Source organism: Enterococcus sp. UD-01, assembly GCF_044909655.1.
GTDB lineage: Bacteria > Bacillota > Bacilli > Lactobacillales > Enterococcaceae > Enterococcus_L.
Genome location: NZ_JBIYEU010000001.1, coordinates 115,344 through 173,014 on the forward strand (window position 1 = coordinate 115,344; position 57,671 = coordinate 173,014).

General features: G+C 39.4%; 56 protein-coding genes, 1 CRISPR repeat array and 1 other annotated feature (1 of these 58 only partly in view). Of the genes, 42 read left to right on the plus strand and 14 right to left on the minus strand.

The features are described from left to right. The first annotated feature begins 168 nt into the window (after positions 1 to 168). The 8 genes from ABH902_RS00620 to lacD all read left to right on the plus strand — a co-directional run bounded on the left by ABH902_RS00620 (position 169) and on the right by lacD (position 8,340). Complete coding sequence (locus ABH902_RS00620) at positions 169 to 2,613, plus strand: sigma-54-dependent transcriptional regulator (RefSeq protein ID WP_404588591.1); 2,445 nt, start codon at positions 169 to 171, stop codon at positions 2,611 to 2,613. A 148-nt stretch (positions 2,614 to 2,761) separates the two neighbouring features. Then, the gene (locus tag ABH902_RS00625) at positions 2,762 to 3,238 is read left to right on the plus strand and encodes a PTS sugar transporter subunit IIA (RefSeq protein WP_404588592.1); all 477 of its coding nucleotides are present in this window, start codon (positions 2,762 to 2,764) and stop codon (positions 3,236 to 3,238) included. Continuing rightward, positions 3,235 to 3,708 (plus strand): PTS system mannose/fructose/N-acetylgalactosamine-transporter subunit IIB, encoded by a 474-nt coding sequence (locus ABH902_RS00630; RefSeq protein WP_404588593.1) that lies wholly within the window; start codon positions 3,235 to 3,237, stop codon positions 3,706 to 3,708. Before ABH902_RS00625 ends, ABH902_RS00630 begins: the two co-directional genes overlap by 4 nt. A gap of 18 nt (positions 3,709 to 3,726) precedes the next feature. Then, complete coding sequence (locus ABH902_RS00635; protein ID WP_404588594.1) at positions 3,727 to 4,485, plus strand: PTS mannose/fructose/sorbose/N-acetylgalactosamine transporter subunit IIC; 759 nt, start codon at positions 3,727 to 3,729, stop codon at positions 4,483 to 4,485. Positions 4,486 to 4,500: 15 nt separating this feature from the next. Continuing rightward, complete coding sequence (locus tag ABH902_RS00640; protein WP_404588595.1) at positions 4,501 to 5,325, plus strand: PTS system mannose/fructose/sorbose family transporter subunit IID; 825 nt, start codon at positions 4,501 to 4,503, stop codon at positions 5,323 to 5,325. 19 nt (positions 5,326 to 5,344) lie between these two features. Beyond that, positions 5,345 to 6,403 (plus strand): zinc-binding dehydrogenase, encoded by a 1,059-nt coding sequence (locus ABH902_RS00645; RefSeq protein ID WP_404588596.1) that lies wholly within the window; start codon positions 5,345 to 5,347, stop codon positions 6,401 to 6,403. A 4-nt stretch (positions 6,404 to 6,407) separates the two neighbouring features. Beyond that, positions 6,408 to 7,349 (plus strand): 1-phosphofructokinase, encoded by a 942-nt coding sequence (gene pfkB / locus ABH902_RS00650; protein ID WP_404588597.1) that lies wholly within the window; start codon positions 6,408 to 6,410, stop codon positions 7,347 to 7,349. Positions 7,350 to 7,356: 7 nt separating this feature from the next. Further along, a complete protein-coding gene (gene lacD, locus ABH902_RS00655) occupies positions 7,357 to 8,340 on the plus strand; it encodes a tagatose-bisphosphate aldolase (protein WP_404588598.1) in 984 nt (327 codons plus the stop codon). A gap of 296 nt (positions 8,341 to 8,636) precedes the next feature. Then, positions 8,637 to 10,020: a CRISPR direct-repeat array (repeat unit 33 nt; unit sequence GTCTCACTCTGTTTAGAGTGAGTGGATTGAAAT). Positions 10,021 to 10,090: 70 nt separating this feature from the next. Here the strand turns inward: lacD and ABH902_RS00660 are convergent. Beyond that, positions 10,091 to 10,441, minus strand: a complete 351-nt coding sequence (locus ABH902_RS00660; protein WP_404588599.1) for an iron-sulfur cluster biosynthesis family protein — start codon at positions 10,439 to 10,441, stop codon at positions 10,091 to 10,093. Positions 10,442 to 10,654: 213 nt separating this feature from the next. Between ABH902_RS00660 and ABH902_RS00665 the strand changes: the two genes are divergently transcribed. From ABH902_RS00665 to sapS, 6 genes are all read left to right on the plus strand, one after another. Beyond that, positions 10,655 to 11,200, plus strand: coding sequence for a flavodoxin (locus ABH902_RS00665; protein WP_404588600.1), 546 nt, complete (start codon positions 10,655 to 10,657; stop codon positions 11,198 to 11,200). 6 nt (positions 11,201 to 11,206) lie between these two features. Next, a complete protein-coding gene (locus tag ABH902_RS00670) occupies positions 11,207 to 11,527 on the plus strand; it encodes a carboxymuconolactone decarboxylase family protein (protein ID WP_404588601.1) in 321 nt (106 codons plus the stop codon). A gap of 17 nt (positions 11,528 to 11,544) precedes the next feature. Continuing rightward, positions 11,545 to 11,958: a cupin domain-containing protein gene (locus tag ABH902_RS00675; protein ID WP_404588602.1), complete on the plus strand. Its 414-nt coding sequence runs from the start codon at positions 11,545 to 11,547 to the stop codon at positions 11,956 to 11,958. Between the two features lie 85 nt (positions 11,959 to 12,043). Next, complete coding sequence (locus tag ABH902_RS00680; RefSeq protein ID WP_404588603.1) at positions 12,044 to 13,798, plus strand: 1-deoxy-D-xylulose-5-phosphate synthase; 1,755 nt, start codon at positions 12,044 to 12,046, stop codon at positions 13,796 to 13,798. 151 nt (positions 13,799 to 13,949) lie between these two features. Continuing rightward, a complete protein-coding gene (gene sapR / locus ABH902_RS00685) occupies positions 13,950 to 14,624 on the plus strand; it encodes a two-component system response regulator SapR (RefSeq protein ID WP_404588604.1) in 675 nt (224 codons plus the stop codon). Positions 14,625 to 14,638: 14 nt separating this feature from the next. After that, positions 14,639 to 15,667 (plus strand): two-component system sensor histidine kinase SapS, encoded by a 1,029-nt coding sequence (gene sapS, locus ABH902_RS00690; RefSeq protein ID WP_404588605.1) that lies wholly within the window; start codon positions 14,639 to 14,641, stop codon positions 15,665 to 15,667. A gap of 220 nt (positions 15,668 to 15,887) precedes the next feature. Here the strand turns inward: sapS and ABH902_RS00695 are convergent, their stop codons facing one another. Next, a complete protein-coding gene (locus tag ABH902_RS00695) occupies positions 15,888 to 16,211 on the minus strand; it encodes a hypothetical protein (RefSeq protein WP_404588606.1) in 324 nt (107 codons plus the stop codon). Positions 16,212 to 16,614: 403 nt separating this feature from the next. Between ABH902_RS00695 and ABH902_RS00700 the strand changes: the two genes are divergently transcribed. Further along, on the plus strand, positions 16,615 to 18,234 hold the full coding sequence (locus ABH902_RS00700; RefSeq protein ID WP_404588607.1) for a penicillin-binding transpeptidase domain-containing protein: 1,620 nt from the start codon (positions 16,615 to 16,617) through the stop codon (positions 18,232 to 18,234). An 86-nt stretch (positions 18,235 to 18,320) separates the two neighbouring features. Here the strand turns inward: ABH902_RS00700 and efbA are convergent, their stop codons facing one another. Then, positions 18,321 to 20,015, minus strand: a complete 1,695-nt coding sequence (gene efbA / locus ABH902_RS00705) for a fibronectin-binding protein EfbA (protein ID WP_404588608.1) — start codon at positions 20,013 to 20,015, stop codon at positions 18,321 to 18,323. Positions 20,016 to 20,194: 179 nt separating this feature from the next. Between efbA and ABH902_RS00710 the strand changes: the two genes are divergently transcribed. After that, positions 20,195 to 21,139, plus strand: a complete 945-nt coding sequence (locus ABH902_RS00710) for a haloacid dehalogenase-like hydrolase (protein WP_404588609.1) — start codon at positions 20,195 to 20,197, stop codon at positions 21,137 to 21,139. 139 nt (positions 21,140 to 21,278) lie between these two features. Here ABH902_RS00710 and ABH902_RS00715 read toward each other — a convergent pair whose 3' ends face one another. Continuing rightward, entirely contained in the window at positions 21,279 to 22,403 is a 1,125-nt protein-coding gene (locus ABH902_RS00715) for a 5-methyltetrahydropteroyltriglutamate--homocysteine S-methyltransferase (protein WP_404588610.1), read from the minus strand. 22 nt (positions 22,404 to 22,425) lie between these two features. Next, positions 22,426 to 23,538 (minus strand): 5-methyltetrahydropteroyltriglutamate--homocysteine S-methyltransferase, encoded by a 1,113-nt coding sequence (locus ABH902_RS00720; protein ID WP_404588611.1) that lies wholly within the window; start codon positions 23,536 to 23,538, stop codon positions 22,426 to 22,428. Positions 23,539 to 23,590: 52 nt separating this feature from the next. After that, positions 23,591 to 23,832 (minus strand) — a binding site (T-box leader). A 192-nt stretch (positions 23,833 to 24,024) separates the two neighbouring features. On the opposite strand from ABH902_RS00720, the gene ABH902_RS00725 reads away from it, so the two are divergent. From ABH902_RS00725 to ABH902_RS00745, 5 genes are all read left to right on the plus strand, one after another. Beyond that, the gene (locus tag ABH902_RS00725) at positions 24,025 to 24,678 is read left to right on the plus strand and encodes a hypothetical protein (protein WP_404588612.1); all 654 of its coding nucleotides are present in this window, start codon (positions 24,025 to 24,027) and stop codon (positions 24,676 to 24,678) included. A gap of 103 nt (positions 24,679 to 24,781) precedes the next feature. Further along, positions 24,782 to 25,321: a GNAT family N-acetyltransferase gene (locus tag ABH902_RS00730; protein ID WP_404588613.1), complete on the plus strand. Its 540-nt coding sequence runs from the start codon at positions 24,782 to 24,784 to the stop codon at positions 25,319 to 25,321. 348 nt (positions 25,322 to 25,669) lie between these two features. Next, positions 25,670 to 26,659 (plus strand): tryptophan ABC transporter substrate-binding protein, encoded by a 990-nt coding sequence (trpX, locus tag ABH902_RS00735; protein WP_404588614.1) that lies wholly within the window; start codon positions 25,670 to 25,672, stop codon positions 26,657 to 26,659. Between the two features lie 13 nt (positions 26,660 to 26,672). Next, positions 26,673 to 27,560 carry an ABC transporter permease gene (locus tag ABH902_RS00740; protein ID WP_404588615.1) on the plus strand — a complete coding sequence of 296 codons (888 nt, stop codon included), beginning with the start codon at positions 26,673 to 26,675 and terminating at the stop codon, positions 27,558 to 27,560. Further along, positions 27,557 to 28,339: an ABC transporter ATP-binding protein gene (locus ABH902_RS00745; RefSeq protein WP_404588616.1), complete on the plus strand. Its 783-nt coding sequence runs from the start codon at positions 27,557 to 27,559 to the stop codon at positions 28,337 to 28,339. The genes ABH902_RS00740 and ABH902_RS00745 overlap by 4 nt, the downstream gene beginning before the upstream one ends. 44 nt (positions 28,340 to 28,383) lie before the next feature. Here the strand turns inward: ABH902_RS00745 and ABH902_RS00750 are convergent, their stop codons facing one another. Next, complete coding sequence (locus ABH902_RS00750) at positions 28,384 to 28,836, minus strand: threonine/serine exporter family protein (protein ID WP_404588617.1); 453 nt, start codon at positions 28,834 to 28,836, stop codon at positions 28,384 to 28,386. Between the two features lie 11 nt (positions 28,837 to 28,847). Further along, on the minus strand, positions 28,848 to 29,597 hold the full coding sequence (locus ABH902_RS00755; RefSeq protein WP_404588618.1) for a threonine/serine exporter family protein: 750 nt from the start codon (positions 29,595 to 29,597) through the stop codon (positions 28,848 to 28,850). Between the two features lie 243 nt (positions 29,598 to 29,840). On the opposite strand from ABH902_RS00755, the gene ABH902_RS00760 reads away from it, so the two are divergent. After that, positions 29,841 to 30,029: a hypothetical protein gene (locus tag ABH902_RS00760; protein WP_404588619.1), complete on the plus strand. Its 189-nt coding sequence runs from the start codon at positions 29,841 to 29,843 to the stop codon at positions 30,027 to 30,029. Positions 30,030 to 30,054: 25 nt separating this feature from the next. Here the strand turns inward: ABH902_RS00760 and ABH902_RS00765 are convergent, their stop codons facing one another. Continuing rightward, positions 30,055 to 30,825, minus strand: coding sequence for a Cof-type HAD-IIB family hydrolase (locus ABH902_RS00765; RefSeq protein WP_404588620.1), 771 nt, complete (start codon positions 30,823 to 30,825; stop codon positions 30,055 to 30,057). Positions 30,826 to 30,976: 151 nt separating this feature from the next. Between ABH902_RS00765 and ABH902_RS00770 the strand changes: the two genes are divergently transcribed. Together ABH902_RS00770 and ABH902_RS00775 are read left to right on the plus strand one after the other, a co-directional pair. Further along, entirely contained in the window at positions 30,977 to 31,696 is a 720-nt protein-coding gene (locus tag ABH902_RS00770) for a winged helix-turn-helix domain-containing protein (protein WP_404588621.1), read from the plus strand. Next, positions 31,697 to 33,157, plus strand: coding sequence for an ATP-binding protein (locus ABH902_RS00775; RefSeq protein WP_404588622.1), 1,461 nt, complete (start codon positions 31,697 to 31,699; stop codon positions 33,155 to 33,157). Between the two features lie 43 nt (positions 33,158 to 33,200). Here ABH902_RS00775 and ABH902_RS00780 read toward each other — a convergent pair whose 3' ends face one another. The 3 genes from ABH902_RS00780 to ABH902_RS00790 form a co-directional block, all read right to left on the minus strand. Continuing rightward, positions 33,201 to 33,758, minus strand: coding sequence for a hypothetical protein (locus ABH902_RS00780; RefSeq protein ID WP_404588623.1), 558 nt, complete (start codon positions 33,756 to 33,758; stop codon positions 33,201 to 33,203). A gap of 11 nt (positions 33,759 to 33,769) precedes the next feature. Next, positions 33,770 to 34,480, minus strand: a complete 711-nt coding sequence (locus ABH902_RS00785) for a hypothetical protein (protein ID WP_404588624.1) — start codon at positions 34,478 to 34,480, stop codon at positions 33,770 to 33,772. 110 nt (positions 34,481 to 34,590) lie between these two features. Then, positions 34,591 to 36,702, minus strand: coding sequence for an LTA synthase family protein (locus ABH902_RS00790; protein WP_404588625.1), 2,112 nt, complete (start codon positions 36,700 to 36,702; stop codon positions 34,591 to 34,593). Between the two features lie 244 nt (positions 36,703 to 36,946). On the opposite strand from ABH902_RS00790, the gene ABH902_RS00795 reads away from it, so the two are divergent. Then, positions 36,947 to 38,119, plus strand: coding sequence for a class I SAM-dependent rRNA methyltransferase (locus tag ABH902_RS00795; protein WP_404588626.1), 1,173 nt, complete (start codon positions 36,947 to 36,949; stop codon positions 38,117 to 38,119). Positions 38,120 to 38,164: 45 nt separating this feature from the next. Here the strand turns inward: ABH902_RS00795 and ABH902_RS00800 are convergent, their stop codons facing one another. Beyond that, positions 38,165 to 39,061, minus strand: coding sequence for a LysR family transcriptional regulator (locus ABH902_RS00800; RefSeq protein ID WP_404588627.1), 897 nt, complete (start codon positions 39,059 to 39,061; stop codon positions 38,165 to 38,167). A 233-nt stretch (positions 39,062 to 39,294) separates the two neighbouring features. Between ABH902_RS00800 and ABH902_RS00805 the strand changes: the two genes are divergently transcribed. The 5 genes from ABH902_RS00805 (at position 39,295) to ybaK (ending at position 44,872) form a co-directional block, all read left to right on the plus strand. After that, a complete protein-coding gene (locus tag ABH902_RS00805; protein ID WP_404588628.1) occupies positions 39,295 to 41,355 on the plus strand; it encodes an FAD-dependent oxidoreductase in 2,061 nt (686 codons plus the stop codon). Between the two features lie 16 nt (positions 41,356 to 41,371). Then, the gene (locus tag ABH902_RS00810) at positions 41,372 to 42,250 is read left to right on the plus strand and encodes a shikimate dehydrogenase (RefSeq protein ID WP_404588629.1); all 879 of its coding nucleotides are present in this window, start codon (positions 41,372 to 41,374) and stop codon (positions 42,248 to 42,250) included. Positions 42,251 to 42,274: 24 nt separating this feature from the next. After that, positions 42,275 to 43,474 (plus strand): MFS transporter, encoded by a 1,200-nt coding sequence (locus tag ABH902_RS00815; protein ID WP_404588630.1) that lies wholly within the window; start codon positions 42,275 to 42,277, stop codon positions 43,472 to 43,474. 22 nt (positions 43,475 to 43,496) lie between these two features. Next, a complete protein-coding gene (gene aroD / locus ABH902_RS00820) occupies positions 43,497 to 44,252 on the plus strand; it encodes a type I 3-dehydroquinate dehydratase (RefSeq protein ID WP_404588631.1) in 756 nt (251 codons plus the stop codon). A gap of 125 nt (positions 44,253 to 44,377) precedes the next feature. Beyond that, complete coding sequence (gene ybaK, locus ABH902_RS00825) at positions 44,378 to 44,872, plus strand: Cys-tRNA(Pro) deacylase (RefSeq protein WP_404588632.1); 495 nt, start codon at positions 44,378 to 44,380, stop codon at positions 44,870 to 44,872. Positions 44,873 to 44,884: 12 nt separating this feature from the next. Here ybaK and ABH902_RS00830 read toward each other — a convergent pair whose 3' ends face one another. After that, entirely contained in the window at positions 44,885 to 45,280 is a 396-nt protein-coding gene (locus ABH902_RS00830) for a ribonuclease HI family protein (protein WP_404588633.1), read from the minus strand. Positions 45,281 to 45,363: 83 nt separating this feature from the next. On the opposite strand from ABH902_RS00830, the gene ABH902_RS00835 reads away from it, so the two are divergent. Next, on the plus strand, positions 45,364 to 45,807 hold the full coding sequence (locus ABH902_RS00835; RefSeq protein WP_404588634.1) for an EbsA family protein: 444 nt from the start codon (positions 45,364 to 45,366) through the stop codon (positions 45,805 to 45,807). Between the two features lie 53 nt (positions 45,808 to 45,860). On the opposite strand, the gene ABH902_RS00840 is transcribed toward ABH902_RS00835, so the two are convergent. Next, the gene (locus ABH902_RS00840) at positions 45,861 to 46,061 is read right to left on the minus strand and encodes a cold shock domain-containing protein (protein ID WP_154775703.1); all 201 of its coding nucleotides are present in this window, start codon (positions 46,059 to 46,061) and stop codon (positions 45,861 to 45,863) included. A 213-nt stretch (positions 46,062 to 46,274) separates the two neighbouring features. Here ABH902_RS00840 and ABH902_RS00845 point away from each other — a divergent pair, with 213 nt between their 5' ends. The 11 genes from ABH902_RS00845 to ABH902_RS00895 form a co-directional block, all read left to right on the plus strand. Continuing rightward, complete coding sequence (locus ABH902_RS00845) at positions 46,275 to 46,658, plus strand: hypothetical protein (RefSeq protein WP_404588635.1); 384 nt, start codon at positions 46,275 to 46,277, stop codon at positions 46,656 to 46,658. Then, on the plus strand, positions 46,658 to 47,359 hold the full coding sequence (locus tag ABH902_RS00850; RefSeq protein WP_404588636.1) for a CBS domain-containing protein: 702 nt from the start codon (positions 46,658 to 46,660) through the stop codon (positions 47,357 to 47,359). Before ABH902_RS00845 ends, ABH902_RS00850 begins: the two co-directional genes overlap by 1 nt. 5 nt (positions 47,360 to 47,364) lie before the next feature. Further along, positions 47,365 to 47,841, plus strand: a complete 477-nt coding sequence (gene lspA, locus ABH902_RS00855; protein ID WP_404588924.1) for a signal peptidase II — start codon at positions 47,365 to 47,367, stop codon at positions 47,839 to 47,841. Then, on the plus strand, positions 47,828 to 48,733 hold the full coding sequence (locus ABH902_RS00860; protein WP_404588637.1) for an RluA family pseudouridine synthase: 906 nt from the start codon (positions 47,828 to 47,830) through the stop codon (positions 48,731 to 48,733). Before lspA ends, ABH902_RS00860 begins: the two co-directional genes overlap by 14 nt. Before the next feature lie 282 nt (positions 48,734 to 49,015). Further along, complete coding sequence (gene pyrR / locus ABH902_RS00865) at positions 49,016 to 49,573, plus strand: bifunctional pyr operon transcriptional regulator/uracil phosphoribosyltransferase PyrR (protein WP_154775698.1); 558 nt, start codon at positions 49,016 to 49,018, stop codon at positions 49,571 to 49,573. Between the two features lie 29 nt (positions 49,574 to 49,602). Further along, positions 49,603 to 50,883, plus strand: a complete 1,281-nt coding sequence (locus ABH902_RS00870; RefSeq protein WP_404588638.1) for a solute carrier family 23 protein — start codon at positions 49,603 to 49,605, stop codon at positions 50,881 to 50,883. Positions 50,884 to 50,896: 13 nt separating this feature from the next. After that, the gene (locus tag ABH902_RS00875) at positions 50,897 to 51,823 is read left to right on the plus strand and encodes an aspartate carbamoyltransferase catalytic subunit (protein WP_404588639.1); all 927 of its coding nucleotides are present in this window, start codon (positions 50,897 to 50,899) and stop codon (positions 51,821 to 51,823) included. 8 nt (positions 51,824 to 51,831) lie between these two features. Next, entirely contained in the window at positions 51,832 to 53,115 is a 1,284-nt protein-coding gene (locus tag ABH902_RS00880; RefSeq protein WP_404588640.1) for a dihydroorotase, read from the plus strand. A gap of 2 nt (positions 53,116 to 53,117) precedes the next feature. Then, entirely contained in the window at positions 53,118 to 54,197 is a 1,080-nt protein-coding gene (locus ABH902_RS00885) for a carbamoyl phosphate synthase small subunit (RefSeq protein ID WP_404588641.1), read from the plus strand. Next, entirely contained in the window at positions 54,197 to 57,379 is a 3,183-nt protein-coding gene (carB, locus tag ABH902_RS00890; RefSeq protein ID WP_404588642.1) for a carbamoyl-phosphate synthase large subunit, read from the plus strand. The genes ABH902_RS00885 and carB overlap by 1 nt, the downstream gene beginning before the upstream one ends. Before the next feature lie 67 nt (positions 57,380 to 57,446). After that, on the plus strand, positions 57,447 to 57,671 hold the 5' portion of the coding sequence (locus tag ABH902_RS00895) for a dihydroorotate dehydrogenase electron transfer subunit (RefSeq protein WP_404588643.1). Its footprint extends 549 nt past the window's final position; only the first 225 of its 774 coding nucleotides appear in the window; the start codon lies at positions 57,447 to 57,449; its stop codon lies beyond the right edge, outside the window.

A 57,671-nucleotide genomic window follows, 5' to 3' on the forward strand; every position in this document is an offset into this window, starting at 1 on the left:
AAATCAATTTTTCTATTTTTCTGATTTCAAGGATTTTCTTTTAAGAAATAAGAGCTGATTTTGTTCGTTGATATCTTATGTACCACTCGATTTCCTGAATAAAACGAGCTTGACTCTTTAGTTGGATAAATTATAATCAGAAGAGAAGCTTGAATTGGAGGCGCTTTTATGAGTAGACGAGAAGAAATATTATTGTTTGTGAAACAGCAAAAAAAAGCTGGCACTTTTTCGGTTACGACTGCTGAGGTGTGCGAGCAGTTAGCTATTAGCCGTACAGCCGTTAGTCGAGAACTGAACCATTTAGTCAGAAGCGGACAAATAAAAAAACAAAGGGGCAAACCTGTTCGCTATTCGTATGCAGAAGACCTGTCTTCGTCACAGCTCAAAAAAGACATAAAAATGACAAAGGCGACTGTTTTAGACACAAAAATTGAAGCTTTGAAAAAAATGAATGCGTTTTCTGAATTCATTGGTACAAATGGTAGTTTAAATGCACAAATTAATTCTGCAAAAGCAGCGATTATGTATCCACCAAATGGTTTACATACTATTCTATTAGGTGCTACTGGGGTTGGGAAAAGCACATTTGCTAAGCTTATGTTTCAGTATGGTCAAGAGATTGGACGATTTAATCGTACTAGTCCTTTTATTCACTTCAATTGTGCTGATTATTCTAACAACCCGCAGCTGTTATTATCGGTTTTATTTGGTTATGTAAAGGGCGCTTTTACAGGTGCAGAGAATGATAAAGCAGGTGTTATTGAAAAATCAGATCAAGGTGTCTTGTTTTTGGATGAAATCCATCGTTTACCTCCGGAAGGTCAAGAAATGTTGTTTACAATTATTGATACGCAAAAATTTCGACGTTTGGGTGAAACGAACACTGCGCGAAAAGTAAATATATTAATTATTTGTGCAACGACGGAAAATATAAATGATACACTTTTGCAGACATTTAACCGTCGTTTTCCAATGGTTTTAACATTGCCGAATTTGAAAGATCGCAGTATGACTGAGCGGCTGCAGCTAATTGATTACTTTTTTTGTATTGAGTCAAAAAAAATGACACATGAAATTAAAGTTGCCAAAAACGTTATTGACTATTTAGCGAACTATGCGTGTCCGGGAAATATTGGTCAGCTAAAAAATGATATTCAAATTTTATGTGCAAAGGAATTTTCTCAAGCCATGCTTCAAGGGAAAAAGGAAATCTATATCACCGTTGATCAGCTTGAAACAAATGAAACTCTTTCCTTCAAAGATAATGCTTTAGTACAAGAGGCCAGCTATTTACAAGGGGAAAAACAGCGTTCCACACAGACCTTTTCCTTAATAACAGCAGAAGCGCTTAGTAATGAATCCTCGTTTTATCAAGCTGTTTTGGAAAGATATTCCACTCTGCTGAAAGAAGGACGTTCCTTAAAGGAAATCCAGCAAAAAATCCGTTCATTTATTGACGATTTTTTCGAAGTTGGCAACGAGACACAAGAAATTAAACAACCGATAAATAAAGGCATTGAAAAACTTGTGTCAAAAGAGATTTTAGCAATTGTCGAAAAGACGATGAAAGTAATTTCTAAGGAACTCAAAGTGACCAATGATCCTCATGTAACTTATAATTTGGCGCTGCATATTGAAGCGTTGACTTTAAAATTACAGACGAATCAAATTCCTTATCATACGAAAAAAATCATTGAGACGACTTCTGCAACGAAATTTAAAAAATATGCTGATCAATTGAGTGCTGAAATACAAGAGAAGATTGGGATTCAAATTCCATTGGAGGAGCAGGAAATAATTGAACTATTTCTAGCAACAATTTATCAAAATGTCCGGCAGCATCCAATTGGTATTTTGATTTTGATGCATGGGCGAGGAGTGGCGACTAATCTGGCGAAAATGGTGAATGAGTTGCTGGGAGTAAATCATGCAGAAGGCTTGGATTTTCCTTTGGAGGAAACAATGGAACCGATTTATACAAAAGCGGTAGCTGCGGTTAAAAGAATCAATAACGGATCAGGTGTTTTATTGTTAACAGATATGGGATCTTTTGCAACCTTTCCGGGGAAAATTACTAAAGAGACTGGAATTGAAATTTCGATGATCGATAATGTGACCTCGCCAATTATTATTGAAGCCACCAGAAAGGCTTTGTTTGCAAATCTAGAAATTAAGCAGCTGGTAAGTGAATTACTCGAAGAAAATACTTATTATCTGGGAAATCGAAGAGGAAGAACTATCTTCGACCATTCTAGCCGAAGACTGATTAAAAATAAAGATCATCTCTTTTATAATTCGTTGGAAAAGAGCGTCACCTTTTTAAATGTCTACAAAGCGACAGAAGCTTTAGATGAAATCCTAATATCACTTGCGCAGCGATTGGAATTCGAAATTATTGATACTCTGGTTATTAAATTTCACTTTCATTGCCTCGGTATGCTGGAACGGTCTATTCGTCAAGAGAGTTTGTCTTTTACTGTTAAGGTAGCTGAAAAGGATAGTATTTTTCAAGTGGTAAAAGCAGAGATGAGCTTAGCAGAACGGGTATTTGGTACCAGAATTTCTGACAGCGAGCTGCTTTACATCACTAAAATTATAAAAGGCTTTTTGTAAAAGGATCTGTTACAGATAATCTGTAACAGGTCTTTTTTTGTTCTGCACACATAAAGTATGGTAAAAACTGTGACATTTAAGTTGTTACACATTGGCCTGTCTTTTTATTCGTGCTGATTATTATTGCTTTTTATGTGTGTGCGTTGTTTTGGCACATAATTTGCTTTATATAAAAATGAAAAGAAAGGGTGAGGATATGATAGGAATATTAGTACTAAGCCACGGTAGTCTTTCAAAAGGTATTGTTGAAAGTGGCAAGATGATTGTCGGCACAAATGAGAAAGTAGATTTTTTAGGACTCTACGAAGGCGACAATATTGATGAGTTTTATGATCGGACAGCTAAAAAAATCAAAGAATTAAATGACGGATCGGGGGTTTTAGTTTTTTCAGATCTTTACGGAGCAAGTCCTTTTAAAGCAACTGCATATTGTGTGAAAAAGCTTCCGGAGGTTGATTATCGCTCTATTTCTGGTGTTAATTTTTCAATGTTTATCGAAAGCGTTTTAATGAGAGAAGCAATGGATTTAGATGAGTTGACTATTCACATTCTCAAGACAGGGCAAGAAGGCATCAAAGAATTATTTACAGAAGCAAAATCACTTTCTAAGGAGGAACCATTATGAGAAACATCGTATTTACCCGCATTGACGACCGCTTAATTCACGGACAAGTGATGACCGCCTGGGTACACGAAACTAAAGCAAATGAAATTGTCATTATCGATAACGAAGTTGCTCAGGACGACTTTTTAAAGATGATTATGTCGTCATCAGCGCCTACAGGCATTAAGGTTTGTATTTTCACAGAAACTGAAGCCATTGACTATTTATTGCAAGAACCAGACAGTAATAAAATTATTATTTTGGCAAAAAATCCTGCGGTTATTAAAAAAATTGTCGAAGGAGGGGTAAAAATTGACGCTTTAAATGTTGGTGGCATGGGAGCTCGCAAAGATCGTTCGCAATTGTATCGCAACATTTCTGTAAGTGATGCTGAACGGCAATGTTTTAGAGAGTTAAAAGAATCTGGAATCAATGTATATGTGCAAGTAATACCTGAAGAAAAGAAAGTGACGATTGAACAATATTTATAGTAAGAAGGAGCGAAAACAATGGAAATTAATCTTTTACAGGCGTTGTTAATTGGACTTATCTATTATTTAAGTGTGAATGGTACGCCGTGGTTAACCTTACTCGGAAGTACCGTATTGGCGCGTCCATTAATTTGCGGAACCTTAGTTGGTTTGGTGTTAGGGGATGTTGTGCAAGGCTGTATTATTGGCGCGGCGATCAGTCTTCCTTATTTAGCCTATATTTCAGCTGGTGGGACAGTGCCAATGGACCCGGGCTTAGCGGGTACTTTGGGAACGGCCCTAGCTATGGCGGCTGGAGCATCACCGGAAGTTGCTGTATCAATGGCAGTACCCATTGGTTTATTAGGAACGGTTATCTGGATTGCTCATATGACGGTTGACATTTCATTCTTGCATATGATTGATAAGGCAGCAGATGATTTAAAGCCGAAAAAAATTGATCGTATTCAAATGTTTGTACCACAAATTTTCTTACTGTTGATCTCAGTTATCCCCGTTTTTATTATTGTTTATTTCGGTTCAGGAGCGGTGAAAGATATTTTGGATGCGTTGCAAGGCAAGCCACTCCATGTGTTGGAAGTTATAGGCGGCGTTTTACCGGCATTAGGGGTAGCGATGATTTTGAAATCAATTATGACTAAAGATACTGCCGTCTTTTATTTCCTTGGTTTTGTATTAGCCGTTTACTTAAAATTACCAATAATTGCTGTGTCGATTTTAGCCTTTATTGTTGCCTTTGTCTATACACAGCTATTTTTCAAAACCAATCAAGCTTAAGGAGGGTTTATCAAAATGGAAAAAGCAGAAACTACAAAATTAACTAAAAAAGAAATAAAAAGAAGTTTTTGGCGCTGGACGTGTTTTTCTCACTCCAACTATAACTATGAACGCATGCAATCTTCCGGCTTTTTACACGCGATGTTGCCGGTATTAAACAAGCTGTATAAAGATGACGATACAGCTCTACGGGAAAGCTATCAGCGTCATTTAGAATTTTTTAATACTGAACCGCATTTTGGCGGGATTATCGGTGGTTTAACCATCGCTTTAGAAGAAGAAAAAGCTAGTGGTGCACCAATCACCGGAGATGCCATTAATTCAATCAAAACGGGTTTAATGGGACCTCTTGCTGGTATTGGCGATACATTGTGGCAAGGAACCTTAGTACCAATCTTACTTTCAATTGCCATTAGTATTGGGGCGGAAGGAAATATTTTTGGACCAATCTTTTACATTGTCTCTATGTTCGCCATTATGTTGGGAATTGCTTATTATCTTTGGATGCAAGGCTACAACTATGGTAAAGAAGGCATTCAAAAGCTAATGAACGGTGATTTGCTTAAAAAAGTAATGCTGGGTGCCAAAATCATGGGTGGTGTTGTTATTGGAGCCTTGACTGCCAACTATGTCAATCTAAGCACTAGCTTAGTATTCAAATTTGGTGATTTAAAACTTAATGTTCAAACGGATATTCTCGATAAATTGTTAGCGGGAATGCTGCCGTTAGCAGTAACCATGATCGCCTTACTTTGCTTAAATAGAAAAATGAAATCAACCCTGGTCTTGTTGATTTTAGTATTCATTTCAGCAGTTGGTGCGATTGTCGGAATTTTTTAAAAGAAAGGAAGCTTAGAAGATGACTGAAACATGTAAAGCAGCAATTTTTACTGGAACAAACAAATTAGAGGTACTCGATATTAAAAAACCAACGCCTAAACCAAATGAAGTGCTGGTAGAGTTGAAAACTTGTGCCTTATGCACTTGGGAGCAGCGTGTATACCAAGGAATCAATCAAGTAGATTTTCCTTTTATTGGCGGTCATGAGGAAGCCGGTATTATTGTCGAAGTGGGAGCAGATATTGACCCGAAACTTTGGCAAGTAAATGATCGGGTAGTAGTGGGTTTATTGACTTCTTGCGGCGAGTGCGAAAATTGCCGTATTGGTGAAGAAGGCAGTTGCGAGAACTTCAATTATGAAAATCTAGTTGGCGGCTTGGATACTCGCGGAATGGGCGGTCTTTCTCAATATTTAGCAGTGCCAGTGAGTAAATTATTTAAGATTTCCGACAAATTAAGCTATGAAGAAGCCGCGTTAACGGAACCCTTATCTTGTGTGGTGCACAGTGTGGAAATAGCCAATATTCAATTTGGTGAAACGGTAGTAGTGGTAGGTGCGGGTATTATGGGAGCCTTTCATGCGGTTTTAGCTAAAAATAAAGGAGCTCGTGTCATTGTTATTGAGCCTAACGAAAAACGTTTAGCCCTTTTAAGAGAATTAGGATTTACAGAATTAATCAATCCAACTCAGGAAGACTCCGTTTCTAAGGTCAAAGAGTTAACAAATGGAAAAGGAGCTGATGTCATTTTGAATACAGTAGGTGTGTCCAAATTAGCAGAGGAATCTGTTGCAATGAGTGCCTTGTATGGTCGAGTTGTTCTTTATAGTTCTTATCATCCTGATACTCCGATTGCGCTTAGTCCGAATCAACTACACCGCCGTATGACCAAGGTGGTTGGCAGTGCCAATTCAAGTACGCGGGATTTTATCACAGCGATGAAATTATTAAATGAAGGTATTGTAGATGTGAAACCATTTATTGCAGGAAGCTATCCTTTATCAGAGGTGGTAGCTGGCATGGAAGCAGCGATTTCACCAGATTCATACCGAATTATCGTTGATATGAGCGCGGAGTAAGCCGATGATTTATACTTGTACGTTAAATCCAGCGATTGACTTATTTATTTCTACGCCAACATTTTCGCCTGAACAAGTCAATCGTACTAGTCGTTCAGAATTAATTCCAAATGGCAAGGGCATTAATGTGTCATTCATTTTAAAGGCTTTAGGACATGCTAATACTGCGCTAGGTTTTTTAGCAGGCTATATGGGGCGTTTTGTTGAAAATGGTGTGGATCAAGCGGAAATTGGCACTGATTTTATTTTTGTTGAGGGAGAGACGCGGGTTAATGTGTTTACTTTTGATGAGCAAACAGAGCATGAGTATAAATTAGTCAATCCTGGCCCTGTAGTTGAAGAAAAAGCGCAACGATTATTGTTAGAGAAAATTTCCAAAATGAATGCAGGAGACTTGCTGCTGCTTTCCGGCAGCAATCCGCCAGGTATTCAAGATCAATTACTGGTTAAAATTGCTCAGCTTTGTAATGAAAAGCAAATAAAATTTGTACTGGATGTCAGCAGTCCAATTGTCAAAGAATGTGCCAACTATCAACCCTATTGCATTAAGCCAAACGAAACGGAATTAGCTAGCTGGTTTGACAAAGAAGATCTTTCTATACCGGAGCTGGTCGTATTGGCAGAGCAATTGATCGAAACAGGCGTTCAGCAAGTGCTGCTCACGATGGGCGGCGAGGGTGCGCTATTGATAACCTCTGATAGACTCATCCAAGTCACAGCACCTAAGATTAAACCTATTAATACCTCTTGCGCAGGAGATACTGTTTTAGCAACCTATATTGGTAGTTTGTTAGATGGGGAAGATGAACTGGCTGCTTTAAAGAAAAGTGTTGCCGCTGGAAGCTCGACTGCTCAAGTAGCAGGATTGACAGATTTTTCTGATGTAGATGAATTATTAAAAGATATAAAAGTCATTCAAAATAGTAACAGAACAAACAAAAGGTGAGGTTGGAATGAAAAAAATAAGTAAAGAAAAATTTTCAAGACTAAAAAATTTAGTTGACGAGCGTGGGATTATAAGTGCTTTGGCCATTGACCAAAGAGGCGCTTTAAAAAAAATGATTGGTCGCTATCAAACGGCAACTGATCAAAATATTATCCAGCTAAAAAAGTTGGTTTCTCAAGAATTAACACCTTATGCTTCAGCTATTTTGTTAGATCCGGAATATGGATTGCCGGCTAGCCAACTGAGAGACTCAGCTTGCGGCTTACTGTTAGCTTATGAAAAAACGGGCTATGATGCAACAACTTCAGGACGTTTGCCAGATAGTTTGCCCGTGTGGTCAGTGAAACGCTTAAGAGAAGCGGGGGCCGATGCCTGTAAATTTTTGCTTTATTACGATGCAGATGAATCTGCTGCTATTAATCATCAAAAACAGGCGTATATTGAACGAATTGGCTCTGAATGTTTGGCAGAGGGCTTACCTTTTTTCTTAGAAATTCTATCTTATGATGCTAACAATTCAGACAATCAGTCCCTAGAATATGCAAAAGTGAAGCCGCATAAAGTTATTGAAGCGATGAAGGAATTTTCAAAACCAGCTTATAACGTAGATGTATTAAAAGTCGAAGTTCCTGTAAACATAAATTTTGTAGCAGGCTTTGGTGAAAAGTCAGTATATACAAAAGAGCAGGCACAAGCTTATTTTGAAGAACAAAGTAATGCTACGGATGTACCATTTATTTTTCTAAGTGCCGGCGTTAGTGCTAAATTATTTCAAGAAACGTTAAATTTTGCGAGGCAAGCTGGCTCAACATTTAATGGTGTTTTATGCGGGCGAGCGACTTGGGCAAATGTCATTGAACCTTATGTACGAAACGGTACTTCTGATGCTGTGGCATGGCTACAAAATCACGGAAAACAAAATATTAAAGAGCTGAATGCAGTTTTAAAGACAACGGCTTCTTCAATTTTTGACAAAATAGATTTAATATAAACAAAAAATTATTTAGAAATATCACACCAACAATCGTTTATAAAAAAAGATTGTAGTTAATTTCTTGTAGAAAAGCTGTTAAAGCATATGGTAAACTAAAAAGAAAGCCTACGTAAATAACTTTCTTTTTCATTTTTGGTGCGAACCCTAAGTGCACATAAAAACTCTGGGGGATTCGCACCAAAAAAGTACAAAAAATTGACTAAAAGCACTCTTTTTTCTCATCGAATCTTAATTTATCGCGAGAAAATAGTTTGATTTATATTGGATTTGGCATAAATTTATGCGAAATCACGGTCTCACTCTGTTTAGAGTGAGTGGATTGAAATGCTAACGATATCTAAAAATACTGATTTACCATTGTCTCACTCTGTTTAGAGTGAGTGGATTGAAATAGCCATTAAGATTTTTAAATCGTCTAAATTTACTAAGTCTCACTCTGTTTAGAGTGAGTGGATTGAAATGTTCTTAATCCTAAAGATGGAATATCCGAAACTGTCTCACTCTGTTTAGAGTGAGTGGATTGAAATCTCAAAAGAGAAAGATGAGTTCGAACGAGCTTACAGTCTCACTCTGTTTAGAGTGAGTGGATTGAAATTTTCCCAAGCCTCGCTACTCATACCGATGCACAAGCGTCTCACTCTGTTTAGAGTGAGTGGATTGAAATAAAAGTCCGTCAATTGATTTTAGTAACGGCGTAAAAGTCTCACTCTGTTTAGAGTGAGTGGATTGAAATTCTCCCATATATCCCTTGTCGTACATAATCTTAGTCTCACTCTGTTTAGAGTGAGTGGATTGAAATTCAGTATTAGCAGGAGTTGATTAAATGGCTCAAAGTCTCACTCTGTTTAGAGTGAGTGGATTGAAATATTTGCTCGTAGATTGATTGTTCTAATGTATTATCAGTCTCACTCTGTTTAGAGTGAGTGGATTGAAATAATAAAATTTTTGTTAGCCATAAAAGCAATATGTCGTCTCACTCTGTTTAGAGTGAGTGGATTGAAATGATGGTCAAGCCCACGCTCATTGCACCAATCAACTAGGTCTCACTCTGTTTAGAGTGAGTGGATTGAAATCTGCCAATTTGAACCGGAGCCATCATTAACAACGTCTCACTCTGTTTAGAGTGAGTGGATTGAAATATCTTTGTACTTGGGTAATGCTGCTTTGAGCCCTGTCTCACTCTGTTTAGAGTGAGTGGATTGAAATCAACAAAACCTTTTTTTATATTCAAAGGGATTTCTGTCTCACTCTGTTTAGAGTGAGTGGATTGAAATCAAAATATGAACGCATCAGTTGAACTTTATTGCCGTCTCACTCTGTTTAGAGTGAGTGGATTGAAATGGGACAAAAGCAGCTAGTAAAATGGTTGATGCCAGTCTCACTCTGTTTAGAGTGAGTGGATTGAAATTCATTTTTGGTGGTAAACACTAGATTATCATCCACGTCTCACTCTGTTTAGAGTGAGTGGATTGAAATGTCAAGTCCTTGTGCTAGTCGTTCAAATTCCTCGTCTCACTCTGTTTAGAGTGAGTGGATTGAAATGTTGGTAATAATCCAAGAGGTGAATTAACTAACGGTCTCACTCTGTTTAGAGGTGAGAGGATTGAAATTTCTGTGTTTTTTTGTAGGAAGGAGGTTTCTATTGTCTCACTCTGTTTACAGTGAGCTGATGTTTTCTTTTCGTCTATAAACAAATAGAGTCTGAAACAAACTAATCCGTTTGTTTCAGACTCCTTTTTTATGTGAATCAGTTAGTAGTCGACTCTTTAATTGCCACATTGTTGTCTAATATTCCACTTTCGTTTTTCAAAACCAGTGTTCCAGAATTCGGATGAAGAGTTAAAACAAGTTTTCCTGTTAAAAAGATGGCATCATAATCCGAGGTATAAACTTGGTAATCTTTATTAGCAATGCGTTTTGTAAAAGGATCAATTGGTTCGTTTGTCGGTACAATTAAAAAGCGATCGCCGATAAGACAGCAGCCTTCTGCTGAAGAATAAGGATTGGAGCCATCGTTTAAGATTAACAAAAATGAAGTATCGTTGTGTAACTTGGTTATCAGCCTCTGTTGTGCTGGTTCAGTGATGGTTAGTTCCATTGAAAATCAGCTCCTTTTCTAAAAGTATAAATAGTAAGCCTTAATTTGTAAACTGAGCAAGCTTGCAAGATTAGCGCCTTATGGGTCACTTGTTTAATTGCTGGTTTTACTGGTAAAAAAGAGAAAACTTTATTCTATGCTTTTTAGGCATAAAAGAAGGTTCAATTAAGTATTATACTTTTTTCGATGAGCGCAGTACTATGAAGCTATCCAATGAGAGAAGGTGAGGCTATGCCCGTTGTGGTGTATTTTTCCAGAGCACAGGAAAATTTGGTAGACGGCAGTATGCAAAATCTTGTTACCGGTAATACGCAATGTCTTGCTGAAAAAATCGCCTGTCAACTGAATTGTTCCACTTATGCGCTTGAACCTGTGGCACCTTATCCGAGGAGATATAAAGAAACTTTGATAAGGGCAGAGCTGGAAAAGGGAAAACAGCTGCTACCAGAGATCAAAGCACTGCCGCATGATTTCTCTGATGAGTCAGTGATTTTTTTAGGTTTTCCAACTTGGTGGAGCAGCTATCCATTGGTCATTGACAGTTTTTTAAAGCAGTTATTACTGACCGAAAAGCAGCTGTATCCCTTCTGCACTCACGAGGGCTCCGGCTTTGGCGAAAGCTTAATCGTCTTGAAAAAACGCTATCCGACGGCCTGTGTGAAAGTCGGTTTGCCGGTACGAGGGTCACGTGTTATGAAAGCAGATGAAGCAGTTAAAAATTGGTTAAGACACTATTATTGTGAAAAAGAAAGGAAGTAAACGAGTATGGCAAAAAAACAAACAGCAGGTAGAGATCAATTAGGCGCCTTTGCACCGAAATTTGCTGCATTAAATGATGATGTTTTATTTGGAGAAGTCTGGTCACGAGAAGCAGAATTAGCACCGCATCAAAGAAGCTTAATTACCATTTCAGCCTTAATAGCAGGCGGCAACATTGAACAGTTACCTGCACATCTAAAAATTGGTAAGCAAAATGGCATTACACAAGAAGAAATCGCTGAGGTCATTACTCATTTGGCTTTTTACGTGGGTTGGCCAAAAGCTTGGTCGGCATTTAACCTAGCAAAAGAAATATACAACGATTAATAAAAGGGGAAAAAATCATGGCTAAATTTGAAGAAATTAAAAATGGAGTTATTTTTCCGGTCGGAGCGAAAAATGATGCTTATGCGCAATATTTTATTGGCCAAAGCTATTTGGAAATGCTGGCAGCAGCTCCCAATGGTTCCGTAAATGTTGGTAATGTCACCTTTGAACCTGGCTGTCGTAATCATTGGCATATTCATCATGATGGCTATCAGCTACTGTTGGTGACTGGCGGAGAAGGTTGGTATCAAGAGGCTGGACAAGCACCGCAATTTCTAACGGCTGGTGACGTGGTAATTATTAAAGAAGGCATCAAGCATTGGCATGGCGCGACAAAGGAAAGCTGGTTTGCCCATATTGCTATTACTGCCGGAACCTCAGAATGGTGCGAGCCTGTAACCGATCAAGAATACGACCACTTAGAAAAATAAAAATTAAAGTAAAAAATATTTTTTGACCCTTGACTTAGAGTTGACTTCAAGGAGTATGATAGAAAGGTAAGAAAGGGGCAGTTTTATGTTGTTAGAAAAAATTCAAAGTCCGCAAGACGTAAAAGGTTTAACGAAGGCAGAACTACATACACTTGTGGCAGAAGCGCGAACAGCTTTACTTCAAAAAATCAGTCATCATGGCGGTCACAGTGGGCCAAATTTAGGCGTGGTTGAAATGACTGTGGCTCTTCATTATGTATTTGATTCACCAGTAGATAAATTTATTTTTGATGTATCACATCAGTCTTATATCCATAAGATGTTGACAGGACGCGCACAGGCATTTCTTGACGGCGCACATTATGAGGATGTTTCCGGTTATACCAATCCTAAAGAAAGTGAACATGATTTATTTACAGTCGGTCACACCTCCACGTCACTTTCCTTAGCAAATGGTGTAGCTAAAGCCCGTGATTTAAAAAAAGAAAAGGGCAACGTAATTGCTGTGATCGGTGATGGCTCATTATCGGGAGGCTTGGCTTACGAAGGGCTAAATAATATCGTAGAACAAGGAACGAATACAATTGTGATCGTCAATGATAACGATCAGTCGATTGCCGAAAATCATGGCGGAATTTATGACAATTTACGTGCCTTGAGAGAAGCAAACGGGAAGGTTGAGCATAATTTTTTCAAAGCACTCGGTTTTGAGTATTATTATCTTGATGCCGGCAATGATTTGACTGCTCTGATTGACCTGTTTGAGCAAGTGAAAGATGTTGAGCATCCTGTTTTACTTCACGTGCATACCATCAAAGGAAAGGGCTTCAAGTTCGCTGAAGAAAACCGTGAAAAATTCCATGCAGGGGGTCCTTTTAGCTTAGAAACCGGCGATTATCTAGGTGCTAATGGACAAATGGAAACTTATAACAGTATTACGACCGATTTCTTGCTGAAAAAAATGGCCGCTGATCCTAAAGTAGTTGCTGTAAATGCTGGTACTCCCATGGTTCTCTTTAATGCAGAGCAAAGAAAAAAAGTCGGCAAGCAATTTGTTGATGTAGGAATTGCCGAAGAACAGGCAGCTACGATGACGGCTGGACTCGCTAAAAATGGTGCAAAGCCAGTTTGGGCTGTTTTTTCAACCTTTATGCAGCGGAGCTACGATCAAATTTCTCATGATTTAGCCTTAAATGATTTGCCGGGAACAATTCTGGTCTATTCCGCATCTGTAAATGGTATGAATGATGAAAGTCATATAGGTATATTTGATATTCCGTTTTTAAGCCATATTCCCAACTTAGTTTACTTAGCGCCGACTTCAAAAGAAGAGCATTTGGCTATGCTTGAGTGGTCGATTGAACAATCAGAGCATCCCGTAGCGATTCGCGTACCGGTAGGGCCAGTAAAAGAAATTGGCTATAAGGATACTACAGATTATGGCAAACTTTACAAAAATCAAGTAAGGCAAGCGGGAACCAATGTTGCTCTTATCGGCATCGGTAATTTTTATCATTTAGCAGAAGCAGTCGCTGAAGAGTTGGCTGCAAAGCATGATATAAAAGCTACCTTAATTAATCCCAAATTTATCTCTGGACTAGATACTGCGCTGCTTGATCAATTAGAATCAGCCCATCAAGTCGTTGTGACACTAGAAGATGGTATTCTGGATGGCGGATATGGTCAAACCGTGGCCAGCTATTTAGGCAATTCTGGGCTTAAAGTTCAAAATTATGGTTTAGACAAAGCTTTTCACGACCGCTATAAAACCGCGGAACTATTAGAAGAAAACGGGCTAACGGTTGCCAATATCACGAATAACATTATCGCAGCCTTATAATGAAGTAAATGTAAACTATGAAAAGCTGTTTCAAGCGGTTTTTTCATAGTTTTTTTGTTTTCTTTCTCAGAAATCGGCTAAAAGTCCTATATGAATGACGAATCAATTCTGATAAGGTAAAATAGAATCAGCAATTACTGGAGGAAAAACAATGGCGAAGATAATGATCGTAGAAGACGAAGCGACGATACGTGAACTAATCAGCGAAGAATTACAAAAGTGGCAGTTTGACACCTTTGGCACAACGGATTTTAATCAAGTGCTGGATGACTTTCAACGAGAAGAGCCTCAATTGATTTTAATGGATATTAATTTGCCTGTCTTTGATGGCTATTACTGGTGCCAAAAGATTCGGGAGGTTTCCAAGGTGCCGATTATTTTTATTTCCAGCCGCAATACCAATATGGATATGATTATGGCGATGAATATGGGAGCAGATGACTTTGTCACTAAACCATTTCAAGTGGATGTGCTAATCGCAAAAATCAACGCCTTGCTGCGCCGTTCTTATAATTACTCAGAAGTGGGCAGTGAAGTAATGACACACAACGGCATCACGCTGAACGTTGACAATGGAAGCATGGAAATTAACGGTGAAGTCATAGATTTAAGTAAAAATGAATACCGATTATTGTATATTTTAATTAAAAAGCACGGGAAGATTTTAACGAGAGAAAAGCTTTTACGGGCTTTATGGGAGGATGAGCGGTTCGTTGATGATAATACCTTAACAGTCAACATCAATCGTTTGCGCAAAAAAATTGAACAGGCGGGGATTCAAGGCTATATTGAAACCAAGGTTGGACAAGGCTATATCGTCCCTTAGAAAAGGAGCAGCGTATGACATTTTTTAAATATTTAAAGGATCATTGGCTGTTATTGATCGGCTGGTTCTTTTTTATTGGCGTGACTTGTTTTGTTTTGTGGCTTTCGCCTGATATGGTGATTAATTTTTCAGTGATCGGGTATTTGATCTTATTGCAAAGCTTGTTTTTACTTTTATTTTTAACGATTGATTATTCATTAAAAAAGCGTTGGTGGCAGTCGTTGGATCTTTCCGATCAGCCGCCATCCCTGCAGCATTATCTGAGTGAGGCAACTAATGAATCGGAAAAGTTAGCACAAGACTATATCAACGGGTTATTGGTTGAACATCAGCAGGTGATCCAGCAGGCGATTGACAATCAACAGGATCAAAAGGATTATATTGATTCCTGGGTTCATGAAATTAAGGTGCCGCTGGCAGCCGTTAATTTACTGATGCATTCTGTGGAAGATGATATTCCAGAAAAGAAATATTATCTTTTGGAAAATGAATTTACTAAAATAGACGAATATGTGGAACAGGTTTTATATTATGCCCGATTGGACAGCTTTTCCAGAGATTATTTAATTCAAGAATATTCTTTAAAGGAAATTGTGCAGTCTGTTATTCGTACGCAGGGAAATTACTTTATTCAAAAAAATCTGCAGTTTTCTCTTGAAGGAAGCGATCAAACAGTATTAACAGATGCGAAATGGGTCGCATTTATTTTTAGACAGCTGGTTAGTAATGCGATAAAGTATACGCCACGTGAGGGTAAAATAACTGTAACGATTTCAACAACCAAAGAGGGTGTCTGGCTGTTATTAAAAGATACTGGCATTGGGATTGCCAAGGAAGATCAGCGCCGTATTTTTGATAAAGGCTTTACTGGTGAAAATGGACGCATGAGTGAACAGCATTCTACTGGTTTAGGCTTATATCTGGCTAAAAATTTAGCGGATAAATTAGGACATCAGTTGACAGTAGAATCAGTGGTAGGGCAAGGAACAACCATGAAGCTGCTGTTTCCTTTTCTAAGTTACTTTAATGAGCGCAGATCTTGAGCAATGAACGTAAAAACAAATAATTTATAAAGAAACAGGTGGGCGGGACAAAACTAAAAAACAGTTTTGTCCCGCCCACTACTTACGAATAAACGGTGGCCAAAAGTCAGGTTCTTCAGCAATTTCATAAAATCCGATCAATATAAAAAGCATATTGTTCGTCTTTTACTCCAATTGCTCGAACCTAAACGACTTTTGGCTCAACCTCCTTTATATCGTTTTATTTTACTTTCTCGTAATCAATGAGATACGACCCCAATGCGGATTCTACAGCCTTAATTTTTACGATTAATTCATCGCCGGCCTTAACTTTGGGATTTTCGGATGAAATAAAATTCAAATGCTCGCCGGCTTGAATTGTATGACCAAGAGGACCGTCTTCGATAAATTCCGTTACTTTGATTTTTACGGTTTTACCTTTTAGATCTTTTCCGTCATTTAAAGCCGCTTCTGCCTTCTCTTCAGTATAATCAGGCTTAGACCCACAACCAGTAAAAGAGATGATCACCAACAATGCAACTAAAATCGTTCCTAATTTTTTCATTTCCATTCTCCTTTATTTAAATATATAGTACAGAAATGATTATATCACAAAAAGTTAGGTAAACATTGTTAAGTTTTGCTACTAATATTATTTCAAAATTATTTTAATACATATCTTGAAAAGCTAATTTTTCTTTAAGTTAATACAGAAGTTCCTGAAAAATGTCAAAGGTTGCATTATAGTAATAGAAAAGGACAAGGGATGTTGAAGGAGAAATGAAAAAATAAAAGAGCGCTTAAAAAAACAACGAACGACTACGGAGAATCGGAAAAGGGTAGGGATAACGTTATTACTGTTAACGTTTCTCCTATTCTTTCTATTCACAGCACGATTCACTTATATAGTAGCAACAGGAAAAGTAGCAGGAGTATCTCTCGCTGAAAAAAGTAGAGAACTTTATACTGTGAATGAGGCAATGGATGCCAAACGTGGTTCGATCTATGATAAAGCCGGCAATATATTGGTGGAAGACTCGATCGCCTTTTCATTATATGCAGTTTTGGATCAGAATTATACTGATTTAAATGGGAAAAAATTGTACGTACAAAAAAAGGACTGGCAAACGATCGCTGCTATTTTTTCCGAGCATCTGTCGATAGATCCGCAAACAACACTTAAACAATTAGAGCCGAGAAATAACAGTGAAGGAAAAGCGATTACGACTGTTGAATTTGGACTACAAGGGAAAAACTTGAATTTTGAAACAAAAACAAGTATTGAAGAAGCGCTAAAGCAAAAAAAAGTGACGGGTATTTTTTTTAAAGAGGAAAAAGAGCGCGGCTATCGCGTGAGCAACTTTGCTTCAAATTTTATCGGTGTGACGACAAAAGAAAACAAGCAGGAAGAAACGGGCATTATAGGAATCGAAGAAGCATATAATAAACAACTTTCGGGAAAAGACGGCTTTAGAAGCTATCAGAAACATTCGGCTTTTGGTGATGTAAAACCGGGTAGCGTCAAAGAAACAACGCCTGTTAACGGTACTGATATCTATACTACTTTAGAAAGTAGTCTGCAACTATATTTAGAGGAATTACTGGATCAAACTGTACAGGAATATTCGCCGGAAACAATTACTGCAACTTTAATGGAAGCTAAGACCGGTAATATTATTGCGACCTCGCAACGGCCTTCTTTTGCTTTGGATACGCGTAAAGGTCTCGGTGAAAATGAGTTCAGCTGGCGTAATATTTTACTGGAAGATATGTATGAACCCGGCTCAACGATGAAAACGATGATGACTGCTGCGGCTCTTGAAGAAAATAAGTTCAATGAAACTGAAGTATTTCCATCCGGTAATATTAACGTGGATGGCAGTAAAATTAATGACTGGAATGCTGGCGCAGGAGAAGGAGATATGACCTTTCGTCAAGGTTTTGCTTGGTCAAGTAATGTGGGCATGGTGACACTGCAGCAGCGTATGCCTGATCTTTGGCAGGAATACATGAAAAAATTCGGGTTTGGTCAGTCAACGAATTTCGGCTTATCCGGAGAAGCGATGGGCAAGATTCAAAATCAGACAACGGTTGACCGCGCGATGACTTCTTACGGACAAGGTATTTCTGTGACACATTTACAAATGTTGCAGGCCTATACAGCGATTGCTAACGGCGGTAAGATGTTGAAGCCTAATCTAATTAGTAAGACGATCACAGCCGACGGGAAAACGACTGTTGTTGAACCGCAGGTGATTGGAACACCAATATCCGCTAGTACAGCCAAAAAGATGCTGTCTTATATGAAAGACGTAACGACGGATCAAAAGTATGGCAAAGGGCAGGAATATGCAATTGAGGGAATCAATGTTTCAGCCAAAACAGGTACTGCTGAGTTTTTTGAAAACGGCAGCTATCAGAAACAGGAATACTTGCACTCTGTAGTGACTATTACACCGACGGAGGATCCTAAATATATATTTTATATGACGATCAAAAAACCGACGTTTACGGATGCATCAGCCAATCAGATTATTGCCAAAGTCGCAAACAACTTAGTCCAGCGAGCGCTGATTTTACGTGAATAAGTACGAGTGTGAGACAAAAGTAAAGAACACTTTTGCTTCACACTCTAAACACGATTAAATGGCTGCTTCTGTCCCGACCTCGTAGTTTATTTTTTCAATTCTTGCACCAGTGCTTCATCTGGAGTCACAAAAAGCGTTTTTTGCTTTTCATAAATCACGTAGCCGGGTTTAGCGCCGTTTGGTTTATGAACATGTTTGACTTGTACATAGTCAACCGGAACTTGGGCGGACATTCGATATTTTGAATAATAAGCCGCCAGCTTAGCAGCTTCCAGCAATGTTTCTTCAGAAGGCTCATTATCTTTAATGATGACGTGTGAACCCGGAATATCTTTGGCGTGTAGCCAGATATCCGTTTTTTTGGCTGTTTTTAACGTGAGTTGATCATTTTGCAGATTATTCCGACCAACTAAGATTAAAGTGCCATCTGTTGATTGAAATTCATCCGGCTGACTTTTTTTTGCCTGTTTTTGTTTTTTTGCAGAACGCTTTTTAACATAGCCCTGAGCCAGCAGTTCTTCACGAATGGTTTCAATATCCATAGGACCGGCAATTTCCAACTGAGATAAAACCGATTCCAGATAATTGATTTCCTGATTAGCCTGCTCGATTTGCGTTTTGACTACTTTCACAGCATTTTTGAGCTTTTGATATTTTTGGAAATATTTTTGAGCATTTTGGTTCGGTGTTAGCGCCGGATTTAGCTTAATTGTTAAAGGGCGGTCTTCGTCATAATAATTGGGTAGCTCGACTGCGTTGGCGCCTTTAGGAACCTGCGCCATAAAGGTTGTTAGCAGCTCACCATCGCGCCGGAAGTTTTCGGCTAGTTCAGTATCTGCTAATGTTTGCTTTAGTTTGACCACTTTACTTTGGTTTCGCTTTAATTCATTTTCAATTTTGCGAATCAGCTCGCCGCCTTGTTGCTTCACACGATCCTTTTCGGCTTTTCCACCATAAAAGGCATCCAGTAATTGACTAAATGAATCAAAATAGCGCTCTTTTCCAGCTAGAGAACGGAAGGATAGCGGCGTGAAATAATCTTTCTTAGCTGTTTCCGTTAAAGTCGGTACCGCTTTGGTATGAATTTCCGTCCAAAAGGCATCCCAGACCTGCATTTTTTCATTTTGTCGTTCATTTAAACGAAAAGCTAATTCATCGGCAGTATCTTTACCTAAGCCTTGAAAATGAGCTTGCAAATACTTGCCGTTTAGATCATCTGCCTGAGAAAGCAAAGCAAAGACTTTTTCTTTGCCGGCATGAAAAGGGTTCAGCTGTTCTTGATGAGGCGGCTCCAAATAAGTGACGCCCGGTAATAAAGAACGGTAGCTGTTTTGAGAGCTGCCCACATGTTTGATCGCATCGAGGATCTTATTATTTTCTTTGTTGAGTAAAACAATGGTACTGTGTCGGCCCATCAGCTCAACAACAAGAACAATATTTTGCAGGTCGCCGAGTTCATCTCTTTTTGTAAAATGAAAGTGTACGACCCGATCGTTTTCAATTTGGAGGATTTCTTCCAGAATTGCACCTTCTAAAAATTTCCGCAGCATCATTACAAAATTCGGCGGTGTATCGGGATTAGTATAAGCAATTTCTGTTAATTGAATCCGTGCATAGCTTGGATGAGCAGATAATAATAATTTATGATTTTTTCCCTTTGAGCGGATCACAAGTATAATTTCATTTTCATAAGGCTGATGAATTTTTGAGATTCGTCCGGAAGCTAGTGTGTCAGATAATTCTGCCACCATTTTATGTGTAAATACGCCATCAAATGACATAAAACATCCCTCGTTTCTGTCTACATAATAGTCTTATTATAACGGAGATTCCTGCAATAATAAAGAAAGCGGGGCATAAAGCTAAAAGAATGTGATAGTGTCTCATCAAACAGGAAGATGTCTGCGCTTTCTAAAAAAGTTTAGTATAATAAAAACAGAGAATAAAAGGAGGTCACAAAATGGTCAAAAGATTAATCAGTGCGAATTATAGCGAAGTAGCAAGCATGTCTTCCGCTGAGTTAAAGCAGTCCATCAAAGCCAGTGAAGGGCGGACAATCCTGTCGGAGAACGTAGTTATGGGGGCACCGCAGGCTGGTGATATCAGCAATGCCGAGGTGGCTGCGGCGTTTGGAGCAGATTTACTTTTGTTAAATGTGTTTGATTGCTTTAATCCAATTGTACAGGGAATTCCGGGAATGTCGCCGGCAGAGGTACTGACTTATTTGCAGGAGCCGGCAAAAAATCAAATCAATCCGATTCCTATTTTAAAAAAACTAACAGGGCGTCCAATTGGAGTGAATCTAGAACCAGTCGATGAAGCTTCGCCTATGTTTAGTGATAAGTTGACTATTTCCAAAGGACGGATGAGTTCAAAGGAAACCTTTAAAAAAGCGGAAGCGCTTGGCGTAGATTTTATTTGCTTAACAGGAAATCCAGGCACTGGCGTGACGAACGCAGCTATTGCACAAGCCGTTGCAGTGGCAAAGGAAAATTTCTCTGGCTTAATTATTGCTGGTAAAATGCATAGCGCAGGCTCAGACGAACCAGTGGTTTCCAACGAAGCGGTTAGAGCGTACGCTGCAGCAGGTGCGGATATTCTGCTATTACCAGCTGTTGGAACAGTTCAAGGTTTTACGGAAGAAGATATGCGGGCGGCCGTGAAAATTGCCAAAGAGGCGGATTTGCTGACGATGTCTGCGATTGGCACTAGTCAAGAAAGTGCATCTAAAGAAACCATTCGCCAAATAGCTTTACTGAACAAAATTTGTGGCGTGGATATTCAACATATTGGCGATGCTGGCTATGGCGGCTTAGCACCTGCTGAAAATATTTACGAAATGTCGCTGACAATTCGCGGAATGCGTCATACGATTAATCGGATGGCTCGTTCCATCAATCGTTAAAAGCAATAGTGGGCGGGACAAAACTAAAAAACAGTTTTGTCCCGCCCACTTCTTACGAATAAACGACTTTTGGCTCAACCTCTTTCCTGCGATTAGTCAAGATTGGAAATTTAACGCTTGTTATCGCAAGTTTTTTTATTTATTCCGCGTCATTCCAGACCTTTTTAGCTGTATCAATCACCAATTTTATTTTAGCCCATTGTTGTTCTTCGGTTAAATAATTGCCTTCTTCTGTAGAAGCAAAACCGCATTGAGGAGAGAGGCAAAGATTTTCCAAAGGAACGTAGGTTTGAGCCTCTTCAATCCGCGCTATTAAGCTTTCTTCAGCTTCTAGCTCAGGAAATTTTGAAGTTACTAAACCTAAAACGATTTTTTTAGCAGGTCCATTTTCATGAATTTTTGCCAAGGGGGCAAAGCCGCCGGAACGATCGTCATCATATTCCAGGAAGTAACCGTCAATTGCTAATTGTGCCAGATAATCAGCAACGTGATCGTAAGGACCGGCAATTGCCCAGTCAGATTTGTAATTGCCGCGGCAAACGTGCATTGTGATGGTTAAGTCTTCAGGTAAATCCTGTAAAAGCAAGTTCACTACAGCAACACCGGCTTCACAATGATGGCGCCATTTTTGGATTTCGTCCTCTGAGGTTGCTTGTTCAATAAAACCAGTATACATGCCCCACGAAGTATCATCCAACTGCAAGTAGCGACAGCCAAGCTCATAAAATTTCAAAATCGTTTGACGATAAGCCGCTGCTAAATCTTCGATAAAGGTTTGTTCATCTGCATAAATGTCGTGAAAAACAGCTTCACTTTTCCGATTAAATAACAAAGTGGGGGAGGGGATGGTTGCTTTCGCTAGAATCCCTTGCGGTGTTTGCTCTTGTAAAAAGGTAAACGCTGCAAAGAAAGGATGCTCGGGATTATAAGTGATTTTGTCCACGACTGTGTAAGAACCGGCTCTTGTTTCCCCATGATGAAAATTGTAGCCGGCTTCCGGTTTAGTTTCAACAACACCGTTTAATCCCCAAAGAAAATCTAAATGCCACCAACTGCGGCGAAATTCACCGTCAGTTACAGCTTTCAATCCAGCAGTTACTTGTTGCTGCACCAATTCTTTAATGGCCTGATCTTCTGTTTCTTTTAGCTGTTGAGCTGTAATTTTATCAGCGTAAAATTGCTCTCTGGCCTCTTTTAATGCAGCAGGTCGTAAAAAACTACCTACATGGTCATAACGGAAAGGGATTTCTTTAATTGTAGTCATTGTAGTTCCTCCTTTTTAATGGTTACGCATCATCCCAAACAGATTCTGCGATCGTTTTGACAAGTCGAATTTTTTGCCATTGTTCTTCTTCTGATAAATGGTTGCCCTCTTGTGTAGAGGCAAAGCCACATTGCGGAGATAAGCAAATTTGTTCTAAAGGAACAAATTGAGTAGCCGCCTGAATACGTTCCTTGATCACTGCAGGTTCTTCAAGTGTTCCTTGCTTTGTCGTAATTAGACCTAAAACAATTCGCTGATCCTTGAGGTGCTGCAAAGGTTCAAAGCCGCCGGAGCGATCATCATCATATTCTAGGAAAAAGCCGTCAAATTGTTCGATGGAGAAGAGATTTTTAGCAATTTTTTCATAAGAGCCATTATACAGCCAATGCGATTGGAAATTGCCCTTGCAAAAGTGGAATGTGACAGCGAGATCCTTGGGCTTATTGGCTAAGGCTTGTTCCGTTACTTCCTGAAAATCCTCCAGCAGTTGATCCGGATTCAAGCCATTATTTGTAATAAGGGTTCTGAATCGTTCATCGAACAAACCGCCCCAGCTCGTATCATCAAGCTGCAAATAACGACAGCCGGCATCATAAAACGCTTGAATTGCCTGTTGATAAACTGCAATCAAATCTTGCTTAAAGACTTCAATTGAAGCATACACTGGCTTTTCATGGTAGTGCTTAGACAAAATAAGTGAATCTAAAAAGATCATATTCGGTCCAGGAATCGTTTGTTTGGCTAAAAGGGGTGCCGCATGCTTTTGGGTAAAGCGGAAATGCTCTAAAAAAGGATGATCAGCTGGAAAGGCCAATTTGTCGCTGACATAAGTGCCCTGAGCGTCAGTTGTAATGCCAAAAGCAGTTGTTTGAAAATCATATACGGTAATACCATCTAGTGCCGCGATAAAATCCAAGTGCCACCAGCGACGACGGAATTCACCATCCGTCACAGCGTGAAGGCCAAGCTCCTTTTGCTTTTGAATCAGCGCAATAATTTCCTGATCTTCAATCTCTGTCAAAGCCTGTTTAGTTATTTTCCCATTATTAAATTCCTGGCGTGCTTTTTTCAATTCGGCGGGCCGTAAAAAACTGCCGACGACATCATACCGATACGGTATTTGCTTGTTTCCCATTTATCATCCCTCCATAATTTATATAAAAAAAAGCCCTTTACTTTTGCATAAAGTAAAGGACGAAATAGACGTGGTACCACCTTTTATTTGAAAAACTCTCACAAGCTTTTCCTTAATGGGTAAAAAAATCTGCATACCCAGACGCTATAATGGGCGTTCCCAGCATTGGCTTACCAAAGCTCACCAATCCATACGAAAAGGCCATCTTCCTATTTTTTCCAATTATCTCTTTTCAGCAACCGAGACTCTCTCATGAATTTTCTAAAATAGTACTCTTCTTTTCATCGTATTTTAATCTTTTGTTTATTATCTTAGAGTATAGGTGAGTGATATCTGTTTGTCAACTGTAGAATAAAAGAAATCTGTCAATTTGTGAATCTTTAAAAATATATTTATTGAAAAAAATAACGACCAGAATTTATTATGCTGGGAAAAATTAACAATTATTAGTATAATAAGCCTATAAGGTAAAAAGGAGAATCGAATGTGAATGAAAATTTAACAAATATCATTAATTTTTTAAATAAACGGAGAAAATTAGCAACTATTCTTATAGGCGGAATCATTCTTTTGTTTATTGGTTTCGTTTTAATTATTCCGAAAGTTCAGGCGACGATTCGCTCGTCAGAAATTCAATCGCTAGTTCAATCTGAAAAGCTTAATAAAAAAGCGAATTATCTTGATCCGAGAACGGCAGACGAATTAATTCGTACCAAGCCTGCAATGACTGTTCTTTTTTCTGTTCCGCATGGTAAAACCTATGATGAGATTCATGCTATTTTAAAAGACGATACTAAGATGAAAGAGTTTACTCACAGTATTTATCTTTATCCAATGGTTTATAATGTTGACGAAATAGAAAAGAAATATAATGTAAAAGAAAATGAAGTGACCGTTATATTCTTTGAAAATGGAAAAGAAAAAAATAAATATCAATTAAAGACTGACACGGATGTTAAAGCTTCGCTAATCTCTACGTTAAACCAAATGCCGATGTCTACGATGATTGAGCCGACGGTGCCGCAAGTAAAGCCTAGTACAGCAACAGCCACTATCACTGAAAGCAGTAACCAGGAAAATTCATCCAGCAGCCAGTCATCCGTTGAGCAAACAAATCCGGCTGATTATTCAGCTGAGTAATGATTGTAGAAAGAAGGGGTAATGATGAAAAAATTTATTCTCGCCTGTTTAGCAGAAATATTTATGTTAAAGCCAAGTCCTGTCTATGTAAGAAGTAAGCGGCATGAGCAATAAGGATCAGTTTACGAAAAAGAGGACTCAGCCTGAAACTGGGTCCTTTTTGAACACACTAAAGCCGAAAAAAATCCGCATTAATGAGCGATTACGACTGGTTTCATTTGAAAGTATCCGTCCAGAATCTTATCCTTGGTATCAAGATCCGGAGAGCATGAAAAATATTGTGGGAAAAGCGGTCTGTTATACTAAAAAACAAATTGAGCAAATGTATCAATGGCAAAATAAACACGGCTGGCTGTATTATATTGAATACAAGCAAAAGGAATATTTTCAAACAATTGGAGATGTCTGGTTAGGGGAAGATGATTATGCCCTTGTTTTGGACAAACCATTTTGTGCCCAGCATATTGGCCGTAAAGTAACCAAATATTTTATCCAAAAATCACAGCACTTGGGCAGAGATTATTTTTTGGTAAGCGAAATCTTTAACTGGAATACCGCCTCACAAAAAATGTTTACGCGGTTGAACTTTTATCCTTATAAGGAAAATCAAGACAGCTGGAGCTATCGAAAAAAATTGTTTTAGTCGGAAATGCTGATTTATGCAAATTTAGACTTGACGAACAAATTAAGAGTGTTGTAAACTGTTTTTAACAGAAAACTATAGGAGTGATTACATGAAACAATTATCTAAACGACCACAATTGAATAGTTCATGGCAAAACTGGCGTAGATAGTTGTATGTATGATGCTCTCATAGATACAACTTTAGAAGGCAAATTCTAAATTTTGTATCTATGCTGGTTTATTCAAAGTGAATTTATGACCGCATAGACGCTCAATCTATGCGGTCTTTGTTATAGAACAACGACTGCTCCTATTAGGATTTGTCGTTTTTTTTTTTGTTGATATTGTCTAATTTGGAGGGATAAAAATGAAAATTAATCGATTACATGTGGCGGTTCTCGTCATTCTGGTCTTTTTGGCAGGCTCATTTTTTGTAGACGCCAAGCAACAAACAAAAGCACAGCTGCCTACAGTCGGCGTACTGCAGTTTGTCAGCCATCCAGCCTTGGATCAAATTTACAAAGGAATTCAAACCGGTCTCAAAGAGTCTGGTTACGAAGATGGTAAAAATATGCGCATCGTTTTTCAAAATGGTCAAGCAGATCAAAGTAAATTAACTACCATGAGCCAACAATTAGTTCAAGAAAAGAAAGCAGACGTTTTGATTGGTATTGCGACACCAGCAGCACAGGCTTTAGCAAATCAAACAACCAAAACACCGATTGTTTTAGGTGCTATTACTGATCCGCTTAGCGCAGGACTAGTGAAAAGCAATGAAAAGCCCGGGGGTAATATTACCGGTGTCAGTGATAAATCACCCGTTGATGCGCAATTTGATTTAGCCGTGTCACTATTACCGAAAAGTAAAACAGTAGGTATTTTGTACGCTTCTTCAGAGGAAAATTCAAAATACCAAGTCGCAGAAGCTAAAAAAGCAGCTGAAGCTAAAAAATTAAGCGTCAAAACCTACGCGGTTCCATCAAGCAATGAAATCGCTCAAACGGTTCAAGTAATGGCTGGTGAAGTGGACTTTATTTATATCCCAACGGACAACACGATTGCCAATGCAATGCAAACGGTAGTAAACGAAGCGGATAAAGCCAAAACGCCGATCATTCCATCTGTCGATACTATGGTGGAGCAGGGCGGACTGGCGACAGTCGGCATTAATCAGTTTGAGTTGGGTGTGCAGACTGGCAAGATGACTGCGGATATTCTGGAGGGACGTTCCAAACCAGCATCTACGCCGATTTACACCTTTAAAACAGGTGATATTATTATCAATCAAAAACAAGCGAAACAATTAGGAATTACTATTCCCGAAAAAATCGCTTCAAAAGCAAAAATTGTAGAATAAAGGAGAGAAAAAAATGATTGTTTCAGCGATCGGCCAAGGCATGCTTTGGGCAATATTAGGGTTAGGCATTTTTATGACTTATCGAATTTTGAATTTTCCGGATATGACGACAGAGGGATCTTTTCCGCTGGGAGGCGCAGTGTGTGTCACTGCGATTACTTCGGGTGTTCATCCAGTTTGGGCGACTTTGTTAGGGGTTCTTGCTGGAATGTGCGCAGGCTTAATCACAGGTCTGCTCTTTACAAAAGGTAAGATTCCAGTTATCTTGGCAGGAATTTTAGTAATGTCAGGGCTGAATTCGGTCATTCTTTATATTATGAAAACACCGAATCTTTCATTGTTAAATCAGCCAAAAATTCAAGACTTTTTCGTACAGTTGAATTTACCGGATTATTACGACATTGTTTTCTTAGGCTTTATTTTTCTGGCGATCATCATTGGATTATTACTGTTTTTCTTCAATACAAATTTAGGACAGGCCTATATTGCCACTGGAGATAATGAACATATGGCTCGTTCAATCGGGATTAAAACAGATAATATGAAAATTTTGGGTTTAGCGTTATCTAATGGAGTGATCGCTTTGTCCGGTGCTTTAATCGCTCAAAATGATGGCTATGCAGATGTTAATAAAGGAATTGGCATTATCGTAATCGGACTTGCTTCGATCATCATTGGCGAAGTATTGTTTGGGGAATTAACTTTTGCAGAACGTTTAGTTGCTATTGTTGTGGGAAGTATTATTTATCAGCTATTGATTTTGGCGGTTATTAAGCTAGGTTTTGACACGACGTATCTTAAAATCTTTTCAGCAATTATCTTGGCGCTATGCTTGATGATTCCACAGCTTAGAAAAGCGCTGAAATTACATCTATTACCAGAAACGGGGGCGAAAAAATGAGTGCGATACTAGAATTAAAGCACGCATCCAAGCATATTGATAATGGGTTGAATGAGACGAAAACCATTTTGAATGACATTGATTTAACGATCAATCAAGGCGAATTTGTTACTGTTTTAGGTGGGAATGGCGCTGGCAAAAGTACATTGTTTAACAGTATTACCGGAACGATTGGATTAAGTGAAGGCGAACTTTTCATTAAAGGAGAAAATATTACCGCTTATTCTGAAGAAAAACGTGCCCAGTATTTTTCAAGAGTCTTTCAGGATCCTAAGATGGGAACAGCGCCACGTATGACAGTAGCGGAAAATCTATTACTGGCTATGTACCGCGGTCAAAAAAGAGGGCTGCGTTTAAGAAGAATCAATGAGCACAGAGAATTTTTCACAAAAATTTGTGGTGAAGTTGGAAATGGCTTGGAGCAGCATTTAGAAACTCCGGCCGGCAATTTATCGGGGGGACAAAGACAAGCGTTAAGCCTTTTGATGGCTACACTCACGAAGCCGGAACTATTGCTGTTGGATGAGCATACGGCTGCACTGGATCCCAAAACCTCCAAGCAATTGATGCGCTTAACTGATCAGCGGATTCAAGAAGGTCAGTTGACCTGCCTGATGATTACCCACCGCATGGAAGATGCGCTTCATTATGGCAATCGCTTAATTGTACTGCAAAAAGGCCGTATAATTAAAGATCTAAACCAAACGGAAAAAGCTGCGCTCACTTTGCAGGATCTTTTACTATTTTTTGAAGAAGAACCGGAATTAGCCTTAGATTAAATAAACAGCTGCCGTTTTCCAGCATCAGGAAGTCGGCGGCTGTTTTAAATTATTTTTCTGTTGGAACGATCCAATAAGCGCTTCAGTAGTCGCTCTACAATTCCGGTTACCATAAAGCCAGCCGCAATTGCGCCGGCAGTCATGACTACTTGAATCATAGAATGAATCCCAGTAACATAGTCACCCAAAACAATATTTCTAACGGCTTGATAGGCAGGGCCGCCCGGAACTAAAGGGACTAAGCTGGGAATATTGAAAATGGTTAACGGCATCTTCTTGGTACGGGAAAAGAGAATACTCATTAAACCAATCCCAATCGCGCCTAAAAAATTCGCGAAAATTTCTCCGCCGTCAGCTTGCTTCACGCCATAAAAAATCATCCAGCCAACTGTCCCTGTTATACCGCAAGCGTGCAGCAAGCGTCGGGGAACATTTGTAATGATGCCAAAAGTTACTGTACTAAGATAACTAAATAAGCAATGAATGATAACTGTCATTGTCTTTCTCCTCACATAAATAATTTAAACACAATCGCAATCCCGGTTCCAATTGCGCCGGCAACAAAAAGCGCTTCTGTCCCGCGAGCCGTTCCGCTAAGTAGATGTCCGGCTAGAATATCTCTAAAGGCATTCGTAATCGCTACACCGGGAACTAAAGGCATGACTGCACCAATAATAATGTTGTCGATATTTTGAGCAAGTTGAAAAGTCACGGCAAGATACGCCAGCAGACCAATCGTAAAGGCCGCAAAAAAATCATCTAAAAACTTAATTCTCAGCCATTTCTTTGTCAAAAGTGCAACATAATAGCCTGCCATTCCTATAATAAAGGTGGCGCCAAAATCAGACCAGCTGCCTCCGAAAATGTACATTAAGGTACAGCTGACAATACCAGCCGCCAAAACTTGGAGCCAAAGATGATACGTAGGTGCTTCAAGATCAATATGACGTAAACGCTGGTTTAATTCTTTCAGAGTGATTTTCTTTTCGGCGAATTTTCGGGAAAGATTATTGACGATGGCAACTTTTTCAAGATTAATACTGCGTTCACTGACATTTTCTAATTGCGTGTAATTGCTGGAGCGAAAGCCCATAAATAAGCCGGTTGCTGTTACGTAGCTGACGCTTTCTTTTTGGCCGGCATTTTCGGCAATTCGGTTCATAGTATCTTCTACCCGATAAACTTCTGAGCCGCTTTCAGTCATAATTTTACCAGCCATTAAGCAGGTATCCAGCAGTAATTGGATCTGTTCATTCATTCAGTCATCCTCCTTCAACTTAAATAAAACGATAAAGTAAGTGTATCATTCTTTGCTTCAGATGAAAATAATTGTCTAAGCGGATGAGCGAAGTGCCAAAATGATAAGTGCTTTATTTTCATTTAAGAATTCTAAAGAAACACTAAAAAAACATTGGAAACTTCACAGATTGTCAAAAGAGACTTGCATTTCAAAAGTAAAAGTCCTATCCTTAAATTAATCAATCGAAGGAGTCTTGATATTATGGATAAACAATGGTCACTTCATGCAGTAAGTAGTCTGATTTTACTAGTGTTGCTAAAGCGCACACTCGATCAGGGACATGCAGGCCTAAGCATTCTTTTACTGCTTATCTTACTGATACAAGTGACAGGAACAATTATCTGTGTACATCAAAAAAGACACAAAAAAGGAATCCCATCTTCTAAATAGAAGTGGGATTTTTTGGTATATTACATTAAATCAGATCGAAATGCTGCAGGGCGTGAACAATGCCGCCTTCCGTATTTTTTTTGGTCACATAGCTTGAGCGCTCTTTTAGTTCAATTCGGGCATTGCCCATCGCGATTTTGTGTTGACAAGCGTCAAATAAAGCTAAATCATTGATGCCATCGCCAAAAGCATAGGTGGGAACCTTCGGCAATACTAAGGTATTCAATAAATTTTTTACCCCTGAGCCTTTGGAAACTCCTTTTCTAACTGTATCGATGGAATAGGGACCATTCCGGTAAAAAGTCATCTCCGGAAAGTGTTCTAAATAATGCTCATCGCCGTCTTCTGACAAAACCAGCATCATATTCACCGTTTTATCGGCAAAGGAAGGATCTATTTCAGGCACATCAGAATGAATGTAAGCGTAGGCGTTCTTCAAAATCTCACTATGACCTGAGCACCAAATGTGCTGATCATTGTAAAAAGCTAGTTCGTGTCCCATTAAAGAAGCATGCTGACTCATTTTCTGACATTCTTCCAAAGAGAATTCATCAGAATAAATCTTTTCTCCAGCGACTTGAATAAATTGTCCGTTCATGACAATGGCAGAATCAATCCCGCTTGCCTGCATGATTGGTTTTATTTCAACTAATGTGCGGCCGGTGGCAATCAGCGGCAGTACCTGATTTTCTTTTAAGCGCGTGATTGCGTTTGTAATTTCAGGGGTAATTTGAGAATGTGCATCTAATAAGGTGCCGTCTAAATCAAAAAAAGCAACTGCTTGGATATTTTCCATAAAGTTTCAACGTCCTTTCCAGTCCTTATCTTATCAAAAATTGAATAAAAGACAAAGCTTTTTTGAAGAAAGATAGAAGTTATTGGTGCAGAGTTAAATTTAGAGTATAATATTACTGACGTTAAATTTGAAAAGAAAGAGGCGAAGTGTAATGAATGTACTAATGATCGAAGACAACGAATCCGTATCTGAAATGATGCAGATGTTTTTCTTAAATGAAGGCTGGGATGCAGCATTTAAATATGATGGCAAAGAGGGCTTGGATGCTTTTTTGGAAAATCCTGAAAAGTGGGATATGATTACATTAGACCTGAATTTGCCAACGATGGACGGGATGTCTGTTTGTCGGGAAATACGTAAGGTCTCCAGCACGGTGCCGATTATTATGCTGACGGCAAGAGATTCAGAAAGCGATCAGGTCATTGGCTTAGAGATGGGGGCGGATGATTATGTCACCAAACCCTTCAGTCCTTTAACCTTGATTGCCCGCATTAAAGCCTTGCATCGCCGCTCTGAAATAGGCGAGCATTTGGCGGAAAGCACTGAACAATCTGATGAACAGTTTGATGTTGCGACAGAGCATTTTAAAATGAATACCAAAACCAGAGAAGCCTATCTGGATGATAAGCTGATCGACGGCTTAACTCCTAAGGAATTTGATCTGCTTTACACCTTAGCGAAAAAACCGCGTCAGGTCTTTTCAAGAGAGCAGCTGCTTGAAATGGTTTGGGATTATCAATATTTTGGAGATGAACGAACCGTTGATGCGCATATCAAAAAATTGCGCCAAAAAATTGAAAAAGTTGGTCCACAGGTGATTCAAACAGTTTGGGGAGTGGGTTACAAATTTGATGATTCCGGAGTGGTTTAAATGAAATATTTGTATCAGCAGCTACTGGCTTTTTGGGGCGTCATTATTTTGATTATCCTCATTGTCGGGACCTCATTTACTCAGCTGACTAAAAAGACCATGCAGGATACGAATTATGAGCAGCTGCGCGGTTACGCAATTTCTGCTTGGCGTTCGAAGGATTCGATTAATCCGCTGCCGGGGATGAGCGATCAGGATATTATTAACACCTCGTTTCATTTGTTTGAAGGATTTTTGAGTTCTCAAGATGTGCAGTTCGTTTTTTTGAATCGCGATATGGAAATTCAATATCCGGAAAATGCGGACAAGACGATTGATAAAACATTAATTAAGGCAAACTGGAAAGGCTTAATGAGCGGTAATGAAGAATATGTGACTGTCAATAAGGATATCTACGGCGAAAAAAATATGTCATCCTACGTGATGTTACCGGTTTTGGCTAACTCCCAATCAGGTGAGAATACCATCGTTGGGGCATTGGTGATTTCACAGCCGGCTAAAAACGTTTCAGACAGTGTGAGTGCCATTACGGCCAATCTCTTTAAAGGTTTTATTATTTCTAGCATTGTTGCGCTGATGTTAAGTTATCTATTTGCCAGCTTCCAGGTGAAAAGAATTAATCGCATGCGTAAAGCGACAAAAGAGATTACAAGTGGTAATTTTGATATAAAATTAGTAACGAATGACAAAGATGAATTTGATGATTTGGCTGAAGATTTTAATAAAATGGCCGAGTCATTAAAAGAATCACGTGAGGAAATCGATCGTCAGGAAGAACGGCGACGCCAATTTATGGCAGATGCTTCACATGAAATGAGAACACCATTGACAACGATCAATGGTCTCTTGGAAGGATTGCAGTATAATGCGATTCCAGAAGGACAACGGGAAAATGCCATTAAGCTGATGCAAAATGAAACCTCGCGTTTAATCCGTCTGGTAAATGAAAATCTCGATTATGAAAAGATCAGAACGAATCAAATAAGCATTGTCGTAAAAAAATTCAGCGCTACTGAAACGCTAAAAGATATCTTAACACAGCTGGAAGCAAAAGCTGAATCGGCTAATGATCAACTGATCCTAGATACAACGGAAGAAATTGATGTATTTGCTGATTATGATCGTTTTGTGCAGATCATGGTTAATATTATCCAAAATGCTATTCAATTTACGCAAAACGGTGAGATTCATGTGCAAGTTCAAAAGGGCTATTTAGAAACGATTATTTCTATTAGCGATACTGGCATCGGCATGACGCCAGAGCAAGTTCAAAATATTTGGGATCGCTATTACAAGGTTGATCCATCCCGCAAAAATACCAAATATGGCGAATCCGGCTTAGGATTATCAATTGTGGAACAGTTGGTACGTTTGCATAAAGGGAAAATTAACGTTCAAAGTGAAGAAGGGAAAGGCACAACCTTTACAATCTCTTTCCCTGATATTGAAATTGAAGAATAAAAAAAGCGTAATGATTGTCTTGAAGACATTCATTACGTTTTTTTCATGCAGTGATTGACTTAACAATATTGTCAATATAGGGACTTTCAGCGATTTGTAGATCATTAGTGAAGACGAGAATCGCTTTATTTTTTTCTTTTGTTATTCGTTGGAGTAGAGGAAGCAGCTCTTGTTTTTGACCAACACTAAGCTGTTGGAAGATATCGTCTATAATAATTAGATCCTTTTCGCTTAATAAGAACTGAACTAGCTGTAATTTGATGCGTTCAAAGCAAGTCAACTGTTCCTCCTGTTTATTAAGAACAGCCGAAGACAAGCCTACATAAGTAAAATAATCATTTAAAAGCTGCTTTTTTTGCTTTTCCTTAGCTGTAGAACCGATGAAGAGGTTATCTCGAATAGAAAGATAAGGAAAAAAAGTATTTTCAGAAAGAATAAAACCTACTGCCAATTCCTCTTTCAGCGAAAAGGTTTCGTCAATCAAAAAATAGAAATCTGCATGTAATTCACTTTGATCTTCCAAAAGAACCGTAATGTGCTGCTCTTGTACGATTTCTTTTATTTGCTCTTGTGAGAGAGGAGAGTTTACAGTAAAATTCATACGCTCACATCCTAAATCTGTTTTTTTGCTTTCTTTATAAAATAATACGTAAAAAGAAATGTAATGATGCTAGTTAAGCCAATGAGGTAACAACCATTTATGCTTAAAGCTCTGATAATTGCCGAACCACTTAGATTGTTAATATTTAAAGAAAAGAAGTGGACATTACTGTTTAACATAGATAAATTAGTAGCGCTATTCTCGGCAGAGGAAGCTTCTTGAGAAGAGAAAATCGACAACGGTTTTAAATCAATCCATTTTGACAACCAAGGCCGCCCAGACATCAAGAGATATTCATATGTATGTTGAAAAACAGCTAAAAGAATCATCATGAAAAACAAACTGGTAATGACAGGAATCAAACTTTCAATGATGGACTGTTTGACGATGAAGAAATTAGAAAAACCAACGAGACGCCATTTCATGAAATCCTGTTCCTTAGCTTTAATAAAAAATACGATACAAAGGCTTAACGCCAAGCTACCTAAGAGCAGCAGTATAAAATAGGCTGCATAATAAAATTGAATCGTTTTATGATAATTAGTGAAGTAATTTGAAACACTGATCCATTGATTTAGCTGACGATAAATAGCTCTTTCCAGATCGATGATATTTAACATACTGGTAGCTGAAAATAAAAAAATAGCAGAAGTTAAGCCAATGCCTACAGCCATTTTTTTATGATAAGACACGCTGGCAAGCGCATATCGAAAATTAGTCAAATGTATTCACCTCTCACTGAATATCAGTATAAAAGAAGAATATGAATTAATTATGAAAAAGCTTTAAAAAAGCTTGAGCAAACGCCCAAGCTTTTATGATTATTTTTGGCTTATTTTTTTTCTGCTTTTTGATACCCTTGATACGTATTCGTGTGGTATTCATTCACCGTAGAGGTATTATTATTTTGACTATAGACGCTGGTTGATTTATCGCCTTTGTCAGCTTCAATTTTTTCTAATTTCTTCAGCTGATCCTTATAGTTATAATCATCAGGATTTACTGGTGTTAAGCCGCTATTAGTGTAGAAACGGAGCAGATCGCCGTTGGTTGTTTGATCCGACATCTTCAGTTGTAAATCTACTTTTTCTTTTAAGGCATCGGCTTCTTGTTTTTGCTGATCTGTTGGCTCGGAAATTAATTGACCGGTACTTGTATCATAAATACTTGAGCCAATCATTGTATATTTTGGAGAAACATAGTTGCCGTTTCTGAAAGCAACCAGCTGTTCATGATCTTTAGAGAATAAATCTTGTCCCATTTGGATGTAGTTCTTGGTATCCACGCCTAGTAAATGTAAAAGGGTAGGCAAGGCATCAATTTGACCGCCATAAGTATGATTAATACCGCCGTTGGTTTGACCAGGAATATGAATCATGTAAGGAACTCGTTGCATTGTAGAATTGTCAAAGTCGTTCCAATCTGATTTTGATTTGCCGACAAGTTCAGCCAAATCTTGGTTTCTTGAGTTTGATACACCGTAGTGATCTCCATACAAGACAATTACTGATTTTTCATATAAGCCGGATGACTTCAAGTAATTGAAGAATTCTTCTACTGCTTTATCTAAATAGTTGGCAGTTGCGAAATAGCCGTTAATAGTTTCGTCCGATGTTTGAGCCATCGGGAAGCCAGCTTCATCATTCGTAAATTGTGAATATGGATAGTGATTGGAAACAGCAATAAACTTAGAATAAAACGGTTGTTGCAAATGCTCCAGATACTGCACAGACTGTTGGAAAAATGGTTTGTCATGCAAGCCGTATTGGAACGAATTATCTTCATTAACGTCATAGTAAGAAGCATCAAAGAAATTATCATAACCTAAATGCTTGTAAGTTTCATTACGGTTCCAGAAGTTGCCGGCATTCCCGTGGAAAGCTGCGCTTGTATAGCCCGCTTCCTGACTTAAAATAGCAGGGGCAGCTTCAAAGGTATTTTTACCACCAACCTGAGTAAATAGAGAACCTTGGTCTAAACCGAATAATGAATTTTCAAACATCGTTTCAGCATCACTAGTTTTTCCTTGTCCTACTTGATGGAAGAAATTATCAAAGCTGTAAGTACTATTACTATGGAAAATGCTGTTTAGGAATGGTGTGACTTCATGCTCTACACCATTTTCATCTTTTAATTTATAGTCAATTAAAAATTGTTGGAAGCTTTCTAAATGGATATAAATAACGTTTTTACCTTTGGCGATGCCGAATGTATCTGGATTAGGTGCTGCATAGTGATTTTTCACATAATCAGCTACAGCGTCCATATCATTTTCACTGGCTTCGGCACGAACCTGATTCGTTTGGTACGTCGTTACGCCATCATAGACGGTAAAGGCGTTTAAGCCCAAGAATTTAACAATATAGTCACGTGAAAATTGACGAGTTAATAATTGTGTACGTGCTGTTTCAGCTAACGTAAGGTTTGCTGCGAAAAACAGGGCGGACAATAAGCTGACGGAAACAGCTATTCTGGCACGGACAGGACGTTCTTCCATCTTGATCTTCTTAGTAATTAATAAAGCGGCAATAACAATAAAATCGATCCAGTAAAGGACATCGTAAGGTCTAAATAAGCGTAAGGCACTTTCACCAAGTCCGCTGGCAACCTTGCCGGCACCGAGCATTGTATTTACGGTAATAAAGTCGGTAAACTCACGATAATACACGACATTGGCGAATAATAACAAGCTAAGTAAAAAGTAAATAATCATTAAGGTGATATACGACGCTTTTTTACGGCGAACATACAACGCAATTGCTAATAGGAAAAAAGTAGAAGCAATCGGATTAATGAAGAGAATGAAGTATTCAAAGGCATTCTCAATTCTCAAATTAAAATCAATCAGGTAAGCAAATATACTTTTTACCCAAATTAACAGTGCGACAAAACCAAAGAGGCCTAGACGCGTATTTAGAAAGTTAGGGGTTTTTAAATTTTTCAAAATAAACGTATCCTTTCATCGTTCAAAATCTTAGATAAATTGAATAAATGTTTCACAAATCATACATATACTCTTGTAATTTTACTCTCTACGCATTTCGATGTCAATTTAAATCAAGGCTGTAGCAGCTAAAGTTAAGAGAATTTTACCTTTTTTAAAAATTTGTCAGAAAAGTCAAGACGACAATTTAGCTATTTTTTGTTATACTAGCCAAGAATGTGAAATTAAGCAAAGGATGTTACGAATGAAGCTAACACTAACAAAAAAATCAGAAAAGAAATTCAAACGCGGTTATCCGCTTATTCGTACCGAAGATTTAACAGAAGTACCGAGAACTTTGCCGAACGACTGGATCGATTTTGTTGACAGCAAAGGTCAAGTTGTTGCTGCAGGTTACCTGGGAAAACAAAACAAAGGTATCGGCTGGCTGGTTAATTGGCAAGGTCGGATTGATGCTGCTTTTTTACAGACACTTTTTACAGCCGCTAAGCAAAAGCGGCAAAGCTACGAGAATGATGAGCTGGTGACGGCCTTTCGTTTATTTAACGGAGAAGGCGATGGTTTCGGCGGGCTGACGATCGATCGCTATGGAGATTATGCGGTTTTTTCATGGTACAACCAAACGCTATATGAGAAAAAGGAACTGTTGGTAACTGCGTTTAGACGCGTCTTTCCAGAAATCATCGGCGCTTATGAAAAAATTCGTTTTTCTACGGAGCCTTTACCTGAATCTCAAAAGTTATTTGGTGCGGATGCACCTGAACCGCTAATTGTTTTAGAAAATGGTGTCCGTTATGCTACGTATTTAAATGACGGATTGATGACCGGCATCTTTTTAGATCAGAAAGAGGTGCGTCAGCGCTTAGTAGAAGGAGCTGCTGCTGGCAAGAGTCTCTTAAATATGTTTAGTTATACAGGGGCGTTTTCAGTTGCTGCGGCAATGGGCGGAGCAAGTACAACCACAAGTGTGGACTTGGCAAAGCGCAGTTTGCCGAAAACAACCGAGCAATTTGCCGTAAATGATTTGAATTCAGCGGATCAAAAAATTGTCGTAATGGATGTGTTTGAGTATTTCAAATATGCTGCCCGGAAAAAGCTCCAGTATGATGTCATCGTTCTTGATCCGCCTAGCTTTGCCAGAAATAAGAAAAAAGTATTTTCAGTTGCTAAAAATTACGGTGACTTGGTTTTGTCAGCCGTGGATCTTTTAGCAGAAAAGGGCTTATTGATTGCTTCAACAAATGCTGCGAATATTACTCTGGAAAAGTACAAAGCAATGATCGTGCAGGCTTTAGATGAAAAAGGCGTTCGCTATCGCTTTAGGGAAATCTATCAATTACCAGCTGATTTTCAAACGACCCCAACTTTTGAAGAGGGCAATTACCTAAAGGTCTTCTTTATTGAAATTGAAAAATAAAACTATTGGCCACAAAAGATAATCAGACTTTTGTGGCCAATAGTTTTATAGATAAAAGAGGTTTTGAGCAAATGGAACGACAAAATCCTTAAAACGAATCGCCGCCGGTGAAAGAAAATGATCTTTTTTAGTAGCTAAATAAATATATCTCGGTAACGTATTATCTTTTAAAGGGATTGCTTTTACATCGTAAGAAGAAATCGAAGGGATTCTGGGAATCAACGCAATCCCGAATTTATGTGCGACAAAGCCCAGCATCGTGTGATCTTCTTCAACTTCACAAACAATCCTTGGTGTAACTGCGGCATTTGCCAGCATTTTATCAATATGAGGGCGCAAGCCGCTACGTTTATTAAAATAAACCTGCGGGTAGTCCTGCGTATCCTTTAAAGAAACTGAATCCAGTCCAGCTAAGGGATGATCGGTCGGTACAATTAAAACAATCTCCTGCTCTGTTAGAATTTCATAATTTAGTTCATCATCTTCTTTTAATTTGGAGGTAATCGCCACATCCGCTTCTTCTTGTAGCAACAGCTCCGTCATGTCGGAAGAGTTGCCTTGATAAAGGTTAAAGCGGATTTGTTCATTGCCTGGATATGCGGAAAATTCCTTCATCAACATTGGAGCAAGGTAAGAACCAGCGGTATAAATAAACGCAAAATCTATCACACCTTTTTCTGGACTTACCAGCTCCTTTAGGGCGCGTTCGCCTTTTGACAGTTCCTCTAAAGCAGAAACTACATAAGTATAGAAGAATTTGCCGTATTTTGTGAGCTGAATATTGCGGCCTTTTTTTTCAAAAAGCTGTGCATCCAGCTCTTTTTCCAGTTCAGACATTGAATGACTAAGATTGGGTTGTGTCGTATTAAGTAATTTTGCTGCGTGTGTCATATGCTGAGTATCAGCGAGTGTTCTAAAAAATTCCAGTTGTCGTAAATTCATCGATTAAAACTCCTTAATAGTCATTCATTCATAAATATAGTTTATCAGTTATTCAAAAAAGATGCATTAAAAAAACAATTTCTCATAAAAAAATCCAGTAACAGCAGGAGATGCTGATATATAAATAACTTTTATAGAAAACATAAAAAAGTTTCATTGGATTTTATTGTTCTTCTAAATTAAACTAACAACATAACGATTGTGAATTGTTTAACAAGAAGTAGGAGGAAGTCATGAACAACTATCAAGCTATTTTTGAACCATTAACTATTAAACGCATGACCTTAAAAAATCGTGTTGTCATGCCGCCCATGGGTACGAACTTTGCCAACATGGATGGAACATTCAGCATGCAGCATGTCTCATATTATGAGCAGCGCGCTAAAGGGGGAACCGGTTTAATCACATTGGAAAATGTTTGTATCGATTATCCAATGGGAACAAACGGAGCCCGTCAATTACGGATGGACAATGATCAATATATTTCAGGACTGTGGCATTTCAACGAAAAAATGCATGCATACGGCGCGTGTACCTCTGTACAAATCAACCATGCGGGCGCTTCTGCCTATGGCTTGCGTTTAGACGGAGCACAGCCAGTATCTGCTTCTGATATTCCTTCTAAAAAAGGTAATCCGATTCCGCGTCCCTTAACGGAAGAAGAAATTATGCATATTGTCGAGCGCTATGCTGATGGTGCGCTTAGAGCGCAGCGTGCTGGCTTTGATTGTGTAGAAATTCACGCAGGACATTCTTATTTATTAAGTCAATTCTTATCACCAAAATATAACAAGCGTACAGATAAATTTGGCGGTTCGCCGGAAAATCGGGCACGTTTCACCAAATTAGTTGTAGAAGCAATCCGAAAAGCGGTAGGCCAATTTTTCCCGATCTCATTACGTTTTAGTGCGGATGAATTATTGGAAGACGGCAATACGCTCGAAGATACAATCGAAGTGATTAGCTATTTTGCAGAAGAAGTAGATATTCTAAATGTTTCGGCTGCGTTAAATGACAATCTTCAATATCAAATCGACAAAATGAATTTACCGGACGGCTGGCGTGCCTATATGGCGAAGGCTGTTAAAGAACGTTTCCCTGATAAAACGATCGTTACTTCCGGCAATATCAGAAGTCCAAAACGAGCAGCGGAAATCCTTGAATCAGGCGAAGCCGATTTACTAGCGATGGGTCGCGGCTTGATCGCAGAACCGAATTGGGTAAACAAAGTAGCTAACGGACAAGAAGCACTACTAAGAAAATGTATTTCCTGTAATATCGGCTGTGCGGATCATCGGATTGCTAAAGCGCGTCCTATACGTTGTACCGTAAATCCGGATCTACATTACGAAGATGCTTACAAAATGAAACCTGTATTGCACCCAACTAAAATGGTCGTTATCGGCGGCGGAACTGCCGGACTGGAAGCGGCTTGTACCGCAGCTGAAGTTGGTGTCAGCGTTGAATTGTTTGAACAAAAGGATTATCTAGGCGGCTTAGGTCATGAAATTGCCCGCTTCCCAGATAAAAAACGGATCGATGATTTCATCACCTATCAAGTGAACCGTACGAAAGAATTAGACAATTTAAATGTTCATTTAAATCAAGCAGCAACACTGGAAGATGTAGCTAAATTCCAACCGGATATTATTGTAAATGCGACCGGGGCGAAACCTTTATTACCGCCAATCAAAGGCTTGAAAGAGCAATTAGCTAACGAAAATCGCAACGTCTTTTCAATCTTTGATATTTTAGGCGATATGTCTAAATTCCAAGAATTTGAAGGGAAAGAAGTCGCTGTCATCGGCGGTGGCGCGGTCGGTCTGGACGTCGTAGAATATTACGCAGAACGCGGTGCAAAAAAAGTATCAATTGTTGAAATGCAAGGCGAGCTTGGCAAAGACCTTGACTTAATCACTAAATTAGCCATGATGGAAATTGTGGAAGAATACGGTGTTGAGGTTCATGTAGAAACCAAATTAACCGAAGTAAAAGAAAACAGCTTCTTAGTTGAAAAAGACGGCGAACTGCTGGAAATCCCATTTGACTTAGGCTTTGTTTGTCTGGGCATGCGCGCAGAAGCCCCACTAATTCGTGAATTGGATCAATATGCGAGAGAAAACGAAGCGGTTCTTTTGAATATTGGCGACAGCAAAGTAGCTAGAAGAATTATGGAAGGAACACGTGAAGCGCGTGATATCCTAAAAACAATTGAAGTTTTGGAAAATACCAGAACTCAAAAACAATTGTTTGAACAATCAAAAATGCTGCAAAAAGCAACACAAACTATATAAAGCGAGGGAATTTATCATGTCAGAAAGAATTGATGGACACACATTACTAATCAGCTTGATCGCTACACCGATCCGCCACAGCTTGTCACCAACCATGCACAATGAAGCTTTTGCTAAATTAGGGCTTGATTATGCGTACATGGCTTTTGAAGTGGGCAACGAAGAATTGAAAGATGCTGTTCAAGGAATTCGTGCTTTAGGAATTAGAGGCTCAAACGTTTCTATGCCGAACAAACAAGCAATCATTCCTTACTTGGATGAGCTTTCACCAGCCGCTAAATTAGTCGGTGCTGTCAACACAGTAACCAACAAAGACGGCAAAGGTCATTTAGTTGGACACATCACTGATGGAACAGGTGCTATGCGAGCTTTGAAAGAAGAAGGCGTAGAGGTTAAAGACCAAATCGTAACGATGACTGGTGCTGGTGGTGCCGGAACAGCGATTGCGATTCAAGCAGCTTTGGATGGTGTCAAAGAATTACGTATTTTCAATATCAATGACCAACATTTCAAAACAGCGCAAGAAACAGTGAAGAAAATCAATGAAAATACTGATTGTAAAGCAACAGTTACTGATTTATCTGATCAGACTGCGTTCAAAAAATCAATCGCTGAAAGCAGCATTTATATTGATGCAACCGGCGTAGGGATGAAACCATTGGAATCTGAAAGTCTAATCAACGATCCAGAAGTCATTCGTCCTGATTTAGTTGTGTTCGATGTGGTTTATATTCCAAAAGAAACAAAATTATTAAAATTTGCTCGTGAAAATGGCGCGAAAAAAACCATCAACGGTTTAGGTATGATGCTTTATCAAGGCGCAGAAGCTTTCAAACACTTTACTGGGGAAGATATGCCAGTTGATTATATCCGCGACTTATTATTTAAAGACTAGACTTTACCAACGAAGGAGAAACTGATGAAAAACAAGTATGTACCAACAGCGTTAGGGCTGTATATTAACTATATCGTTCATGGGATGGGCGTATTAATCATTATGCAAAATAAGGATGCACTGGCTTCACAATGGAATACCAATGTTGAAGGTGTCTCTGGAGTAGTAGCAATGTTGGGGATTGGACGTCTTATCGCCATCCTAATTACTGGGCGTTTATCTGATAAATTCGGCCGTAAACCATTTGTATATTTGGGAATGCTGGTCTATGCTTTATTCTTTGCAGGTATTTTGTTTAGCCCAAGCGTACCGTTAGCAATGTTCTTTGGTGTTATTGCTGGAATTGCCAATTCATGTCTGGACTCTGGTACTTATCCAGCCTTAATGGAATCTTTTCCTAAAACTGCCGGAACAGCTAGCGTTTTGATTAAAGCCGCTGTTCAAATTGGTCAATTCGCTTTACCATTTATTATTGCCTTCTTAGGTAGCGCAGGTCTTTGGTTTGGCTGGTCATTTATTGTTTGTTTAGCATTATTATGCTTAAATGCACTTTTCTTATTAAAATTGCCATTCCCTGATTCAGACAGTAAAGCTGCGGAAACAGAAGGGGAAGTAGAAGCTGCGCCTGTGACTAAATTCAAAAGTCAGCCAAAAATGCATATTGAAGGTGTTGCCTTCGTTATTTATGGCTTTATTTCCCAAGCAACTTTCTATTTGATTAGTCAATATATTGCACTTTATGGACAAGAAGTAGCATCAATGTCTGAAAATGCCTCAAAACTATTAGTTTCTTATTACTCAACCGGTTCTCTTGTGTGTGTAGGGGTAACAGCCGTTGTAGCAGCGAAGATTCGTCCTGTGAATCTAGTCTTGCCTTACACGCTTGCTTCATTCTTAGCTATTGCAGCGATGTGGTTATTCCCAACGCCAACTGTTTTGACAGTCGGTGCAGTATTAGTTGGTTTCTTTGCAGCAGGCGGCGTAATGCAGCTTGGTTTAACGGTTATGGGAGAAATGTTCCCAGCAGGTAAAGGGACGATCACAGGGATCTTCTATACTTTCGGAAGTATTGCGTCCTTTGCGATCCCAGTCGTTTCTGGTAAAATCGCTAATAGCAACCCTCATGGTATCATGCTCCTTGATACGGTTATTGCCGGTATTGGTTTTGTCTTGGCTGTAATTATCTTTATTCGCTACCGTCAAACAATCGATACATCTAAATAAAAACGAAGGGACGTAACTTGACATGCAAACAGTTACAGTAAAAGATATTACTTTAGGGGCTGGAAGTCCTAAAATTATTGTTCCTCTAGTAGGAAAAACAGAAGCCGCTATTTTAGAAGAAGCTAAGTATTTATTAACCATTGATTGTGATTTAGTTGAATGGCGTGTTGACTTTTTTGAACAGGTCGCTGATTTTCAAGCTACAGCAGATTTGGCGAAAAAAATTGCAGCAATTTTAACTGAAAAACCTTTATTAGTTACTTTCCGTACCAAAAAAGAAGGTGGCGAAATTGAATTTTCAGATGACCAATACTTTGGTTTATATGAAACGATCGTTAAAAACAGTGCTGCTGACTTAATCGACGTCGAATTATTCATGGATGATGCGCGCGTCCAACAATTAATTGCGTTAGCGCATGAAAAAGACATTAAAATTGTTATGTGCAACCATGATTTTGATAAAACACCGGCACAAGCTGAAATCGTCGCTCGTTTACGTAAAATGCAAGAAAAAAATGCGGATATCTGTAAAATTGCCGTTATGCCGCAGTCATCAACCGATGTGCTGACGTTATTAGCTGCAACCAACGAAATGCAAACACAATATGCAGATCGCCCAATTGTGACCATGTCAATGGGACAATTAGGCATGGTCAGCCGGATGTGCGGTGAAGTTTTCGGCTCTGCGATGACTTTTGGTGCAGCGAAAAAAGCTTCTGCTCCTGGACAAGTGCCGGTAGAAGAATTGCGCTCAGTATTAAAAACATTAAGCTTATAAGATAAAGCAAAAGTCAATTTCTTAAATGAAAAAATAAAGAATGTACAGCAAAAGTTCACGGACCTTTGTTGTGCATTTTTTATTGCATCTATTGTAGAATTTGCTAAACTAAGAGTGCGAGGTGAATGAAGGTGGCAAAAAAGAAGAAGATACAGAAAACGAACGCGATTCGACAAGTAGAGCAAAAGAATATTGCATATAATGAATACGAATTTGCTTGGAGCGAGGATCATTTAAGCGCGGATAGTGTGGCTGAAAAGCTAGAGATTGATCCGGCACGGATTTTTAAAACCTTGGTGACTGTGGGGAATAAAACTGGACCAGTCGTAGCGGTGATACCCGGTAATCAAGAACTGGATTTAAAAAAACTAGCGAAAGTCAGCGGAAACAAAAAGATCGAAATGCTGCATTTAAAGGATCTGGAAGAAACCACCGGCTATATTCGAGGCGGCTGTTCGCCGATTGGCATGAAAAAACTGTTTCCTACCTTTATTGCAGCAGAAGCACAACAGTATGATCGAATTATCGTGTCAGCTGGAAAAAGAGGGCTGCAGATCGAGCTAGCATGGCAGGATATTTTGACGCTTACAAACGGAAAAATCGCTGATTTAACCTTTTAGGCAATCAGCGATTCATTTGTATTTTTGCAATGCTTGTCGCGCAAGGGTATCGGCGCCTTTATTTTGGCTTTCAGGCAGCCATTTTACCAGCAGCAAGGAAAAATCTGACTCCAGTTGCTGAAAAGCATGCAGGTAAGGCTTAAACAAAGGGTTTTTTGCGTGATTTTTTTCAATAGTTGCTACAACAATTTTACTGTCGGAATGAATCACAACGGTTTGATTATGTAACTTTTTTTCAAGGACTAACTGAAGCGCATGGATGAAGACTTTAAATTCTGCTTCATGATTGGAACAAATCCCCAGTGAAACATGCAGTTGCTCATGGAAGCCTTCTCCTACAAGCACAATTCCGCCGCCGCTCGGACCGGGATTCCCTTTTGTGGCAGCATCTACATAAATTCTTAACATAAATTTCTCCTTAATTTCTTTTTGTTCAAAGTTGAAGTATGTTATTATTGTAACATATTGAATTATTATTAAGGGGTCGCTATATGAAGAAACAGGTCTATCATTGGCAACCAGAATTGTCGCTTTCGATAATTTATTGGTCTTGTACATTTGGCATTTTATTTTTAAGCTTGATATTAACATTGGAAAATAATCAGCCCTATCTTGTTAGCAATATTGTCTTGGGCATTTTCTTTTTCTTTGTGTTTTTGGGTTTCAGACGTTATTTTATCATTACAAATGATTATTTAATTATTCATGCATTAGCGCCTATAAAACGAAAAAAAATCACGCTCTCTTCCATTGAAACGGTTCGAGTAGGATTACGGTGCATTGAATTATCTTCTCCAGAATTAAAAGAGGCAAAGCAACTATTTATCATGTCGAAAAAGACAAAGGCAGCTTTTATTCATCAACTTAGCAGTAATCAGTTATTTCATGCAATCATTATAGAAGATGCTACCTTAAAATGTGGCAAGCAGGATTAAAAGAAGAAATGAGAAAAAGAACGTAAAACAGCGATTGTTTTACGTTCTTTTTCTTATATTTTTTTCACGTGAGCAGCTTGCAAGCCGCGTGTGCCTTCCATTACTTGAAATTCGACTGCTTGGTTTTCTTCTAAAGACTTAAAGCCTTCTTCTTCGATTGCTGTGAAATGAACAAAAATTTCCTCGCTCTCATTGTACACAATAAAACCGTATCCTTTTCGATTATCAAACCACTTGACGAACCCTTTTTCCATTCAAATCACGCTCCTTTATTTTCTAAAGTCTAGCATCATTATAAAGTGAAAAGACAAGCGAGTCAATCTTTAGAAAAAAGATATTTTCCAAGGAAAAAGCCAACGAAGTCTTGGTTTTTTATCCACATTAGCCTGTGGCTGCCATCACTTCTTTCTTCCAGTCCAGCGTTTTTTATTATATACTGAATGAAGAAAGCGGAAGGAGAAAGGACCATGTTGATTGAATGCAGCAGAAATACCGGTTTTTATGGAATGGGCAGTCCGCTGGAGCTTAGAAAAAATAAGCATAAATGGTTATATTTAACGCATAATCAAACCAAAACGGTAGAAGTAGAAGAGAGCGAGTGTACGCTGCAGGTAAAATTTTTTCTCCTGAAAAGTCAGCCTTACGTTGTGAAAGATTCAGGTAAGCTCGTTCAACTGGAAATTCAAATGAATCCGCAGCTGGTTTTGATCTATCTATTGCTTTTTGGGGCTTTTTTGATAGTGCCGCTTTTTAAGCTATCCATTATTGGTTCATTTTTTCTTTTGCTCGTTTTTCTATTTTTTATTGTTACATTTATGAATAAAGCATATATTATTAAGGAGAAGTTTTAATGGGTGCAAGTGCAGAACAGTTTTTAAGCAGCTTTAACCGAATTGAAAAATGGCTGCGGGAACAATTGAATAATCCAACCAATATGGGCTTTAGTGAAATGGTTCGGAAGTTGGCGCGCAAAAAAGAGCTGCAGGTGGCTTTTTATCAGGATGATTTATTACAAATGGCGCAACTACGCAATGCCATTGTTCATGAACGAATTTCGACTGATTTCGTGATTGCAGAACCAAATGAATGGGCGGTTAATCGCTTGCTGGAGATTGAAAAAAGCTTAATTCGTCCGGAAAAAGTATTGCCGCGGTTTGCTAAAAAGGTAACAGGGTTTGATTTAACTATTCCGATCAAGGATATTTTAGCCATTGTGGCGCGCAAGCAATATTCTCAGTTTCCAATCTATGATCGCGGTGTTTTTAAAGGCTTGATTACGACACGGGGATTAGCAGTCTGGCTGTCAGTTGAAAGCTTAAAAGGCGATATTCATTTAGAAGGCAGAAAGGCCGCTGAACTGATTGAAAGGAATTACAAAGAAAGCAATTATCACTTTGTGAGCCAAGAAACGACGATTTATCAAGTGGAGGAAATGTTCCGTTCGCAAATTAGACTGGAAGCTGTTTTAATTACAAAAAACGGCAATCCCAATGGAAATTTACTGGGAATCATTCGTCCGCGTGATTTATATAATATTTTAGAGAAGGAATGATGGTGTTGTTAGCAGTTTATCTTGTGGTTAGCGCCTTTTTGATCGGTTTGGATCAGTGGGTGAAGTATTTAACGGTCTCCAATATTCAGCTTGGGGAAACGAAAGAGTTTATTCCAGGTTTTTTATCCTTTACCAATATACGCAATACCGGAGCAGCTTGGAGCCTTTTAGAAGGCAAAATGTGGTTTTTCTACATTATTACAGTCATTGTTGTCGTCGTAGTGATCTATATTTTAGTTAAAAATCTGCGCGCAAGCAAATGGTTTACCATTGGTCTAACATTGGTTTTGGCTGGAGCAGTCGGTAATTTCATTGATCGGATTCGTTTAGGATACGTAGTGGATATGTTTCAAACGGAATTTATTCGTTTTCCTATTTTCAACGTTGCTGATATGACGTTAGTCATTGGTGTGGCATGTATTTTTATTTATTTAATTTTGGACGAAAAAGCAGCGAAGGATGGAAAAAATGGCACAAATTAATGTAGTAATAAATCAAGAAAGCGGTCGGATTGATAAAGTATTAAGCGACCTATTGAAAGAGCACTCCCGCTCACAAATTCAGCAATGGCTGAAAGAGCAAAATATTACCGTCAACGGCGAAGTAATTCGTTCAAATTATAAAGTAAAGGCGCAGGATGAAATTGTGATCAGCATTCCTGAACCGGTTGAACTATCTATCCAAGCTGAAAATATTCCGCTTGATATTGTCTATGAAGATGACGATCTGCTAGTAGTGAATAAGCCGCAGGGAATGGTCGTGCATCCTTCCGCCGGACATATGACAGGCACCTTGGTCAATGCGTTGTTATATCATATTAAAGACCTTTCCTCCATTAATGGTGTCATTCGTCCGGGAATTGTTCATCGGATCGATAAAGATACATCAGGATTATTAATGGTAGCAAAAAACGATCGGGCGCATGGGATTTTGGCGGATCAGCTAAAAAATAAAACCTCGCTTAGAAAATATGTCGCCTTAGTTCATGGCGAAATTGCGCATGACAAGGGAGAAATTAATGCACCTATCGGTCGTTCAAAAAATGATCGTAAAATGCAGGCTGTTATTGAAGGCGGCAAAGAAGCAGTAACTCATTTTGAAGTACTGGAGCGTTTTGCAGGCTATACCTTGGTTCAGCTGCAGTTGGAAACAGGACGCACTCATCAGATTCGCGTGCACATGAAGTACATCGGCTATCCGGTGGCTGGAGATCCTTTATACGGACCAAGAAAAACGCTAAAAGGGCAGGGGCAGTTTCTCCATGCGGAGGTTTTAGGCTTTAAGCATCCTACGACTGGTCAGATGATGATTTTTGATGCACCGTTGCCGGATATTTTTGAAAAAACTTTGGATCAATTAAGAAATAAAGGTTGATTTATTTCTTAAGAAACGGTACACTGTTTTAGAGCTGAAAATTGAATATGATCCTTTAAGATTAGTCCCGTGAGGCTAAGAAGGAAACACACAAACAAACTAAGTGCGCTTAGTCCCTGCTTTGTGTGAGATACATGGTATCTTTGTATATATGTCATTGTCTATCCTCCTACCTAATTACGGGCAGGAGGATTTTTTTGTTGTAAAAAGGACCGCTGAAGAAGCGGAATTCGTACGAGTAGGCTGACAAACGAATCATAAATTCATTTAGGAGGGAACAGCATGCAAGGAAAAGAGGTCGTTGATGGCGTGACAATGAAACGTGCATTAACCAGAATCACGTATGAGATTATCGAAAGAAACAAAGGCATTTCTGACATTGTACTAGTCGGTATTAAAACACGCGGCATTTATATCGCTCAAAGAATTGCTGAACGTTTAAAACAGCTTGAGGGCATCGAAGTGCCGGTAGGTGAACTGGACATTACTCTTTACCGCGATGACATGAAAGGACAGACGATGAAGGAACGGTCGTTGGACGAGCCGGAGTTACATTCTTCTAATGTACCTGTTTCAATTGAAGGAAAAGAAGTGATTTTGATTGATGATGTTCTCTTTACAGGCAGAACGATTCGAGCAGCGATGGATGCAGTCATGGATCTAGGACGACCTAGAAAAATTTCTCTGGCAGTTTTAGTCGATCGCGGACATCGTGAGTTGCCGATTCGAGCAGACTATGTAGGGAAAAATATTCCAACATCCATGGCTGAAGAAATTATTGTAGAAGTAGAAGAAAAAGACGGTGTGGATCGTATTTTAATTGCAAGTATTGACGTATAAAGAAATTTAATAAGATTGGAAAGATTTTGATGACAGAAGAAAAGTTCCGTAATGAAGAAGTAGTTTTAGATATTCATGACAGACCAAAAGCAGGACACTGGATTGGTTTAAGTCTCCAGCATTTATTCACCATGTTTGGCGCTACCGTGTTAGTTCCGATTTTAGTCGGTATTGATCCCGGCATTGCGCTGGTAAGCTCAGGCTTAGGAACTTTAGTGTATTTATTCGTTACAAAGGGAAAAATACCAGCTTATCTAGGCAGCAGCTTTGCCTTTATTGCAGCGATGCAAATGCTGATGAAAAGCGACGGTTACCCGGCAATCGCTCAAGGGGCAGTTACGACTGGTCTGGTGTATCTAGTTGTTTCATTGATCATCAAGAAAATTGGTTCGGCTTGGTTGGATAAGATTTTACCGCCGATTGTTGTCGGTCCTGTAATTATGGTTATCGGACTTGGCTTGGCGGCTAACGCGGCAAATAACGCCATGTTTAATGACGGCAAGTATGATTTCAAATTTATCGCTGTTGCACTGATTACATTAGCTTTAACCATTTTTTACAACATGTTTTTCAAAGGCTTCTTAGGACTCATTCCGATTCTTTTAGGCATTGTCAGCGGCTATCTGGTAGCGTTGCTTTTTGGTATCGTGGATGTTGAGTTGATTAAACAGGCTGCCTGGTTTGCTATGCCGAACTTTGAAATTCCATTTGTTCAGTATCAACCAAAGCTGTATTTAAATGCGATCACCACAATGGCACCTATCGCTTTTGTAACGATGACAGAACACATTGGTCATTTAATGGTCTTAAACAAATTAACAAAACGCGACTTTTTCCAAGATCCGGGCTTGTCTAAAACTTTAATGGGTGACGGAGCTGCCCAAATTGTTGCCGGTTTTGTCGGCGGACCGCCAGTTACCAGTTATGGAGAAAACATTGGTGTGTTAGCGATCACTCGAGTACACAGCGTATTCGTCATTGGCGGGGCAGCGGTTTTGGCAGTCTGCTTAGGCTTTGTCGGCAAATTAAGTGCAATTATTCTAAGTATCCCCGGCCCGGTTATTTCCGGAATCAGCTTTGTCTTGTTCGGTGTCATCGCAGCAAGCGGCTTGAAAATTTTGATCGATAATCAAATTAACTTTGATAAAAAGAAAAATTTATTAATTGCATCAGTTATTTTAGTCATCGGGATTGGCGGACTGGTTTTCAAATTGAATACATTTGAGCTTTCATCAATGGCTTTAGCAACAGTTCTAGGGATTATTTTAAACTTAGTTTTACCTGAAACGGCTCGCAGCGAAGAAAAGTAGGAGGAATGTACGAATGATTATCACATCTGAACGTATCAGTTTAAAACATCTTTTGACCGTAGAAGCTTTAAGCGATCAAGAGGTCATGGGCTTGATCCAGCGTGCGCAGGAATTTAAACACGGCGCTACTTGGAAGCCGGAAAAGGAACAGTATTTCGCGACCAATTTGTTCTTTGAAAATAGCACACGGACACACAAGAGCTTTGATGTAGCTGAGAAAAAGCTTGGGATTGAAGTGATTGAATTTGAAGAAAGCATGAGCTCAGTAAAAAAAGGCGAAACGCTTTATGATACGGTTCTGACTATGTCAGCCATTGGCGTGGATGTGGCAGTCATTCGTCACAGTAAAGAAAACTATTATGATGAACTGATTCAAAGTAAAACGATCCAATGTTCCATTATTAACGGTGGAGACGGCAGTGGACAACACCCGACACAGTGCTTATTGGATCTGATGACGATTTATGAAGAATTTGGGCACTTTGAAGGCTTAAAAGTTGCTATTGTTGGTGATATTACGCACTCACGTGTAGCTAAATCCAATATGCAAATGCTAAAACGCTTAGGTGCAACGATCTTTTTCTCAGGGCCAGAAGAATGGTACGATAAGCAATTTGAAGCTTACGGACATTATATGTCTTTGGACGAAGTGGTCGAAACAGTGGATGTGATGATGCTGTTAAGAGTTCAGCATGAACGCCATGATGGTTCTGAACTGTTTTCAAAGGAAGAATATCATCAAGAATACGGCTTAACCATTGAACGGGCGAAAAAGCTGCAAAAGCATGCGATTATTATGCATCCGGCACCGGTCAATCGGGATGTAGAGCTGGCAGATTCTCTTGTTGAAGGAATACAGTCACGCATTATCCAGCAAATGAGCAATGGAGTTTATATGAGAATGGCAATTTTAGAAGCAGTATTACATGGAAAGGCATAGGTGGAAAAATGAAGACACTTATCAAAAATGGAAAAATCATTAAAAAGGCAAATCAATTGATTCCAGCAGCAGTTTGGATCGAAGATGGCAAAATCAAAGCGATTGGAACATCCTTCGATGAAAGCTTGTTCGATAAAGTCTTTGATGCCAAGGGACAATTAATCACACCAGGCTTAGTTGATGTTCACGTACATCTAAGAGAACCAGGCTTTACTTATAAGGAAACCATTGAAACTGGCAGCAAATCAGCAGCCAGAGGCGGTTTTACAACCGTTTGCGCAATGCCTAACTTAAATCCAGTACCAGATACACCGGAAAAGCTAAAAGCTGTTTACGATATTATTGAAAAAGATGCGGTCGTGAAGGTTTTGCAATATGCGCCCATTACTGAAGAGCTGCGCAGTGAAACCTTAACAGACCAAAAAGCGTTAAAAGAGGTCGGCGCTTTTGCTTTTACCAATGACGGAGTGGGCGTACAAACAGCTGGAACCATGTACCTGGCCATGAAAGAAGCTGCTTCTCTAGGAATGGCGTTAGTTGCTCATACTGAAGATGAATCTTTATTATTCGGCGGAGTTATGCACCAAGGTGCAGTTGCTGAAAAACTGGGATTGCCTGGGATTTTATACTCAACTGAAGCTTCACAGATTGCCAGAGATGTTGTCCTGGCTGGTGAAACCGGTGCTCATTATCATGTTTGCCATGTCTCTACCAAAGAAAGTGTCCGAGTTATTCGCGACGCAAAAAAAGCCGGCATTCATGTAACGGCTGAAGTTTCTCCCCACCATTTAATTTTAGTAGATGAAGATATTCCAGAGGATCACGGTTTTTGGAAAATGAACCCGCCGCTGCGTGGAACAGAAGACCGCGCTGCGCTGATTGAAGGCTTAATGGATGGAACCATTGATTGTATTGCGACAGATCACGCCCCACATGGCTTGGAAGAAAAAAGCCAAAGCTTCTTAAAAGCACCATTCGGCATTGTCGGCAGCGAAACGGCATTCCAATTGATTTATACGCATTTTGTTGAAACAGGAAAATTCACATTAGAACAAGTGATCGACTGGATGGCGGTTAAGCCGGCTGAAATCTTTGGCTTAGATGCTGGAACCTTAACCATCGGGGCTCCAGCGGATATCGCTGTCTTTGATCTTGAGGAGGAAGCAGCGATTGACGATCAGGAGTTTGAATCACAGGCGGTGAACACACCTTTTGTCGGCTGGAAAGTCAAAGGCAACACTCTAATGACTTTCGTTGACGGAAAACCAGTCTGGACGAAAGAGGAGGCGTAAAAGTGAAACGATTATTGATTCTGGAAGACGGAACAGTATTTGAAGGAAAAGCCTTTGGTGCTGAGATCGACGTTGTAGGAGAAGTGGTTTTTACAACGAGTATGACGGGCTATCAAGAAACGATCACCGATCAAAGTTTCAATGGTCAAATTATTACCTTTACCTATCCAATGGTGGGCAATTATGGCATCAATCGGGATGATTACGAGTCCATTTCGCCAACCTGTAAAGGGGTGATCGTGAAAGAACATGCCCGCCTTGCATCTAATTGGCGCAATCAGCTAACACTGGATGAATTTTTGAAAAATAAAGGCATTCCGGGAATTTCCGGCATTGATACACGAGCATTGACCAGAAAGCTGCGTTCAGCCGGAACGATGAAAGCTGGTTTTATCGACGCCGACGATGATCTAACCCACGCGTTTGATCAGCTGAAGGCCACTGTTTTACCTCGGAATCAGGTTGCACAGGTTTCCACGACTAAACCTTATCCAAGTCCTGGCACCGGGCGCAACGTGGTCGTGATTGACTTTGGTTTAAAGCACAGTATTTTAAGAGAACTTTCGAAGCGTCATTGTAACTTAACAGTTTTACCATACAACACAACAGCCAAAACGATTTTAGAATTATCTCCTGACGGCGTGATGCTGACAAATGGCCCGGGTGATCCCAAGGATGTACCGGAAGCCATCGAGATGATCCAGCAAATTCAAGGAAAAGTTCCTATATTCGGCATTTGCTTGGGTCACCAGCTCTTTTCTTTAGCCAACGGAGCAGATACGTACAAAATGACATTCGGTCATCGGGGACTCAATCATCCAGTAAGAGAGGTTGCTACCGGAAAAATTGATTTTACTTCCCAAAATCACGGCTATGCAGTTGATGAAGCAACCATTGATTCAGAAAAACTGCTGGTTACGCACGTTGAAGTAAACGATGGCACCGTTGAAGGAGTTAGACATAGACATTATCCCGCATTTACAGTGCAGTATCATCCGGATGCAGCGCCAGGTCCGCATGACGGCTTGCATTTGTTCGATGAATTTATGGAAATGATGGATGCATGGAAGGAGCAGGGCTAATGCCAAAACGAACAGACATAAAAAAGATTATGGTTATCGGATCAGGACCGATTATTATCGGACAGGCTGCAGAATTTGATTATGCCGGTACGCAAGCCTGTCTTGCTTTGAAAGAAGAAGGCTATGAGGTGGTTTTGGTTAACTCTAACCCAGCCACAATCATGACAGATAAAGAAATTGCCGACCAAGTCTATATTGAACCATTAACTTTGGAATTTGTTTCCCGCATTTTGCGTAAAGAACGTCCGGATGCTTTGCTGCCGACCTTAGGTGGTCAAACAGGCTTGAACATGGCAATGGAGCTGGCCGAGTCAGGCATTCTGGCGGAGTTGCAGGTAGAATTACTGGGCACTAAATTAACGGCTATTGATCAGGCGGAGGATCGGGATTTATTTAAACAATTAATGGAAGAATTAAACCAGCCGATTCCTGAAAGCGAGATTGTCAATACTGTCGATCAAGCGATTGCTTTTGCGAATAAAATCGGTTATCCGATTATTGTACGACCAGCCTTTACATTAGGCGGTACCGGCGGCGGTATGTGCGATAATGAAGCGGAGCTGCGTACAATTGCTGAAAATGGATTGAAGCTTTCACCGGTTACGCAGTGTTTGATTGAAAAAAGCATTGCCGGCTACAAGGAAATTGAATACGAAGTCATGCGCGATTCCGCAGATAATGCTATTGTCGTTTGCAACATGGAAAACTTTGATCCAGTGGGTGTGCATACAGGGGATTCAATTGTTTTTGCTCCCAGTCAAACATTGTCCGATCATGAATACCAAATGCTGCGCGATGCGTCTTTAAAAATTATTCGAGCATTAAAAATTGAGGGTGGCTGTAATGTACAGTTGGCTCTTGATCCGAACAGCTTTAATTATTATGTCATCGAGGTAAATCCTCGTGTTTCCCGATCTTCTGCGCTTGCCAGTAAAGCAACCGGTTATCCGATTGCAAAACTAGCGGCAAAAATTGCAGTCGGTTTGACCCTAGATGAAATGAAAAATCCTGTTACCGGCACAACCTATGCCGAATTCGAACCGGCACTGGATTATGTGGTAGCTAAAATTCCCCGCTGGCCCTTTGATAAGTTCGAAAAAGGTGACCGGCGTTTAGGCACACAAATGAAGGCGACCGGCGAAGTCATGGCAATTGGTCGTAATATTGAAGAATCCTTATTAAAGGCCGTACGCTCTTTGGAAATCGGTGCCTTTCATAATGAATTAAAGGAATTAAATGATAGTAGTGATGACTTATTGACGGAAAATATCGTGAAAGCGCAGGACAACCGCTTATTCTACCTTTCAGAAGCGCTGCGGCGCGGTTATTCAATTGAAGAATTACATGGACTAACCAAGATTGACCTGTTCTTTTTAGACAAGCTCCTGCATATTGTGGAAATTGAAGCACAGTTGCAAAATCATATACAAGATCTTGATTGCTTGACAGAAGCGAAACAAAACGGCTTTACCGATCGCAAAATTGCAGAATTATGGCAAATGACAGAAGCTGCCGTAACGGAATTCCGCTTAACGAACAAACTGCAGCCAGTTTACAAAATGGTCGATACTTGTGCGGCAGAATTTGAGTCAAAAACACCTTATTTTTACAGTACGTACGAGTTAGAAAACGAGAGTATTGTTTCCGAAAAACCTTCTGTACTGGTATTAGGATCCGGACCGATCCGCATTGGTCAGGGAGTAGAATTTGATTATGCTACTGTTCACTCAGTCAAAGCGATTCAAGCAGCTGGTTATGAAGCAATTATCATGAACAGCAATCCGGAAACTGTTTCGACGGATTTTTCCATCTCCGATAAGCTCTATTTTGAACCATTGACGTTAGAGGATGTTATGAACGTGATTCACTTGGAAAAACCAATTGGAGTGATCGTGCAATTTGGCGGTCAGACGGCAATCAATTTAGCCGAGCCTTTAGTCAAGCAAGGGGTTAAGATTTTAGGTACAACGATCGAGGATTTAGATCGAGCTGAAAATCGTGATCTGTTTGAACAGGCCTTGCAGGAGCTTGAAATTCCTCAGCCACCGGGAGCAACAGCGACCAGTGCGCAAGAAGCAGTAGCAGTTGCCAACAAAATCGGTTATCCGGTTTTGGTTCGACCAAGCTATGTTTTAGGCGGACGAGCGATGGAAATTGTAGAAAATCAAACGGATTTAGAAGATTATATGCGCCATGCAGTCAAGGCTTCTCCTGAGCACCCAGTATTGGTTGACAGCTATTTATTAGGTAGAGAATGTGAAGTAGATGCGATTTGTGATGGGGAAACCGTGTTAATCCCGGGTATTATGGAACATATTGAGCGCGCAGGGGTTCATTCCGGCGATTCAATGGCTGTCTATCCGCCCCAAACCTTATCAGCGGAGCTGCAGCAGACGATTGCTGCCTATACGGAAAAATTGGCGCTAGGACTTAATTGTGTTGGGATGATGAATATTCAGTTTGTTATCCATGATGAAAAAGTGTATGTGATCGAAGTTAATCCTAGAGCTAGCAGAACCGTTCCGTTTTTAAGTAAAATTACCGGCATTCCTATGGCTCAGATCGCTACTAAGGCAATCTTGGGACAGAAACTGCAGGATTTGGGCTATCAATCGGGTCTTTATCCAGAAGGCAAGCAAGTACACGTAAAAGCCCCTGTCTTTTCGTTTACCAAGCTGCAAAAGGTGGACACATATTTAGGTCCTGAAATGAAATCTACCGGTGAAGTCATGGGTACTGATTATAGTTTGGAAAAAGCCTTATATAAAGCCTTTGAAGCTTCCGGACTACATCTGCCGAGCTATGGTGCTGTTTTATTTACCATTGCGGATGAAACAAAGGAAGAGGCGTTAGCCTTGGCTAAACGTTTTAATAAGATCGGCTATAGTTTGTTGGCGACAGAAGGAACTGCGGCTTATTTTAAAAGGTATGGACTTACTGTTGAATCTGTGTATAAAATTAATCATGATGGCGGCGCTACAGTTCTTGATTTAATCCGCACTGGACAGGCACAGGTCGTTGTGAACACGATGGACAAAAACCGCTCCGATAGTAATAAAGACGGCTTCTTGATTCGTCGTGAAGCGGTTGAACATGGGGTGCCGTTGTTTACCTCATTGGATACGGCTAACGCTATTCTTAAGGTATTGGAATCGAGAGCATTTTCAACAGAATCAATCTAAATAAAGTGTCGTGGTTGTCTGTCTTAGACAGCCGGGCGCTTGTTGGAGTATAAAGGAGTAAAAAGACATGAAACAGGAACTAATGACGATTATCTCGCAAAAACAGCTTGCTCCTAGAATTTTTCAAATGACTTTACAAGGAGAGCTTGTAAAGGAAATGGGCAAACCGGGACAATTTATTCATATCAAAGTGCCGCGTGCAGATATGTTGTTAAGGAGACCAATCAGCTTAAATCAAATCGATAAAAAAGCGAAAACCTGTACGATTATCTATCGCACAGAAGGTGAAGGA

Excerpts from the sequence above, each read along its gene's own strand:
- ABH902_RS00620 (WP_404588591.1), top strand. The coding sequence starts at position 169 with ATGAGTAGACGAGAAGAAATATTATTGTTTGTGAAACAGCAAAAAAAA.
- ABH902_RS00630 (WP_404588593.1), top strand. The coding sequence starts at position 3,235 with ATGAGAAACATCGTATTTACCCGCATTGACGACCGCTTAATTCACGGA.
- ABH902_RS00635 (WP_404588594.1), top strand. The coding sequence starts at position 3,727 with ATGGAAATTAATCTTTTACAGGCGTTGTTAATTGGACTTATCTATTAT.
- ABH902_RS00640 (WP_404588595.1), top strand. The coding sequence starts at position 4,501 with ATGGAAAAAGCAGAAACTACAAAATTAACTAAAAAAGAAATAAAAAGA.
- ABH902_RS00645 (WP_404588596.1), top strand. The coding sequence starts at position 5,345 with ATGACTGAAACATGTAAAGCAGCAATTTTTACTGGAACAAACAAATTA.
- pfkB (WP_404588597.1), top strand. The coding sequence starts at position 6,408 with ATGATTTATACTTGTACGTTAAATCCAGCGATTGACTTATTTATTTCT.
- lacD (WP_404588598.1), top strand. The coding sequence starts at position 7,357 with ATGAAAAAAATAAGTAAAGAAAAATTTTCAAGACTAAAAAATTTAGTT.
- ABH902_RS00660 (WP_404588599.1), bottom strand. The coding sequence starts at position 10,441 with ATGGAACTAACCATCACTGAACCAGCACAACAGAGGCTGATAACCAAG.
- ABH902_RS00665 (WP_404588600.1), top strand. The coding sequence starts at position 10,655 with ATGAGAGAAGGTGAGGCTATGCCCGTTGTGGTGTATTTTTCCAGAGCA.
- ABH902_RS00670 (WP_404588601.1), top strand. The coding sequence starts at position 11,207 with ATGGCAAAAAAACAAACAGCAGGTAGAGATCAATTAGGCGCCTTTGCA.
- ABH902_RS00675 (WP_404588602.1), top strand. The coding sequence starts at position 11,545 with ATGGCTAAATTTGAAGAAATTAAAAATGGAGTTATTTTTCCGGTCGGA.
- ABH902_RS00680 (WP_404588603.1), top strand. The coding sequence starts at position 12,044 with ATGTTGTTAGAAAAAATTCAAAGTCCGCAAGACGTAAAAGGTTTAACG.
- sapR (WP_404588604.1), top strand. The coding sequence starts at position 13,950 with ATGGCGAAGATAATGATCGTAGAAGACGAAGCGACGATACGTGAACTA.
- sapS (WP_404588605.1), top strand. The coding sequence starts at position 14,639 with ATGACATTTTTTAAATATTTAAAGGATCATTGGCTGTTATTGATCGGC.
- ABH902_RS00695 (WP_404588606.1), bottom strand. The coding sequence starts at position 16,211 with ATGAAAAAATTAGGAACGATTTTAGTTGCATTGTTGGTGATCATCTCT.
- efbA (WP_404588608.1), bottom strand. The coding sequence starts at position 20,015 with ATGTCATTTGATGGCGTATTTACACATAAAATGGTGGCAGAATTATCT.
- ABH902_RS00710 (WP_404588609.1), top strand. The coding sequence starts at position 20,195 with ATGGTCAAAAGATTAATCAGTGCGAATTATAGCGAAGTAGCAAGCATG.
- ABH902_RS00715 (WP_404588610.1), bottom strand. The coding sequence starts at position 22,403 with ATGACTACAATTAAAGAAATCCCTTTCCGTTATGACCATGTAGGTAGT.
- ABH902_RS00720 (WP_404588611.1), bottom strand. The coding sequence starts at position 23,538 with ATGGGAAACAAGCAAATACCGTATCGGTATGATGTCGTCGGCAGTTTT.
- ABH902_RS00730 (WP_404588613.1), top strand. The coding sequence starts at position 24,782 with ATGAGCAATAAGGATCAGTTTACGAAAAAGAGGACTCAGCCTGAAACT.
- trpX (WP_404588614.1), top strand. The coding sequence starts at position 25,670 with ATGAAAATTAATCGATTACATGTGGCGGTTCTCGTCATTCTGGTCTTT.
- ABH902_RS00740 (WP_404588615.1), top strand. The coding sequence starts at position 26,673 with ATGATTGTTTCAGCGATCGGCCAAGGCATGCTTTGGGCAATATTAGGG.
- ABH902_RS00745 (WP_404588616.1), top strand. The coding sequence starts at position 27,557 with ATGAGTGCGATACTAGAATTAAAGCACGCATCCAAGCATATTGATAAT.
- ABH902_RS00750 (WP_404588617.1), bottom strand. The coding sequence starts at position 28,836 with ATGACAGTTATCATTCATTGCTTATTTAGTTATCTTAGTACAGTAACT.
- ABH902_RS00755 (WP_404588618.1), bottom strand. The coding sequence starts at position 29,597 with ATGAATGAACAGATCCAATTACTGCTGGATACCTGCTTAATGGCTGGT.
- ABH902_RS00760 (WP_404588619.1), top strand. The coding sequence starts at position 29,841 with ATGGATAAACAATGGTCACTTCATGCAGTAAGTAGTCTGATTTTACTA.
- ABH902_RS00765 (WP_404588620.1), bottom strand. The coding sequence starts at position 30,825 with ATGGAAAATATCCAAGCAGTTGCTTTTTTTGATTTAGACGGCACCTTA.
- ABH902_RS00770 (WP_404588621.1), top strand. The coding sequence starts at position 30,977 with ATGAATGTACTAATGATCGAAGACAACGAATCCGTATCTGAAATGATG.
- ABH902_RS00775 (WP_404588622.1), top strand. The coding sequence starts at position 31,697 with ATGAAATATTTGTATCAGCAGCTACTGGCTTTTTGGGGCGTCATTATT.
- ABH902_RS00780 (WP_404588623.1), bottom strand. The coding sequence starts at position 33,758 with ATGAATTTTACTGTAAACTCTCCTCTCTCACAAGAGCAAATAAAAGAA.
- ABH902_RS00795 (WP_404588626.1), top strand. The coding sequence starts at position 36,947 with ATGAAGCTAACACTAACAAAAAAATCAGAAAAGAAATTCAAACGCGGT.
- ABH902_RS00800 (WP_404588627.1), bottom strand. The coding sequence starts at position 39,061 with ATGAATTTACGACAACTGGAATTTTTTAGAACACTCGCTGATACTCAG.
- ABH902_RS00805 (WP_404588628.1), top strand. The coding sequence starts at position 39,295 with ATGAACAACTATCAAGCTATTTTTGAACCATTAACTATTAAACGCATG.
- ABH902_RS00810 (WP_404588629.1), top strand. The coding sequence starts at position 41,372 with ATGTCAGAAAGAATTGATGGACACACATTACTAATCAGCTTGATCGCT.
- ABH902_RS00815 (WP_404588630.1), top strand. The coding sequence starts at position 42,275 with ATGAAAAACAAGTATGTACCAACAGCGTTAGGGCTGTATATTAACTAT.
- aroD (WP_404588631.1), top strand. The coding sequence starts at position 43,497 with ATGCAAACAGTTACAGTAAAAGATATTACTTTAGGGGCTGGAAGTCCT.
- ybaK (WP_404588632.1), top strand. The coding sequence starts at position 44,378 with ATGAAGGTGGCAAAAAAGAAGAAGATACAGAAAACGAACGCGATTCGA.
- ABH902_RS00830 (WP_404588633.1), bottom strand. The coding sequence starts at position 45,280 with ATGTTAAGAATTTATGTAGATGCTGCCACAAAAGGGAATCCCGGTCCG.
- ABH902_RS00835 (WP_404588634.1), top strand. The coding sequence starts at position 45,364 with ATGAAGAAACAGGTCTATCATTGGCAACCAGAATTGTCGCTTTCGATA.
- ABH902_RS00840 (WP_154775703.1), bottom strand. The coding sequence starts at position 46,061 with ATGGAAAAAGGGTTCGTCAAGTGGTTTGATAATCGAAAAGGATACGGT.
- ABH902_RS00845 (WP_404588635.1), top strand. The coding sequence starts at position 46,275 with ATGTTGATTGAATGCAGCAGAAATACCGGTTTTTATGGAATGGGCAGT.
- ABH902_RS00850 (WP_404588636.1), top strand. The coding sequence starts at position 46,658 with ATGGGTGCAAGTGCAGAACAGTTTTTAAGCAGCTTTAACCGAATTGAA.
- ABH902_RS00860 (WP_404588637.1), top strand. The coding sequence starts at position 47,828 with ATGGCACAAATTAATGTAGTAATAAATCAAGAAAGCGGTCGGATTGAT.
- pyrR (WP_154775698.1), top strand. The coding sequence starts at position 49,016 with ATGCAAGGAAAAGAGGTCGTTGATGGCGTGACAATGAAACGTGCATTA.
- ABH902_RS00870 (WP_404588638.1), top strand. The coding sequence starts at position 49,603 with ATGACAGAAGAAAAGTTCCGTAATGAAGAAGTAGTTTTAGATATTCAT.
- ABH902_RS00875 (WP_404588639.1), top strand. The coding sequence starts at position 50,897 with ATGATTATCACATCTGAACGTATCAGTTTAAAACATCTTTTGACCGTA.
- ABH902_RS00880 (WP_404588640.1), top strand. The coding sequence starts at position 51,832 with ATGAAGACACTTATCAAAAATGGAAAAATCATTAAAAAGGCAAATCAA.
- carB (WP_404588642.1), top strand. The coding sequence starts at position 54,197 with ATGCCAAAACGAACAGACATAAAAAAGATTATGGTTATCGGATCAGGA.